This window comes from Sphingopyxis sp. NFH-91, assembly GCF_021401285.1.
Lineage (GTDB): Bacteria > Pseudomonadota > Alphaproteobacteria > Sphingomonadales > Sphingomonadaceae > Sphingopyxis > Sphingopyxis terrae_A.
Genome location: NZ_JACBGA010000010.1, coordinates 1 through 57671, shown reverse-complemented (window position 1 = coordinate 57671; position 57671 = coordinate 1). Strand labels below are relative to the sequence as shown.

The following is a 57671-nucleotide window of genomic DNA, read 5'->3' as shown; positions in this document are numbered from 1 at the left end:
CTCGGCTGGCCATTCGTCTTCCGGCTTCGGAATCACATAAGTGTCCGACGCATTGGGCGGCATCGGGTCGGTCCCGAGATCGGCATTCCCGTTCTTCGAGAAGACGAGCGCAACCTCGGGCAAGGACTTCAGCGCATCCTCGATGCGAAGCTGCATCTGCGTCGACTGGTCGATCGACGCCGAGGGCACGCGGAAGTTGGTGACCGTGATGTCCTTCTCGTCGAGCTGCGGCATGAACTCCTCACCGAGGAAGCCGAATGCCAGCACCGCGGCGAGGAAGACGCCGACGCCTGACGCCACGAAGGGCTGCGGGCGCGCGACGGCCTTTTTCAGGAGCGGCTCATATTTCTCCTTGAACCAGCGGATCGGCTTGACCTCGGTCTCGCTGACCTTGCCCTTGATCACGATGGCGATCATCGCGGGGATGAAGGTCAGCGAGAGGACGAAGGCGGCTGCGAGTGCGAGCATCAGGGTGATCGCCATCGGCGCGAAGGTCTTGCCCTCGACGCCCTGGAAGGTGAGCAGCGGTACGAAGACGAGGAAGATGATGAGCTGACCATAGACGGTCGGCCGGATCATCTCCTGCGCCGCAAGCGTGGTTTCCTCCATTCGTTCGGAGCGGCTGAGCAAACGCCCTTCATGCTCCTGCCTTTCGGCAAGCCGGCGCAGGGCATTTTCGACGATGATGACGGCGCCATCGACGATCAGGCCGAAGTCGAGCGCGCCGAGACTCATCAGATTGCCCGAGACGCCGAGCGCGTTCATGCCCGATGCCGTCATCAGCATCGTGATCGGAATGACCGCAGCGGTGATCAGCGCGGCGCGGATATTGCCGAGCAGCAGGAAGAGCACCGCGATGACGAGCAAGGCGCCCTCGACGAGATTCTTCTCGACGGTGGCGATCGTCGCATTGACCAGCTTCGAGCGGTTATAGACGGGCTCGGCGAACACGTCCGGCGGCAGGTTCTTGTTGATCGCCGTCAGTTTCTCGGCCGCGCTGGTGGCGACGATACGGCTATTGTCGCCAGTGAGCATCAGCACGGTCGAAATGACCGCCTCCGAGCCCATGCGGCTGCCCGACCCGGTGCGCACCGCGCCCCCGATCACCACTTCGCCGACATCCTTCACGCGAACGGGAACGCCCGCGCGCGTCGCGACGACGGCTTCCTGGATATCCTCGATCGACTTCAGCCGCGCGTCGGCGCGAACGAGAAAGCTCTCGCCGGCCCGGCGCACATAGTTGGAGCCCGCCGATAGATTGGCGCGTTCGAGCGCGTCGGCCAGTTCGGTGATCGAGAGGCCGTAAGTCGACAGCGCGTTGAGATTGGGCTGAACGAGATATTGCTTCACATAGCCGCCGTTGGAATCGACGCCGGCAACCCCTGGAACCGTTCGCATCTGCGGACGGATGATCCAGTCCTGGACCGTGCGCAGATAGGCAGCTTTGGCCAGTTCGGTCGTCAGACGCTCGCCCTCGGGGGTGAGGTAGGCGCCGTCCGATTGCCAGCCGGGCTTGCCGTCGACGATATTTGTCTGCTTTCCATCCGGGTGGCGGAAGGCGACCGAGTAGAAGAAGATTTCGCCGAGACCCGTGCTGAGCGGCGACAGGTTGGGCTGGACCCCGTCGGGCAGGCTGTCCTTCGCCTGCGCGAGGCGTTCGGTCACCTGCTGACGCGCGAAATAGATGTCGGTGTCATCGGTGAACACCGCCGTGACCTGGCTGAAGCCGTTGCGCGTGAGCGAGCGGGTCAGCGTCAGCCCGGGAATCCCGGCGAGCGCCGTCTCGACAGGAAAGGTTACCTGCTTTTCCATGTCGACCGGGCCGAGCGTCGGATTGAAAGTGTTGATCTGGACCTGGCGGTTGGTGACGTCGGGCACGGCGTCGATCGGCAGCTTGGTAATCTGCCAGAGGCCGAAGCCGAAAACGATCAGGGTCAGGAAGGCGACGAACCATCGCCCCCTGACCGAGAGACTGAGGATGCGCGCGATCATTCCGCTGCCTCCTTTTCAAGCTCGGCCTTGAGCAGGAAGGCGTTGGTGGTCGCGATCGGCGTGCCCGCCTTGATCCCCGAGAGGATCGAGACGAGCCCGGCGCTGCGCCCGCCGACCTGCACGGTCTGCGCCCGGAAGCCCTTCGTGGTGCGGACGAAAACGACCGTGCGGTCGCCGATCGTCTGCACGGCATCCTGCGGGACCATGACTCCGTTGGTGATGGCGCCGCCGCTCGCGAAGATGCGGGCCTTCACCAGCTGCCCGGGAAGCAGCGTGCCCGCGACCGAGGGTGTGATGACCACGGTCGCCGACCGGGTCGTCGGATCGACGACGCCGGTTTCGGAGCGCACGCGCCCCTCGATCATGCGGCCGTCGTTCGTCGTTAGCTCGACCCGGTCTCCCGCGCGGACGCGGCCGGCATCGGCCGGCGGCAGGCTCGCGGTGATCTGCATCCGGCTGGGATCGGCGACCCGGAACAGTTCGGACTCGGCGGCGACGAACTGGCCGAGATTGGCTTGCGCCGCGGTAACACGTCCGGTCACGGGACTGACGACGGCGACCGACCGCCCGTCCGAGGCGACCTTTGCGGCACCGGCAGCGGCGCTCGCGCGCCGCGCTTCCGCCTGCGCCACCGCGAGATTGGCCTCGGCGATTTCATAGTCGGCCCTCGGGCTCACCCCCTGACCGAGCAGCCTCTTCTCGCGTTCGAGCTGGCGCGCTGCCAGCCGCTCGCGAGCGGCGGCAGCGTCGCGGTCGGTCGCGATCGTCGAGGCATCGCGGCTTTCGACGAGCGCCAGCGTTTCGCCGGCCCGCACCGGATCGCCGATCCGCTTGAAGATGCGCGTCACCGTTCCCGGCGCGCGCGCCGTGAGCACGGCGACGGCATCGGGTGTCGCCTCGACCGTGGCTGCGGCGGGTATCGCGGCATCGAGTTCGCCGCCTGCCGCGGGCGCGACCCCGATCTGCGACAGCGAAATCCCGTCGGCCGAGATCACCACCTCATTGGACGGCGCGGCCTCGGCCTTGGCCGGAGCCTCGGGAGCCGGAGCATCGCTCCCGGTGAGTTGAGCGATCCCGAAGCCCAGGGCCACGGCAAGCGCCAACGCGGTCGCCGCGCCGGCATAGAAACGATTCTTCTCGGTCATTGGATTTCCTCCCCTGTGATGGTGCGGCCCTGGAGACGGGCGAGCGCAGCGCGCGCGTCGAACCTCTCGGACAGCGCGTCGAGCAGCGTGCCGCGCGCGGCACTGAGACCGCGCCGCGCGGCGATGAGTTCGATGAGCGGGGACTTGCCCGCCTCATAGGCGATGCGAGCGAGCCGATAGGCCTCGTCGGCGGTCTCGAACGTCTGCTCGGCGGCGGCGACACGCTCGTCGGCGGCCTCGTTGAAGGCCATCGCCGACTTGATGCCCGCCTCGGCGTCGAGGCGCGCCGCCGTCGCGCGCGCTTCGGCGCCCTGTTTTTCCGCGAGTGCCGCCGAGATATTGCCGCGGTTGCGATCGAAGAGCGGCAGCGGCACGCTGACGCCGACGAGCATCGCATTCGCCTTGTCGGCCTCGATACGGCGGACGCCGAGCGAGACGGTGACATCGGGAATCGCCTGACGCTTCGCGACCTCGACGCGGTAGGCGGCCGCTTCGCGTTCCGCCTGTGCCGCGAGATAAGGCGCCGTTTGCAGCGGATCGGCCGGCCCATATTTGGGCGTTGCCTCGAACCGCGCCAGCACCCGCTCGGAGAGGCTGGTGTAGCTCATCCCCTGGCCCGCCAGCGCGGACAGCAGGGCATAGGCCTGGACCCGCTCTGCCCTTGCCGTCGATATCGCGGCCTGGAGCGTCGCCACCTCGGTCTCGGCCTGCAGCCGGCGAAGCCTTGTTTCCTTGCCCGCATCGACGAGCGCCGCCGCGATACGAAGATCGTCGCGGGCCTCGCTGAGGCTGCCCTCGGTCAGGGCAAGGCGGCGGTCGGCGATCTCGGCCGCGGCATAGGCCCGGGCAAGATCATAGGCGTAGGTGAGCAAGGCTTCGCGCCCGCGCGCCCGCGCCGCCACAACACCCGCTTCGCCGGCGGCGATGCGCGCAGAGCGTTTGCCGCCGAGTTCGAACGGCTGGTTGTATTGGATCGTCGTTTCGGAGCGGTTGAACCCGCTATAAGGCTGCTTGCCGCCGATATTCTCGGCGAGGCCGCTGACGGTCGGATTGGGACGCACCCGGGCTTGCTCGGCAAGGCCTTCGGCACGGGCGATATCGGCTTCGATGATCTGCGTTCGCGGCGCCTCGGCGCTTTGGCCGAAGAGTTGGTCGAACGAAGGTGCGGGTTGCGCAGCAGCATTCGCGGCGGCAAGCGCGCCGACGGCGGTACATAGGCCCAGGAACGCCCTGCGCAGGCGTCGCTGGCCGATCATATCGGTCATGGAAAATCTCCTAGAATGAAGGATGCAGGCGCCGGCGACCGGCGCGCAGCCTCACATTCTAGGCGGTCGCAGAAGTCCCTCGGGCGCGGTGCTCGCCCAGTCGAGATCGAGCCGGTAGGCCCAACGGGCTCCGGCGAGCAGGAAGCCCGACCAGATTTGAAGTTGCGGCGAGATGTCGGCGAGACCCTGCATCATCCCGTGCGTGATCTTGTGAAGATCGATCTCGGGGGGTGAGGTTTCGCCATCGTCATGGTGCGCCACGGCCGCCGTAACCTGCGAATCGTCGTGGCCTGCCAGCGCGCCGTGCCAGCCGCTCGCGCCCATCACATTGGCGAGCGCGAGAATGGCGAGCAGGGCGCCGAACCAAAGCGCGGCGCCGGGCAGCAATCGCATAACGCGACGCCGCGCCACCGTGGCGGAAGGACGCGCGCGCGTCATGGCTTGCCCACCCATCGCTCGTGGAGATCGTCGATCACATAAGCGTGGCTCGCACCATCGGCATGTTGGCGCCGCAGATGTTCATGGTCGGCCGGCAGATCGGGGTGATCGTGCGCGATCGCATCGGGATCGCTCGCAGGCCAGAGCAGGAGGCCGAGCAAGGTCCCGAAAAGGGCAATTGCCGCCATGGCGGCAAAGGCGGCGGTCATCGAGACCCCCGCGCCCAGCTGTCCGACCAGCGGATAGGTTATGAGCCAGCAGATGTGACTGAGCGCGAACTGCGCTGCGAACAGCGCCGGCCGGTCTTCGGCATTTGCGGAGCGCTTGAGCAGCCGTCCCGAAGGCGTGATGCTCATCGAATAGGCAATGCCGAGAACCGCCCAGCCGCCGAGCAGGATATACCAATAGGTCATGCCCGCCGGCACGATGCTGCTGATCCAAGCGAGCGCGGCGAGCCCCGCCACGAGGATGGCGGCCGAAAGCAGCATCACGCGCCGATCCGGAATCCGGTCGAGGATGCGCGGCAGGATGAAGGCGGCGGCCATCGATCCGAAGCCATAGGCCGCAAGCGTGAGCGCGACATCCTGCTGGGTCATGCCGAGCCGGTCGCGGACGATGACGACCGTGTTGACGATGACCATCGAGCTTGCCGCCGCGGCGGCAAGCGTGACCGCGAGGAGCCCGCGCAGCCGCGGCGTCTTCAGATAGATGCGAATGCCGCGGGTCGTCTTGGCATAGATGCTGGTGTCGCGGCTGGCCGAACGCTCGGGGCGCGGCAGGGTGACCGACAGCACGAGGAGCGCAGAGGCGATGAAGCCGACGGCGGTCCCCGAAAAGAGCCAGTGAAAGTTGATGACGGTTAGGAGCGCGGCGGCGAGCAGCGGGCTCGTGATATTCTCCATGTCATAGGCGAGCCGCGAGAGCGACAGGGCGCGCGTATAGTCGCGCTCGTCGGGCAATACGTCGGGGATCGTCGCCTGGAACGTGGGCGTGAAGGCCGCGGATGCCGACTGGAGAACGAAGATCAGAAGATAGATTTGCCAGATTTCGCTGACGAACGGCAGGCAGATCGCGACCGCAGCGCGAACGAGATCGAGCGTGACCAGAAGCGCGCGCCGCGGCACCCGGTCGGCGAAGGCTCCGGCGATCGGCGCGATCCCGATATAGGCAGCCATCTTGATCGCGAGCGCGGTGCCGAGCACGACGCCCGCGTCGCCGCCGGCGATGTCATAAGCCAGAAGTCCGAGCGCAATCGTCGCCAGCCCCGTCCCGACCAATGCGATGATCTGGGCGAGCAGGAGATGCCGATAAGTGCGATTGGCGAGTACTGCGAGCATTTTTCCGGGCTTGAAATATATCCCCCTGGGGGGATATGGGCCCTATAGACAAGCCGCCGCGATGACGTCAACTGCACCGCGGAAATTTGAGAGATATTAAGGTTGCGAGCCCAAGAGCTCCTCGACCGCAGAGATTTGACCATGGCCGACCATCATCACCCGCATCAGCACACGACCCATCCCGCGATCATCAAACGCCTCAACCGCGCGACGGGGCATCTGAAGAGCATCGTCGGCATGATCGAGGAAGGCCGTCCCTGCACCGATATCGCGATGCAGCTGTCGGCCGTCGAGAAAGCGGTCGCCAATGCCAAGCGCACGCTGATCGAGGACCATATCGGTCATTGTATCGGCGGCGACGCGGACGTGGGCGACAAGGCGATGGCCGAGTTTCGCGCCATTTCGAAGTATCTCTAGCTCCGGCCCCTTACGGATTTTCCCTGACCCGCTCATGCTCCGCCGCTCGCGCCCTAGCCTTTTAATGCTGATGATGCTCTGCCTGACGGCGGCGGCGATGCTGCTGTCCGTCGCCAACACGGCGGTCAGCCACAGCCCGGTCGCAATGCTCGCGGCCGAGGCCGAGCGGCACGCCGAGCTCGCTGCCGAGGTTGCCGATCATGGGCATTCCCACGACACCGGCGACGAGAATGAGCGCGGTGCGGGTCACATGCACGGGCATAACCCTGCCGATCACAATCATGATCCGCCACTCGCCACTCCGGCTCTCCGGATCGACCCGTCGGTCGTGACAGCGACCTGGACCGGCTTCGCGCCCGCGGCGCTCGACGGTCGCAGGGGGCCAAGGCTCGACCGCCCACCCGACCGCGCCTGACTGCGAAATCGACGCCGCTTGTCGCGGCATCCATCTACGCATTTCAGGATAATTTTATGATCAAGGCTCTTACAGGGCCAGGGCGCATGGATAGTGCGCGCTGGCGATTCCTGCTGTTTTTCGTTCTCGCCGCCATGTCCTTCGTCTTCGCGACGGGTGAGGCCATGGCCCATGCCGTCGCCGAAGGTGACAAGGGATATATCCAGGAGATCAGCGGGGTGAACATCCTCGCCTTCATGTATCTCGGCGCGAAGCATATGGTCACCGGTTACGACCATATCCTCTTCCTCTTCGGCATCATCTTCTTCCTCTACCGGATGAAGCATATCGCGCTGTACGTCAGCCTCTTCGCGATCGGCCATTCGACGACGATGCTGCTCGGGGTCTTCTTCGACTTCGGGATCAACAGCTATATCATCGATGCGATCATCGGCTTCTCGATCGTCTACAAGGCACTCGACAATCTCGGCGCCTATCAGCGCTGGTTCGGCTTCCAGCCGAACACCAAGGTTGCGACGCTCATATTCGGCTTCTGCCATGGCTTCGGCCTCGCCACGAAGATCATCGAGTATGACATCTCGCCGGACGGGCTGCTGCCGAACCTGCTCGCCTTCAACGTCGGGGTCGAAATCGGCCAGCTTCTCGCGCTCGGCGCGATCCTGATCGTGATGGGCTTCTGGCGCCGGACCGACAGCTTCTGGAAGCACGCTTATACCGCGAACGTGGTCATGATGGCCGCGGGCTTCCTTCTCATCGGATATCAGCTGACCGGCTACGCGGTCTCCTAATCAAGGACTTGTCTCATGTATAATTCGAATATTCCCTCGAAGTCCGAGCTGCCGAGCACCGGCAAGCTCATCACCTCGACCGTCATCGCCATGGCGACGGCGGGTGTGCTGCTCGTCACCGTCGTCCTGCCGTCCGAATATGCGATCGACCCGACCGGCGTCGGGCGCGTGCTTGGCCTTACCGAAATGGGCGAGATCAAGACGCAGCTCGCCGAGGAGGCGGCCGCAGACCGCGCCGCGGACAAGAGCGCCCAGATCGAGGCCGCGGCATCGGGCATGACGGTCGGCGAAGCCGAGGCCGCACCGGAGGATGTAGCGGCGGAGGCCGAGGGTGCGGCTCCGGCCGCCGCAGCCGGAGGACGTCAGGACGAGCTTCGCATCACGCTCGCCCCAGGCGAAGGCGCCGAAGTGAAGCTGGTCATGAAGGCGGGCGGCAAGTCCAACTTCGCCTGGACCGCGGTCGGCGGACCGGTCAATGTCGACGTCCATGGCGACGGCGGCGGCAAGTCGATCAGCTACAAGAAGGATCGCAATGTGACCCGCGACGACGGCGTGATGACGGCCGAGTTCGACGGGAATCACGGCTGGTTCTGGCGCAACCGCGGCGATGCGCCGGTAACGGTAATCGTCAAGGCGCAGGGCGCGCACAGCGAAATGAAGCGCGCAATGTAAGGCTCGCGGAAGCGATCCATGAGGGGGCCGGGCCGCACACGCGACCCGGCCCTTTTCTTTTGTGTTTGGCGCCGGGCATCAGCGCGCGGTCGCGGGGATTACGGCCGGATCGCGCCCGGCTTTCGCCAGGCGGCGCTGAAGCTTGATCCGACCATGCCGACGGACAGGCCGAGCGGCGCGGCGAGGCGAGCGAGCCATCGCGCGGCTCGAAGTTTCGCGGGCGATTGTCCCATCGCTTTGCGAGCCGCGCACCAGCGTGCGCCCCTGTCGGCGCGGTCGAGATTTTCATAGTCGGTGAAGGCGCGGACGAGGCGAAGCGGATTGAGGCCGCGCTGAAACTCTGACGTGCGTCCCGGCAGTTTGCGATCGACCCATCGCGGCCAATAGTTGACGAACCAGCGTCCCGAATGAACCTCGCGCGGCGCTAGGCGGCTCGCCGTTCCCGACACGAGCAGGAGCCCGCCCGGGCGCAGCAGCCGCCGCAGCTCCAGCAGAATATCCGCCAACTCCTCGCGCCGCACATATTCGAGGACGCTGATGGCGAGGACGATGTCGAAGCTTTCGTCGGGAAAGGGAATGTGCCGCGTGTCGGGGACATGGCGAAAGTCCACGGCCGCGCCGGCACCATATCGTTCGGCGTTGAGCCGTGCGAGCGCGATGGCCTCTTCATCGACGTCGATTGCGGTGACCGCGGCTCCCATCTTTGCGGCAACGATCGCGCTTGCGCCATAATTGCAGCCAAACTCGAGAAGCCTCTGCCCTTCTATTTTCCCGGCATAGGCGGCGAGGAGATGCCGGATTTCCCGCGCGGCGACGGGAACATAGCCGCCCACCCATTTGCTGTCCGGATCGAGGCCGAGCGCCTTTGCCTGCTCCCTGAAACGGCGGTCGGCTGCGCTATCCGTGATGACGGGGTCGCTCCACATCGGGTGTCAATCCTCGCCGTCCGCCCGTTTGCGCGCCTCAGCGCGCGCGTCGCGAAGAATCTCGATGCCGCCCTTGATGGCGATCAGCGCGGTCGCGAACCCGACCAGAAGATCGGGCCAGTTCGTCCCGAGCCACCAGACGAGCACGCCGGCGATCAGGATGCCGCCGTTAGAAATGAAATCGTTGAAGCTGAAGGTGGTCGCGGCGCGCAGGTTGACGTCGGGCTTCTGAATCCGCTGGAGCAGCTTCAGGCAGATATAGTTCACGACAGCGGCGACCGCCGACATGATCATCATCGTCTGGCCGATCGGCTCGCTTCCCTGAAGGTAGCGGCGCCCGACGTCGAAGAGAACGCCGGCGGCAAAGATGAGCAGCATGATGCCCGATGCCGTGGCGGCGCGGGTCTTCCACAACAGGCCGTGGCGGAGCGCCACGAGGCTCAGCGCATAGACGGCGGCGTCGGAGAAATTGTCGAGGCCGTTGGCGATGAGCGCGCTGGAATCGCCGATGGCGCCTGTGACAAGAAAAGCGGCGGCGATCGCGGCGTTGAGCAGAAGGACGATCCAGAGGGTGCGGCGTTCGAGGTCGGCGTTCGCCTGGCTGTTCGTCATAACCGTGTCCTTCCTTCGCTCTTCCTGAAGAAGGAGCGGAACCTCGACGAGGTTCCGCCCAGTATGTCCCGTTGCCGCCTTCGTCGGGGGAGCGTCGCGGCGGCAACGGGGGGTTTCATTCCGCGGGGACGGGCACGCCCTCCGCCGGTGGGGTGCTCGGCCGCTCCTTCTGCTCGGCGCGGCGATGCACGAGCATGTAAAGCGCCGGGAGCACGAGCAGCGTCAGGATCGTCGACGAGATGATCCCGCCGATCACGACCGTCGCCAGCGGCCTTTGGACTTCCGAGCCCGCACCCACATTGACCGCCATCGGCACGAAGCCGAGCGAGGCGACCAATGCGGTCATCATCACCGGTCTCAAGCGCGTGAGCGCGCCTTCGCGGATCGCCTCGAGCAGCTCTTTGCCGCGCTCGCGCAAATCCTTGATGAAGGAGAGCATCACGACCCCGTTGAGCACCGCCACGCCCGAGAGCGCGATGAAGCCGACACCCGCGGAGATCGACAGCGGAATGCCGCGAAGGGCCAGCGCGGCCACGCCTCCCGTCAGCGCGAGTGGCACTCCGGAGAAGACGATCGCCGCATCCCGAACCGATCCGAAGAGGCTGAACAGCAGTCCGAAGATCAGCAGCAGCACCACCGGCACCACGATCTGGAGCCGGGTCGCTGCCGACTGGAGCTGCTCGAAGGTGCCGCCATATTCGACATAATAGCCCTCGGGCAGTTCAACCTCGCTGTCGACCTTGGCCTGCAGCTCCTCCACGAACGAACCGAGGTCGCGGCCCCGGACGTTCGCGGTCACGACGGCCCGCCGCTTCCCATTCTCGCGGCTGACCTGGTTGGGGCCGGCGGCAAGCGAGATGTCGGCAAGTTCCGAGAGCGGGACCCACCCGCCATTGGGAAGTGCCACCGGCAGATTGCCGAGTGCCGGCAGGTTCGTTCGCATATCCTCCGGCAAGCGCACGACGACGTCGAAACGCCGGTCGCCCTCGAACAATTGCCCGGCCGCCCGTCCACCGGTTGCAGTCGAGACGGCATCCTGAAGCGTCTGGAGGCTGACGCCGTAGCGGGCGAGACTGTCCCTGCGCGGCGTGACGGAAAGCATCGGCAGGCCGGTGACCTGTTCGAGCTTCACATCCTGTGCGCCCTCGACGCCGCCGACCATCTCCTCGATTGCCTGCCCGGTCTTGAGCAATTGATCGAGATCGTCGCCGAAGAGCTTGATCGCGACGTCCGAGCGAACACCCGCAATCAGCTCGTTCATGCGCATCTGGACGGGCTGCGTGAACTCGTAATTGTTGCCGGGGATTTCGGCGACCGCCTTGTTGAGTTCGGCAACCAGCTGTTCCCTCGGCTTTCTCGGATCGGGCCAGTCGCTCCTGTCCTTGAGGATGATGAAATTATCCGCAACCGAAGGCGGCATGGGGTCGGTCGCGACGTCGGGCGTGCCGATCTTCGCGAAGACCCGTTCGACTTCGGGGAATTTGCGGATGCGGGATTCGAGCGCTTCCTGCATCTCGATCGATTGCCCGAGACTGGTGCCCGGGATGCGCATCGCATGCATCGCGATGTCGCCCTCGTCGAGATTGGGGATGAACTCGGAACCGAGCCGCGAGGCGAGCAGGCCGCTCGCGACAACGAGCAGCAGCGCGCCCGCGATCGCGACCTTGGGCCAGTTGAGCGCCCGCTCGAGCATCGGCCGATAGCCTTGGCCAAGGCGGCGCATCAGCCAGTTTTCCTTCTCTTCGACCTTGCCCGTGACGAACAGCGCGACGGCCGCAGGCACGAAGGTGAGCGAGAGCAGGAGTGCGGCGGTCAGCGCGAGGACGACGGTGATCGCCATCGGGTGGAAGGTCTTCCCTTCGACGCCCTCGAGCGCGAAGATCGGAAGATAGACCGCCGTGATGATGATGATGCCGAAGATGCTCGGGCGGATGACCTCGGCGCTTGCCGATGCCACGAGGCCGAAGCGTTCGTCGCGATCGAGCAGGCGCCCGAGACGGTGCTGCGCTTCGCCGAGACGCCGGAGGCAATTCTCGACGATGATGACCGCCCCGTCGACGATCAGACCGAAGTCCAGCGCGCCGAGGCTCATGAGGTTCGCCGACGTGCGCGTCTGCAGCATGCCGGTGAGCGTCATCAGCATCGAGATGGGGATGACCGCCGCCGTGATCAGTGCGGCGCGGAAGTTCCCGAGCAGCAGGAAGAGGATCACGATGACGAGCAGCGCCCCTTCGGCGAGGTTCTTCTCGACCGTCCAGATCGTCCGCTCGACGAGCGACGTCCGATCATAGAGCGTTCGCACCTCGACACCCTCGGGGAGCGCCTTGGCCGCCTCTTCGAGCCGTTCCGCCGACGCCTGGGCGACCACGCGCGGGTTTTCGCCGATCAGCATCGCCACCGTGGCGAGCACGACTTCCTTGCCATTCTCGGTGGCTGCGCCGGTCCGTAGACCCGAGCCGATGGCGACATCGGCCACATCCTTGATGCGGATGGGCACGCCGCCGCGCGTCGTGATCAGGATTTCCGAGAGGTCCTGCTCGTTGCCGGCCTGGCCGGGAACGCGGATCAGGATCTGCTCGCCGCCGCGCTCGACATAGCCCGCGCCGCGGTTGGCATTGTTGCTCTCCAGCGCGCCGACGACGTCGTTGAGGGAGAGATTGAGCGAAGCCAGCGCGGCGGGATTGGGGGTGATATGATATTGGCGGGCATAGCCGCCGATCGTGTTGATCTCCGCGACCCCGGGCACCGTGCGCATCTGCGGGCGGATGACCCAGTCGGTCATCGTCCGCAGATCCTCGGCATTATAGGGCGTCCCGTCAGGCTTCTTCGCGCCGGGCTTGGCCTCGACCGAGAACATGAAGATCTCGCCGAGCCCCGTCGAAATCGGCCCCATTTCGGGCTCGCTTCCGTCAGGCAGCTGCGCTTTCGCCGCCTGTATGCGCTCGTTTACCTGCTGGCGGGCGAAGTAGATGTCGGTGCCGTCCTTAAACACCACCGTCACCTGGCTCAGCCCGTAGCGCGAGATCGACCGCGTGTAGGAAAGGTTGGGGATGCCGGCGATCGCGGTCTCGATCGGGAAGGTGATGCGCTGCTCGGCTTCGAGCGGCGAATATGGTCTCACCGCCGCCGCGGTGAACACCCAGCTCGTCCAGCTCAACGTCAATGCGGCCGGCGGCCGGATGGAGGTCGCAGGCTCCGAGCAGGCGGTCCGCATCCTCGGCAATGCGAGCAGCGCCAACGCCCTCGGCGAGACGCTGATCTCGGTCGGGACGAACCGGACCGTGCGCCTCGCCGATATCGCCGAGGTCAAGGATCTCTACGCCGAGCAGCGCTCGGTCTCGAAGCAGGACGGGCGGCAGGTGCTGACCTTCGGCTTCGAGCGCGCAAAAGGCGCCTCCGATGTCACCGTCTATGACGCGGCGGTCGAGGAGCTGCGAAAACTCGAAAAGGAAAACCCCAAGGTCAAATTCACCGAGCTGTTCAGCGACATCGAATATACCAAGGGCCAATATCATTCGGCGATCAATGCGATGGTCGAGGGCGCGATCCTCGCGGTCGTCGTCGTCTTCCTTTTCTTGCGCGACTGGCGCGCGACGCTGATCTCGGCGCTCGCCATCCCGCTGTCGGCGGTCCCGACCTTCCTGTTCATGGACCTCATGGGCTTCTCGCTCAACATGATGACCTTGCTCGCATTGAGCCTCGTTGCCGGCGTGCTGGTCGACGATGCGATCGTCGAGATCGAGAATATCGTGCGCCACATGCGGATGGGCAAATCGGCCTATCAGGCCTCGATCGATGCCGCCGACGAGATCGGCCTCGCGGTGCTCGCGACAACCATGACGATCGTCGCGGTGTTCCTGCCGGTCGGGCTGATGCCGGGCGTCGCCGGGCAATATTTCAAGAATTTCGGACTGACGGTCGTGGCCGCGGTGCTGATGAGCCTCGCGGTCGCGCGCATGATCACACCCATGCTTGCGGCCTATTTTCTCTCCGCGCAGGGTCCGCAAAAGCATGGCGAGGGCCCGCTGATCGACACCTATATGCGCATCTTGCGCTGGAGCCTCGACACCAGCGGGGCCGCTGCCGCGCGTGCGCGCGGCGGGCGCTGGAAATGGCTCGGTTACATCAAGGACCATCGCGTCTGGGTGGTCGGGATCGGGGTGCTGGCGCTCTTTGCGACCATTTTCAGCTTCTCGCTGCTCCCGATGACCTTCCAGCCGTCGATCGATTCCGACACGAGCCGCGTCGCCATCCAGCTCGCCCCGGGTGCAACGCTTGAACAGACCGAGGCGGTGGCCGACGAGGTGACCGATCTCATGAAGCGCGATCCGCTCGTCGAATCCGCCTTGTCGCGGATCGATGTCGGCACGGCGACGGTCTATCTGAAATTGCGCAAGGATCGCGAGCTTACCTCGACCGAGTTCGAAAAGGACCGCGCGCCGCGGCTGGCCCAGGTTCCCGATGCCCGCATCAACTTCCAGTCGCAGCATGGCGGCGGCGGCGGCAGCAGCCGTGACATCTCGATCACGCTCGGCAGCGACGACCCGAAGAAGCTCGAGGATGTCGGCAACCGGCTGCTTGCCGAAATGGCCAAGGTGAAAGAGATCCGCTCGCCGCGTGTCGAGGGCAATCTCCAGCGCCCGGAAATCGTCATTCGCCCGCGCTTTGCGCTCGCGGCGCAGCTTGGCGTAACGACACAGGCTTTGAGCCAGTCGATCCGCGTCGCGACGCTTGGCGAGATCGACCAGAATAGCGCCAAATTCTCGCTGTCTGACCGGCAAATCCCCGTCCGCGTTGCGCTTGCGGAAACCGCGCGCGAGCGGCTCGATACGCTGCGCAACATGCCTGTTCCGACCCGGAACGGGGGAACGGTGCCGCTCTCTGTCGTGGCCGAGATAGGCTTCGGCGCCGGCCCGACCCAGATCAATCGCACCAACCAGGTGCGCCAGCTCACCATCGGGGCCGACCTTGCTCCGGGTCTCGTGACCGGTCAGGCGATGGATAAGGTCGAAGCGCTGCCGGCACTCAAGACCTTGCCCGCCGGGGTCACGCGGCTGGTCCTCGGGAGTGCCAAGTGGCAGGCCGAGATGCTGCGCAATTTCGCGATCGCGGTCGTATCGGGGATCTTCCTCGTGCTGGCGGTCCTGATCCTGCTCTATCGCAAGATTATCCCGCCCTTCGTCAACATGGGCTCGCTTCTGCTCGCCCCGCTCGGCGGGGCGGTCGCGTTGCTGCTGACGGGCTATCCGCTCTCGCTTCCCGTGTTCATCGGCGTGCTGATGCTGCTCGGTATCGTCGGCAAGAACAGCATCCTCCTCGTTGATTTCGCGATCGAGGAAATGGCGTCCGGGGTGCCGCGCGACGAGGCGATCGTCGACGCCGGACACAAGCGCGCGCAACCGATCCTGATGACCACGGTCGCGATGGTCGCGGGCATGATCCCGACCGCGCTTTCGCTCACCGGAGACGGCGCATGGCGCGCGCCGATGGCGGTCACGGTGATCGGCGGGCTCATCCTGTCGACGATGCTGACGCTGCTGATCGTGCCGGCGTCCTTCAGCCTCGCGGCGGGCTTCGAACGCCGGATGGCCCCGCGCCTGCGCCGCTGGTTCACAACGGGCGGCGCGCACGCCGACCCATCGCCTGCGGGCGTCACCGACATCGGCACGGGGCAAAGCCCGGCCGCCGATCGATAGAGGAGTGAAGTTGATGGAGTTCGAGCGGGAGCATGACCTCCCCTATAGTCCGGAACAGATATGGGCGGTCCTCGGCGATTTCGAGAACCACCGGATCTGGAACCCCTATGTCCGGATCGAGCGGCTTGCCGAGGACCCGATCGCGATCCGCTATTCGATGCGCATGGATCCGCACAAACCCAAGTTTCTCGAAGTCTCCGCGACGGTGCTCTCCGCGCGCCCCGGCGAGGAGCTGACCGGCGCTCTCCTTTCGCTGGCGTTGAAGGGGAGGACGCCGAGGCCCGATTTGCCCGGCGGACTGATCTCGCTCGCGAATCACCAGTCCTATCCCGAGGGGCTCAATGGCCTCTTCCGGACCATCGCAATTGCCAGCGGCAATGGCGAACTTCGCGCTTCGATCATCAATTGTGTCGAGCGAAGCATGACAATCCGCACATTGGAGGCTCGAGTCGACGGGTCCGCAAATGATGCGCTCACGGCGATGGCGGACGATTACCGGTTCGGCCGGTGGAGCGCATTACGCAGCAAAATCACGCGCTTCCATCGTCGCCGTGCCTCTTATGCCGGCCGCGTCGCTGCGGAGATCCGGCGCCGGTCCGAGCCGGTGGATAATATTCGGAGAATATGAGTCGTATTAAATTCCTATACGGCGCGGCCTCCTTAGCTTCGAGAGAGCCGCAATTCCGCGGCATCATGGAGGAAACGATCATGGATCGCGAAACCAACGACCTCGTCGAGCTCGGCAGCGTCAGCGCAGACACCCTCGGCGATTTCGGCCCCCCGGTCGAAATCGGCGGGAAGGACCTGCAGAACGGCATCAGCCTCGACTGAGCCGATCGTTCGGGTGTCGGCGCGACCCGCCGGCACCCGGATACGGTATGATGCGATGAGCTGGAAACTCGCACCCGGTGTGGGCTTTTGCACCGTTGGCCCGGATATGATCTTTCTCGATCTCCGGCGCGACCGCTACGTCCTCATGACGGATGCCCGGCGCGCGGCATTCGATCGGCTTCTCGCCGGCAAGCCCAACGACAGTGATGCTATGACGCTGCTCGTCGACACCGGCCTCTTCGTCCGCGGCGATTTTGGTTTTCGTATCGAAGCGCCCGCAATCGACGTTCCGACAGACGATCTCAGCCGCCCGGACTCCGAGCGGAGCGGCCTTCGATCGCTCTTCGGCGCCTGGCGCGCATTGGCTTGGGCTGCGCGGGCGCTGAAGCCCGACCGGCTACCTTCGACTATAGAGCAACTGCTTCGCGACAAGCGGCTTCTGGACAGAAGCGGACACGAGAGTGAACTGAGAGCGTTGGGGACGACATTCGCGCGCTCGCGGACCTTCGTTCCGATCGCGCCCCGCTGCCTTGTCGATTCGCTCGCGCTATACCGGATGGCGCTTCACAGGAGTCTCGCGCCAACGCTCGTCTTCGGAGTGCGCACCAATCCCTTCGCGGCGCATTGCTGGCTCCAGTCGGGCGCATATGTCCTGACGGGAACGGCGGAGGAGGCACGAAACTATCAGCCGATTCTGGTCGTATGATGGAGCGCGCTATCCTCGGATTTCTAGGCGGCGAACCTTTGGCCACAGAGCTTGCAGTGGCAGCCGGTAGGCATGGTCTGCGTTCGTTGGACCGCCTCGTTCCGGAACTAGCGCTTTTCGCAGGTGATGGCGTCCGTATATCGATCCCCGATCCGGGACGCCTGTTTCTTGGCGATTGGTTCGAGAATTCGCGCTCGACTTCATGGGGCAATTATCTCGAGTTTATGGTGGACCAGGCCGGAGGTCTGACGATCCGGCGGGCTCCGATCACCGGGATGCCGCTATACTGGCTGGAGGCAGCGGGAGGGGTTCTGCTCTTCTCGCACCTCGAGCTGATTGAAGCCTTCAGCGTCGCCCTCTCGGTCGATGAGGAATATCTTCGTTACCTCCTGTCGTTCAGCAACTTTCGCACGGCGAGAACCGGGCTGTCGGGGGTCCAGGAGCTTCTGCCGGGAACGGCGCTCATCCTTGGCCGCGGGCTTCCGACAACCGAGACTTTCTGGTCTCCATGGCCGCATGCGCGAGAGAGCGTGGGTGAGGTTGACGCCCCGATGCTTCTTGAGCAAAGCATTCGTACTTGCGTTTCGGCTTGGGCCGACAGTCGCGACAGCATCGTTGTCGAGTTGTCCGGCGGCCTCGACAGCTCGATCGTCGCGGCCGCGCTGGCGCAGGGCGGACACGCCTTTTCCGCCGCGACGATCGCGACGGCCAGCCCCGATGGCGATGAAAGACGCTTTGCTCGCGCCGTCTCCGAAAGATGCGGCATCGACCTTGTCGAATATTTGCATGGCGACGCTGTGCTCGACCTCACCGCAGGCCCTGCGTTCCTGGCACCGCGCCCGGCCACCTATGGCGTCCTCGCGGGGATCGACGCGGCTCTCGGTTCGGCGACCAATGAGATGTCGGGGTCCAGCATCTTTACCGGGATCGGTGGAGACAATGTCTTCGCGATCAATCGGTCGATCATGCCGGCGCTCGATGCGTTGCTTTCGCTCGGTCCGCGCCCGCGCAGCCTTGCCGCTCTCAATGATTGCGCTCGTCTCTGCAATGCAACCGTCTGGAGGGCAGCCCGGGCCGTCTGGCGGCAGTGGCGCGCCGGCAGAGATGCCGCCTGGCCTCGCGACGATGGATATTGCGTGCGGACCATGCTCCCCGATGAACCGCTGCCGCACCCATGGGACGAGGTCGTGGATGACCTCCCCGTCGGCAAGATCCGTCACGTACAATCTATCCTGCGCATTGGCGACTTTCTGGATCGTCCCGGGCGTTGGTACGGACGCGATGTCGTCGCTCCGCTGTTGTCGCAGCCGGTGGTCGAGCTTTGTCTCGCCATTCCGTCCTGGGCCTGGGTCGCCGGCGGCCGTGATCGGGCGGTTGCGCGCGCAGCCTTTGCGAGCCACCTCCCCGGCATCGTCGCATGGCGCCGCAACAAGGGGCGGCTCGAGACGATGTGCGCCGAGGCGTTCCTGGCACAGCGCCGCGCCCTTGCGCCCATATTGCTGGAGGGGCGGCTCGCACGCGAGGGTCTGATCGATCGGAAGAGGGTTGAAGCCTATCTGGCGCGCGAGCGGATCGAGGGCGACTATGACTATTTTCGTTTGCTCGAACTCGCCGATATCGAACTTTGGATCGCATCGGTTTCAGATTTGGGCGGCGGGAAATTCAGGCCGGTCCAACGCTCATACTGAGCTATTTTGGCAGGATCGGGATCGACGTAGCCCTGCAGCCAGAAGCGGAACCAGTCGAGGTTGCGCTGGTACACAGCAAGCTTCTGCCTTGGCTCGGCCTTGATGTGCGGGGCGAAAGGGCGGCGTCGGGAGAGAGGCGCCCGCGGACACGGTTGCTGCGTCGGCCTTCGAGCAGGCTCGAAGCCGCGATGACCTCGCGGCCGGATATGTCCGAATATTTGCGAAGTGCGTCGCTAAGGCGCTGGGCCTCGATATTGTACGTCAGCTCGCCCGTCTGCGCGCACGCGCTGGGTGCATAGAGTGCGGTCGCCGAGACGCCCGAAGCCAGAACGGCCGCGAAAAATTTCATCGTCATTCATCCCTCCCGTGCGGCCGATTTTGGCCGTCTGAAGGGAAAAAATGACGGGTGCTCCGAACACCCTATGGGTTTTTCTTGGGTGTCCTACTCGGATTTCGCGCTGAGAATCGGTCCGTTCGTACCGAACTCGACCTTGAGATCGAGCGCGGCGCCGAGCTTCAGCGCAAGTTTCCGGGCATCGGTCATGTCGAAGCGGCCCGTTACCTGTAGCGACGCCAGCGCCGGGTCGGCCAAGCTGATCGTGACGCCATTCTCCCGGCCCGCGCGGTCGAGGATCGCACCAAGCGGGAGATTGTCGGCCCACAGCGATTTGGCCGGGGCGTTCGCCTCCTCGCCAGTGATCGGCTGGGGGCCGGTCGACCTGACCTCGGCGCGTTCGCCGGGACGGAGGCGAAGTGCCTTTCCGCCTTCGAGGCGCCGCACTTCGACCGAGCCTTCGACAAGCGCGATGCGCGGAACATCCGCGCGGAGATCGACCTCGAAGATGGTACCGAGCGCGCGCGTGACCGAATCTCCGGCCTCGACGAGGAAGGGACGCGATGCGTCGTGCGCGACTTCGAACCTGGCGCGGCCGTCATGCAGGATGACGCGGCGTTCGCCGTCCGAGAAGCGCGTCTCGATGCGGGCGCCGTCCATCAGGGTCACGCGCGTCCCGTCGGCGAGCCTTTTCTCGCCTTGCGCCGAATTGGTGGCGATGATCGGCTGATCGCCGTCGCGACCGACCAGATACCAGGCGAACCCGACCGCGATCACCGCAGCGAGGATCGTGGCAAATGCCCATCGCCGCCCGCCGGGTTCACGCTCCCGAGCATCGGCGCGAACATCGGCCGCGATCCGCGCGGTCGACATGTCTCCAGCCCAGGTCCAATTGTCGCGCGCTTCGTCATAGGCCTTGGCATTGCCCGGCTTGGCCAGCCATTCGTCGAACGCCGCCCGGTGCTGGTCGGCATCGGGGCCTATCATCTTGTCGAGCCAGGCGGTGGCTTCGCTATCGGCGCGGCTCACTGCTTACCCCGCGCGCGTTTGATGGCGGCAAGGGCTTTGGTCATGTGGCTTTCGACCGTCTTCACGCTGATTCCCTTGATTCGAGCGATCTCGGGATAGCGTAGTCCTTCGAAGCGATGCATCAGGAAAATCTCGCGCGTGAGCGGAGATAGCCTCGAAATGGCTCTTTCTGCCCGGCGCAGGACGTCGCGCGCCTCGAGCGCGGCGTGCGGGTCGCTCGATCCTTCATGTTCATCGCTGAAACTGTCGTGCTGCGACCGGTGGCGGCGCCCGTCGGCGCGACCATATTCGGCGAGGAGCATCCGGGCGCTCTTCACGAGATAGGCTCCGGGGCCTTCGACCAGCGCAGCGAGGCCGCCGCGCGCACTCGCAAAGCGGCTGAAGACTTCCTGCACAAGGTCGCCGACATCCTGGTTCGGGGCGCGTCCGCGGAAGAAGCGGGTGATGTGCGGCCGGTGCTCGGAGTAGATCGCCTCGATGCGCGCCGAGCGCCCGACCCGCTCCCAATCCTCCGGCGGCAAGGGGTCGCCGCCGGCAATTCCCGGTCGCTCGCTGTCCTTGTCCTCGAAGTCCATACCTGCCGCCTTCCCGTTCGGGACGAAGGCGGCAAGCCGGGCGTTGAGAACTTGCTTAGCGAACAAGCGCCGCCGCCTTTAGCCCGAGGGCTTGGACATGCGCAGCGGCCACCCGGCAGGATGGAATAGGAAAACTAAGCTAAGCAGGTTCTCACGCCTGGCACCGTGCGCCTTGCCCGATGCACTTCAAAGCATAGCCTTGCCGCAGCGGCATGCAAGCCGACTGCACCGAGATAGATCCAGATCGAGTCTATTCTCCGGAAACGACGGCAGAACAGCTTCGGTGCTGCCGGGCGTCGACTATTTCGTTTCGGCGGTTTCGCCCGAGGCTTTTGCAAGCGCGACCCGCTCACGTCTGCGCCGCGCCCAAATATTGAGCCCTTCCACCCCGGCCGAAAATGCCATGGCGGTGTAGATATAGCCCTTGGGCACCTTTGCTCCGAAGCCGTCCGCGATCAGCACGACACCGATCATCAGCAGGAAACCGAGCGCCAGCATCACGACGGTCGGATTGTCGCGGATGAAGTTTGCCAAAGGGTCGGCCGCGAGCAGCATGACGAGAACCGCCGAAACCACCGCGATCACCATGATCGGCAGATGTTCGGTCATGCCCACGGCTGTCAGGATCGAGTCGACCGAAAAGACCAGATCGAGCAGCAGGATCTGGACGATCGCCGATCCGAACGTCAGCGCCTTCTTGCCCGCGTTGAAGACATCGTCGTTCGGGTTTGGATCGACATTATGGTGGATTTCGGAAGTCGCCTTCCAGATCAGGAAGAGGCCGCCGGCGATCAATATGATGTCGCGCCAGGAAAAGGCGGTCTCGAAGCTTGGCTTGCCATAGGCATCCGGCGCGCCCTGCAATCCGAAATCGACGACGATCGCCGTCAGCCCGACGAGCCAGGCAATCACCGAAAGCAGCGCGAGGCGCATGACCAGCGCCAGCGAGATGCCGATGCGCCGGGCTCTCTGCCGCTGGGCTTCGGGCAATTTGTTGGAGATAATCGAGATGAAGATGAGGTTGTCGATGCCGAGGACGATTTCCATCACCACTAGCGTCAACAGTGCCGCCCAGACCGCGGGATCCTGAAACAGGGTGACCAAGCCTTCCATGTCGAACGCCCTTCCTCAGCGATGCTGCCACAGAACCGGTCGCGCAAAGGTGCAGATCGATGGGAACGCAGACAATTGCACCGAGCGTCGCTCGATGCGGTCCGACATCACGGCCGTCGCTGTACGACCGTCAGAGGGGCCCGGCCCGCGCTTCGCGATTTACGGCAAAGCCGTCCTTCTCACAAGGGCTTCGCGGCGGATCGCCGATCCTCGCTCAATGGTGATAGAGTGGGAATTGCCGCGCAGTGACGGGGCATTCGCACGGTGCGAGTACCGAAATTGCGCGGGGTAAAACTCGGAAATGCGCCGGCGTCGCGGTGACGATCTCACCGTCGGTGTTCACCGGCATCGGCCGCCGGGTCTCGATATCGAACTCGACACATTTGGCGGTGCGCACTTCCTTCCACGCCCCATGCGTGCCGGAGCGGAAGGCGCGAAGCATGAGGGCGAGCTTCCAGAGATTTTTGACCTCGAGACTATAAAGATCGAGCGTGCCGTCGTCGATCGCGGCATTCTCCTCTACGACGTTACCTCCCCCGTAGAGACGCCCGTTGCCGATCGCGACCTGATAGGTGCTGACGGTCCTCGACTCGCCCTTCTCGCGGATCCTCGCCCGGAACCGCTGGGCAGCCAGGATGACCCGCAGCGCGGCGACGGCATAGCCGAGGCGGCCGAACCTTTTCTTGATCGCCGGGTCGAGCTTCTGCGCAAGTTCACTGCTGATCCCGATACTCGCGACATTGAAGAAGGCATGGCCATTGACCGTGCCGACATCGATCCGTCGGCTGTGACCCTCGACAATGACGTCGGCCGCCGCTGCGAAGTCGAGCGGGATGGAAAGGGTGCGCGCCAGGTCATTCGCGGTTCCGGCGGGAATGATTCCCAGCGGCAGGCCGCTCTCGATCACAGCCGGCGCAGCGGATGAGATCGAACCGTCGCCGCCGCACACGACAATGATATCGGCGGTCTGATGCAAGCGTGTCACGTCGCGTGCAATTTCGGGCAAGCTCTCGAACGGCTCGACCGTCACCAGAAGGCCGCCCGCAGCGAGACGCTCGCGAACGGGAACCAGCGCCTGCTCTCCCTGCCGCGCCTTCGCATTGTGCAGCACGAGGGCGCGCGTACCTTTTGGCCACGGCATCGACACGATCCTGTTCAGCAGAGTTACGACCGTCGAGCGCGTGCCTTCAGAAGAACCACGTCCGATAGAGCAGGCCTATATATCGCCGCGACGAGGCCGGGAAGCATCCGTATCGATGCAGCCCCTTTTTCGGCTTCGTCATATCCTTGGCGCGATCGCTCGCCCTTATCGCTCTTCCACTGTCTAAGTTCGATCGGTCCCACCCAAGAACGCTCCGCCAATCTGGTCGGCGGCGGCGCCCGCGCAAGCGAGGCGTAGCCTCACTCCTCCGCTGCGCTTCGGCCCTTCGGGTGCGCAAGCGCCTCAAGCCGCCGACCCGCCCGGCTGCACGCCCGGGATGGTCCCGGGCAAATCAGCAGGAGTATCGACATGGCGAGCATCGGCATCGTCAGCGGCAGCATCGAGAAGGGCTTTGTGGGCCAGCTCATAACGCTTTCGATCAAGGCACCGATCGAGATACGCCCCAACCGCGGCAAGGCGAGCGATGTGCAGCCCGACTATCGCGTTTGGTCCGATGGCGTCGAAATCGGCGCCGGCTGGATCCGCGTCGCCGAGCAATCGGGGCGACCCTATGTCTCCCTTTCGCTCGCGACCCCCGAGTTCGGGCCGCGGGACAGGATCGCGACGATGTTTTCGCGATCATCTGGACACCCGCCGACTGAGCGGCGGCCATCTTGCGGCATCCTTGCGCATCGGAACAATCTTCCGGGTGCAAGGGTGCCGCCACCTTGTTAGGGTGACCCCAATGCAGAGCAGCCTCGAACATCTTCCCCCGCACAAGCAACGCGAGATCGAGCGCGTCGTCGAGATCATCTTCGAGGAATTCGAGGATGCGCTGGCGCTCGCGACGCAGGACTGGAAGCGCAAGGGCCGGATTTCCAAGATCATCCTCTACGGCAGCTATGCACGGGGTGGCTGGGTCGACGAGCCGCACACGGCGAAGGGCTATCAGTCGGACTATGACCTGCTGATCATCGTCAATGACAAGCGGCTGACCGATCGGGCGGACTATTGGTCGAAGCTCGACGATCGGCTCATTCGTGAGTTGTCGGTGACGAAGCGGCTCCGCACGCCGGTGAACTTCATCGTTCACAGCCTCGACGAGGTGAATTCCGGCCTTACGCAGGGGCGCTATTTCTTTATCGACGTCGCTCGTGACGGGATCGCGCTATACGAGGCCGACGGGAAGGAGCTCGCAGAACCCAAGCCTATGACGCCGCATGCAGCGCTCGAGATGGCGCGCGAGTATTTTGACGAGTGGTATCCTAGCGGAGCGCAGTTTCTTCATCACTATCGAAGCGCTGTCACTGAAGGGTGGTTGAATAATGCCGCCTTTCAGCTTCATCAGGCGACGGAACGATATTACCACTGCATTTTGTTGGTATGCACTTTCCACACGCCGCACATCCATAACCTTGTTTTTCTGCGCACCCAGGCCGAGCGGATCGACGACCGGTTGATCGAGGCATGGCCGCGAGAAGTGAAGGCCGACCGATCGCGCTTCGAAAAGCTGAAGGAAGCGTACATCAAGGCGCGCTATTCGAAGCATTACGCGATCACCGCGGACGAACTGGAATGGCTCGGCGCGCGGGTTCAGCACCTCGCCGATATCGTCGAGATTATCTGCCGTGACCGCATCGCTGAGCTTGAGGCAACAGCGCGTCAGGCAGGCTGAGGCCCGTTACTTCTTTCCGCGAAAGCGCTCGAAGCGAGCCTTGCCCTCGGCAGTCTCGACCGCGACATTGGCATTGCTGCATTCATCGCCGCGCATATCGCCAGCCGTGCAGCTTTGGACGACGTTGCGCGCCTCATCGAGATTGGCCTCGAAATATTGAACGCTGCGCGGCTCGGGCTCAGCGCATGCTGACAGGGTCGCCAGGCTGGCGATCGCCAGTATCTTGAAATCGATCATCACTACCTCCGATGAACGAACCTAGCGCCGACGGTCAGGTCCATGCAGGGGCGTGGCGGCAGATAGAACCAGATTGGGGCTAATTGTGTCGGTCTCTTCAGGTCTTCGATCAGGATCGAAAGTGGAACGCCGCCGTGGCTATGGCGCGGGAGCGGCCACAATGGATACTGTGCCCGCGTCGCTTACGAACAGGACCGTCAAGCGCACCCTGTCTAATCCGCCCCTGATTTCCTCGGTGAGAGTCCGATATCGCGGGAAATCGGGAAACGCCAAGGCGACCGTGGCGTTCGGATATTCATTTTGCAGTCGCATGCCCTTGAGCAGGGCGTGCGAGAACCATTGCTGGGCTTGCAGGGAAGGACTGGTGCGCTTCTTCTCCCCAGCGCGTCTCGGATCGCGATACTGTGCTGAGGGATAGCCCTTGACCTCGACCAGCAGCGTCGCTCCCGACCGCTCAGCGTGGATGTCAGGCCCCGGTTCGCGCGATGCCGTGTCCGCGCACCGGACGATCGTCCATCCGTCGCGGATGAAATGTGCCGCGAGCTTCTCGACGACATTCCCCTCCCAGAACCAGTCCGTCGGGAGGATAGAGGGCAGCTTCGTGGCCCTCGCTGAATGTGCGTCGGTTATTGGTTCAGCTTCGCCAGAAGCAGGGTAATTGCCGATCTTGCCTTGCCCGTTGGGGCGCCGCTCAAGTTGTCCGCTCTGGACCAAGGCCCTGCAAATCTGATTGACGGTCTGACGTCGCGTGATGTGAAGCGCCTGCGCAATTTCGTCATCGTCACGGCCAGCAAACCGGCTCACAAAATCCAACACGCGTTCCCGATGCCCCATGCCTGGAGATTGGGCGGCGACGCCGGTCAATTCAAGCGCATTCCTCGTTGTGTGAGGTCCTTTCGGCTGTTTCTGAAACTGCCATTGGGCTTGGAGCGCGAACAATTATCCCGCATCTGAAATGCGCGAAAATCCCAATTGCGGTTCATCGGCAGGAGCGGGCTTCTGCTGGCCCGGCAGCGCTCGCTAATCGTCGCCGCAAACCACCTCGAACGCGACAGTGCCGGTTATTGGATCGATGGGCTCGTTGGCGGTAATTTCGAATTCGGCTTCAAACGACTTGATGTCTTCGGCAGTCGCGAAAGAAATGACGAATGAGTCGAACGTCAAGCTATGGTTGTGCTTCAGCTCGTCTGCCGAGAAAGTGACGCGGCGTTCGGTTGGATGGACCCGCGTGGACCGTAACATCCAGCCAGGATTAAGCGAGGTTGGAATGTCTATCCCGACATGGCGGATGATTGCGGTGCCCGGCCCCATTGGGCGCAGGGGAGGCGCTTCTGGTGGTTCTGGCTCGGCCGCGAATTTCTCATCATCGTCGTAGAGGACGATCCCCTCGGGGAAATAGATATCGACGTCGATATCGGTCGCCGGGAGGGTGCCGTTGTTTTCGAGACGCAGATTGACCTGGAAGCTCCGGAGGCGGAGGCGCTCGAAGTCGACGCGTTTCTCGAGAAATCTAGCGTAAGAGGCATAATAGGCCTGAACGTGCCTGTTATATCCCTCTGTTTCTTCCGTCGTCCATTGCGAGACGGGCCGCTTGTGGCCGAGGCTGTCCAGAATGCCGATTTGGCTGGACATGGTGATTCTTGCTGGACCGATGCGGCCGCCTTTGGCCGGTAGTGGAAGAAGGGGCGTTTCCTTCTTGATATCTTCCAGCGTCCGCACGCCGAGGCTGGTCACTTTCTGGCTTATGTGCTGCGGCCCTTCGACATCTCCATCGAGGGTGACGCTCAGTTCGGGCATTCGGTTCGTGCGCCGTTCGTCTTCTCGCATCTTCTTTTCCGCAAGCTTCAGGCCCGGTAAGATCGCCCTGCGAAGGTTGATCTTCAGTTCAGCCGCAACCTCGAGCCTCCGCTCTTCGGGGGCATCTTTGTGCAACTTATAGATGATCGGTGCCCGCCAGTGGCGCAAATCGAACGGAAGATATTTCAGGGCTGCGCCTTCTGCCCCGTTCATCACGAGCACGATCCGCTCATGTTCCAGCACGCGAAGGGCGTAGCCGAGTTCGATCATGACGTTGGGATTTGGAACCCGCTTGCCCGCCGCGGTTTCAGTGATCGGCGTAACGTCGGCGACGAAAACCGCCGCCGCGCGGATTTTGCGGAGAATCGTTTCGGCGATCGGCGGTGATCCGCCTACACCGTAGGTGTCGTGATCGACCTCGACGCGGCCGTCGTCGGCGGGAAGATCGTCCGCCTCGTCCTCGTCGTCCACTTCGGGCCTTTCGGCGTCCTCGGTATCATCTTCGCCGTTGAGGCTGCGCGCGACGTCGGCGATGACCTCGCGTACAAAATGTCGACCCGCGTTCTGCGGCGTGTCGCTTTGCCAAGACCAGAAAATCTTCATTCCCGGAATGTAGGCTGAGGTGACGTCATGTGAAAGTGGTGCAACGGTTTAAGAGCGGATGATCAGCATGCCCATTTGGGGCACGGCGTGGTTAGAACTTCGACAGCATCGAGGTCACTTTGAAGGTGCCGAAAAAGCAGTGTGCGATGGTGATATGTCCCCCGAAACCGGCGTGGCCGAAGATTTCGGCGGTGTAGATCCGCTCGTTCTGCAGATTTGGTTTGCCAAAGTCGAAACTGTCGATTGGCGGACCGCTATAGAATGCGCCGATCGCTGCTTCGAGCAATTGCACGGCGGGATCAGCGTCGCTCGTGAATGCATGATAAATGTGCCCGATCCGGTAGCTGGTGGGTAAGGGCGACTTCTGCGATTTGTAAATTAGCCCGCACGAAAGGGCCGTGAAGAAGTCGTCAAACCGTCTCTTGTTGACGGGATATTTCACCCCGTCGCTATTCGGCTTTGCGCCCGCCGCAAGCATTTCCCGAAACTTGTCGCCATTGAATGAGAGCTGGGGAACCACCTTCGCTTCCCAAACCTCGCGCGCGCGATTGCTCGGCGAGGCGTTCATGCAGATATGCGCCAGGACATAGAGATCGTCGTTCGATTTTGCGTTGTTGTGGTGAGGACAAGATCGCACCGTCAGCAGCTGATCGCGCTCGCCCTCGGGAAAGAAGGCCTTGGGTGGGATATGCTCCTTCGTAGTCCCTTTGCTGGTACAGCCCTGATAATAGCAGGTCATTCGCGTCCTTCCCGGAATTTCGGTAATTATGAGGCTATTGCGATTTGGGCAAAATCCGCGCCAAAGATTTTTCTCATTTTTTTAATGCAAATTTTCTGCGCAGCAAATATCAACGTTTTTCCGAATATTCACTTTTATGCTGATTTTTGCTGGACACAAAATATGGCCGAATTTGAAAATTCTCAGCGCGAATTGCTCGATGCGCTTTTGGAGGCGCTTTTGGCGCTGCCTCAGTCGCACGCGCAGATCGAGCGATATGAGGTCGAAATTGGGCCGCGCGGCCGCGCCGATGCGCTGATTGGTGCATTTATCAACCGCCAGCCGCTGCTCCTGCTTGTCGAAATCAAGGCGCAGCTTTTTCCGCGCGATGTGCGCGAAGCAATCTGGCAGCTTCGGAATAATCAGGCCCATCTCAGCAATTCCGGGGACGACCGGGAAATTATTCCCTTTTTCGTCGCTCGTGCCATCTCGCCGGGCGCTCGAGAAATCTTTCGGGAAGAGCGCGTCGGATATTTCGACCTTGGAGGCTCGCTTTATATTCCGGGCAAAAAGGCATTTATATTCCTCGATAAACCGGCTCCGAAAAAAGGGACTAAGAAATTCGATTCCATTTTTCAGGGCCAAAAAGCGCGCGCACTCCATGAAATTTATGAGAGGCGGCAGGACTGGTTGGGCGTGAAGGATCTCGCCGATGCGAGCGGCGTTTCGCCAGCCACGGCTTCCGAGACCCTCACGGAGCTCGAACGGCGCGAGTGGGTCGATGTGCAGGGCGCGGGTCCGTCGAAACAGCGTCGCCTGCGCGCCGCACGGCCCCTTCTCGAAGCCTGGACCAGCTATGCGAGCGATCAGAAGGCGCCGACGGTGCGGCGTTACTATGTCCCGAAAGGGAGTGACGCACTGGCGCTCGCGCTGCGCCTTGATCAGGCGTGCGACGAGGCGAAGGCCGCCTATGCGGTCACCGGCGAAGTCGCCGCTCAAATCTATGCCCCCTATCTCTCGTCGATCTCACAGCTCCGTTGCCGGATCGAGCCCGGGCAGAAGCTGATCGAGGCGCTGCTCAATCTCGACGCGCGGCCGGTCGCTGAAGGATGGAACCTCGGCATCATCGAGGCGAAGAGCCGGCGCGATGTCGCGGTGGGCCAACGGATCGACGGCGTCTGCTACGCGCCGCCGCTGCAGGTCTATCTCGACCTGCTCCAGGCGTCCGGCCGTTCCCGTGAAATGGCGATGCACCTCCGTAGCGAACGTCTGGATAAATAATGCCCAAACCACAGACGATCAGCGGCTATGAAGACATGGTCACCGACGCGTGCGAGCGCGTGCTGGTCACGCTCCTGCGCGGGCTTGGACCATGGAAGGATTCGGTCTTTCTCGTCGGCGGTCTCGCGCCGCGCTATCTCGTGACCGCCCGGCCTCCGAAGGTTCCGAAACATGCGGGTACGGGCGACGTCGATATCGTCGTCGACGTCGGAATCCTCACGACGACCGAAGCCTACAGCACGCTTGAAGAAAATCTGAAGGCGATGAACTTCGAGCGCGCCGAGAATGACAAGGGTGCGAAGCAATCCTGGCGGTGGCGCGCCGAGATCGAGGACGGCACGACGATGATCCTCGAGTTTCTGGCGGACTCGCCGGAACTTGGAGGCGGCAAGGTCAAGGAACTGCCTTCGGACGGAAATGTCTCGGCGTTGAACATCCCTCACGCGTCCATGGTGTTCTACCATCACGGGACCGTCGAAATCACGGCGGACCTGCTGAACGGTAAGGGCCGTGCCACCGAGGTCGTGCGCTACGCTGATATCGTCACCTTCACCTGTCTCAAGGCCTTTGCTTTCGATCAGAGGTTCGAGCGCAAGGATGCGCACGACCTGATCTACTGCATCGAGAATCTGGAAGGTGGCGTCGGCGCGGCGCAATCCGCATTCGCGGCTGCACTGACCGGTCCGCATGCCGAGGCGATACGCGAGGCTCTTACTCGCTTGGCGGCTCGCTTCCGCGATCCCAATCCCGACGAGAGCTATTTGCGCGACGGGCCCGTCGCCGTGGCAAGTTTCGAAGACGACGAAGCCGATGTCTCGGCCGACCACGATCTGCTGAACGCCCGGATCTTGCGGCAGCGACATGCCGCGGAAATTATGGCCGACTTTCTCGGAGCATTTGAAATCTGATGACGAAGGCTGTGATCGGAGTCATGTTCCGGCGCATTCCAGGAGCTTGACCGTGAACAGAGCGATCATAGTCGGCGCGAGTTCGGGGATCGGCCGAGAGCTGGCGATGCTGCTCTCGCGTCATGGCTACTCGGTTGGCGTCACCGGTCGGCGCCGCGACCTGCTCGCCGATCTCGCTGGCAATTCTTCCGGTTCGATAATCTACGAGGCTTTCGATGTGGCCGACACGAACGCGATGCAACGCGGACTCGCCGCCCTGATCGAGCGGCTTGGCGGGCTCGACTTGCTGGTGATCAGTGCCGGGGTCGGCCACATAAATGCCGATCTTGACTGGGCGGCGGAACGCGAGACGATCGCGGTGAATGTGGAGGGGTTCGCGGCCGCGGCCAATATCGGCATGCAGCACTTCCTCGCTCAAGGCACGGGGCATCTTGTGGCCATTTCGTCGATCGCGGGATTACGCGGCGGCGGCGACGCGCCTGCCTACAATGCGTCCAAGGCCTTCGTCTCCAACTATATGGAGGGGCTTCGCCAGAACATGGCACGCCGGGGCTTGCCGATCGCAACGACCGACGTGAGGCCCGGCTTCGTCGACACCGCAATGGCGAAGGGTGACGGACTCTTCTGGGTTGCGTCGCCTGAAAAGGCGGCAAACCAGATCTACGGCGCCATTCGCGCCCGCAAATCTCATGCCTATGTCACCAAACGCTGGCGGCTCGTCGCTGGCCTGATGAAATTTCTGCCGAAGGCTATCTACGATCGCCTCTAGCCGCTCGCGATCACCGCCCGTGGCAGATTTTGAATTTCTTGCCAGAACCGCAGGGACATTTTTCGTTGCGGCCGACCTTTTTCCTCGGCTCAACCTCTCCGGGGGTACCGCGACGCTGATCGAACAGCGCCTGCAAAGGGGCAGGAATCACAACTTGGCGCTGCGGGGGACCGCCCTCGCGCCGAACCTCGCGAATGATGGCCTTCTGCTCCTGGAAAGCCGCGCGATGGTTCGGATCCATCGCGTCCTCGAACGGTAGCAGCCGCTCGACCTCATTCGCCGCCGCATCATGCTCGCCACAGTACGCAAGAACCACCGCATATAGAGCGCGAGCTTCGAGAACGCGTCCCGCGAGGCCCGCGCCTTGCAAGATGGGGAATATGTTCCGTTCGAAGGCTTCACGGGCGCTTATGAAGTCGTTCACCCGGACCAGTTCTTCGACAAGATCGAGACCAACCCGGACGAACGACTGGTAGGATTGCGACAGCTCGTAGAATTTCATCGCATGGATGCGCGCAAGAGTAGATCGTTGGCTCCGCCGACCCAAGGCCTGCGCGTAAAGATCGTGACTGTCTGCCAGATGCTTCAGCCGATCGGTGAGATCTTCGTCTTTACGGAGAAGCTCCCGAAGTTCGGGGGCGTTTCGTCCTACCACATCGCTGGGCCTGATCCCGAGCTCCCGATAATATTCGTCGATGAGGGCGAGTGCCTCACTTACCGCTGTATCGTTGTCGCCGAGCTTGAAGAGGGCGAGGGCGCGATTGTAACGAAACACGCGCAGATGTTCGGGCTGGTCGGGAAGTCGGTCCGCAACTTGGTCAAGCATGGCCCGGACGCCATCAATGTCGCCAAGCTCGGACAAGAGCAACATCTGCTTCATGCCCCAGGCCATCCACTCCTCGTCGCCGAGCTCGTTCGCCCTCAGCAGCGATTCCATCTCGTCGACCCGCTCCCGGCCGGCCTCATAATCTCCCTCCCGCAGATCGTTGAAGACCAGGCCGTCGAGCGCCCACAGTCTTGTCTCGGCATCTCCGTTCGGATCGGCCGCGATCGTCAGCAGATAGGGTTCGATTTCCGGCCAGACCCCGAGTTCGTGGAACAATTCGTCTGTGGCAAACTGCACCAATATTCTCGCCTGACCGAGAAGCCCGAACAGACGGATGAGCAGTCCTAACTTCGCGAGGCTCCAGTTGGTCCGGATCGAGCTTACGATGACCCGCTGCAGCGAGCCCAAGGCTTTCTGCTCGAAGTCCTGACCCTTTGCCGAGACGTCCGCCTTGCCGAGAATCCTCACCGCGTCGTGAATTTTTAAGCCGCTATTCCCGAATAATTCCAGCGCACCCGTTGCGGGAAGCGCGCGCAACCGGGCCGTGGCCGCCTTCGCGTCGATGTCGCACGCGGCTTGAAGCAAGGCACTGGCTTCGTCCCGTGAGAGCGCGACATCGGCGAGGCTCAGGACCGCGATCGTTTCTCTGTCGGCCGGCGGCAAGCCTTCGAACGCGCGCCTCAGGATAATCTCTTGAGCCGTCTCGACGATATTGGTCTGCTGCTCGATATCCGTACAAAAGGCCCGAATATCGCCGCCATATTCGCGCGCCGCGATCGTCGCCGCGTTGAGCACATAAAATGGCAGGCCTCCGGTAATTCTGGATAGCCGCTCGCAATCGCCGAAATCGGCACGGCAACCAGCATCTCGAACTGCCGCCGCGATAGTGTCTTCGTCCCAGCCGTTCAGAGTCTCGGCTTGAATATCTAGTCCTGCTTCGAGTTCGGCGATGTGCCGACCCGGTTGGCTCAGCAGGACAAATCGGAGATTGGGGCCCCGTGCTACCAGCGCCTCTATATCGGCCGCGGGAATGCGGTGGCTGTTATCGATGACGACAGCCGCGTGAAGGCCGTCTTCGCCGAGCTTGATGCTCAGTGCGCTCACCATGTCCAATCCGCTCGCGCCCGGCAGAAGAATTTCGCCGAGCTTGTCGTTGGAGCGACCGAACATCTTCGCCGCCACTTCGCGCGCTACCGCTGACGCGAGCGCGGGTCCCGGCGTGTCCCCAACGTCGAGATAGGTGACCGGGAGCGCAGCATGGACCGCGGCCTCGGCCATCCAGGCGGTTTTCCCCGAGCCCGAAAGTCCCGCTATGATGCGGACGGGCTGGTCACTTAGCAGGGCGGGTTCGTCGACCTGGGCGCGGTACACCGGGGGGGGCGCCGGAAGCTGCTGCATCTGGACCACGAGCTGCTCGAACAGGTCCGGCAATTCCTCGCGGGAAAAACTGTGATCCTCGCGCGGAGGCGTGCCAGCGGATGCGAGCATGACCATGGCGGCCAACTTCCAGGTCAGCGTCTCCGGCCTGAGCAACCCGAATGGCAGCTGCGCCGCGAGATCCGAGCAATATGCAGCCATACCGGCAACATTGTCGGTAGGTCGAGGCAGGCAATTGTCGGAGGGCTCAGGACCGCCTGGCCAATGCAGCTCGACATCGTCTGGCCAGTCATCCGCGGCAATCTTCTTGAGCAGGGCTGGCGACGGAGGCGCATTCGTCGCGATCACGAATCTCGCGTCGCCAGCTCGCAGGCCGTTCTGATGCTCCGCACGTATGTCCTCGAAACGCTCTAGTGCTCCTGAAATATCACTGGGGTTGAGGACGTCCTGCCGCGTTTTGACCTGAGCATAGATACGGGCGTCCGGAAGCTGGACTTCAATGTCCTCGTCCCGCTCGACGATGATATGTTCGGCTCCCGCCTTTCCCGCGAGGAGAAGGCACGCTGCCGCGTAAAGATGCTGGTAGAGGAAACCCCTGTGTACGGCCTCGATCCGGATGAGTTGGCGCTCGTCGAGAACGAGGAGTTCGTCGACCGGTGGCTGTGGGCGTCCTGCCTCATCCTCCGCGCGGTCATCGGCCGCATTGTGACCGGAATTGTCTCCGGGATCTTCTGACGCGGTCATCGTGTCGTGAAGGCTGCGACGACCTTGTTCGTCCCGTCCATGAGCAGGCCGCACTGAATGTCGGCGACCAGGACCGTCGAATTCACCGTGATATCGGTCGGATTGCTGATCGTCGTCTTGCCATAGGGGTAGGTGGCGCGAACGACATTCGGGAGCTTCGGCACGACAACAAAGGCAATCTTGGCTTGGGGTTTGAAGGCTTGCGCTTCGGCGACGCTCATGGGGACGGTCCCGATGACCCCACCCTTGTTGGCGATGAAAAGCTCTTCGCCATAGCGCGCCGGTTCCCCCTCGAAGATTGCCTTCTCGGTCCGGGTAATCTTGCTGATGGTGGCCTTTGCCCCGAAGCCATTCTGCGCGGAATAGGTGCCGGTCGTGACCTCGCTGCTCGAAATCGTCACGTCGAGGTTGCTGAGGGTGCTGGCCTTCGGACTTTCGACTTTTGCATAATAGAAGGTGTCCCAAGCGCTGAAGTTCGTATTGTCGAACAGATAGGACTTCACCTCGAAGGCTCCGAGATCGGCATTATAGGCCAGATATTCCGCGCCTTCGATCTTCTTCGAGATGATGAGGGGGCCGGAGCCGCCCGCTGCTGCGAGCCGGGCGCGGTATGCATCGCTGGTCTCGAATTCGTCCTTCGGCGCGACGGGCTTGATGGACGCGATAGCCTGGTCGAAGGTCTGGGGCTGCACCATGGTGCCCGTATAGGCTGCACAGCCCGATTGCGCCTGCGCCAGTCCCGGCGCGCAGATCAGCGCCGCAGCCAGAATGATTTTCCTCATTGGTTTTGCTCCCCCTTGAGCCCGTGCAAAATATCGAGACTAACGCTCCAGGCGAACGCGCAGGCGCCGTGCGCGCTCGCGAAACGCATGTTCCCCGCCCTCGAGAATGTCGCAGACCATCTTGCGGATCGGTGCATCTTCGAGGCCGCCGCTCGCATAGGTGATCTCGGGCAAGCCATCCCCCGGATGCGGGCCGGCCGATGCAACGATGACCTGATCGGCGTCGGTGTTGATCACCAGATTGGCATTATGCGTGACGATGATGACCTGGCGCTTCGCCTTGGCCTTGAGGAACAGGCCGACGAGTTCATCATAGATCGACTTGGGATCGAGATTTTCCTCGGGCTGATCGATGATCAGCGGCCGCTCATCTGCGTTGTCGAGCGCGAGGTATAGTAGCAGGAGTACGATGCCGCGCGTGCCCGGCGAAAGTTTGCGGATGTCCACCCCATCATAATCTACGCTGTATCGGACTTCGATATGATCGGTGCCATAGAGCCAGCGCGCGAACAGCTTGAGCCAGCCGCGGAATGCGGCGGGATCGCTGCGCTGTGCGAGAGCATGTTCGAAGAAGCTCTTCTGATATTTTTGGCGAAACTCCTTCAGCGCCTCGGTCACTTCTTCGGCGGTTCCGCTCTCCCAAACGCCGCGAAGCTCGTCATTCGCAGCCTCGAGCAATTTGCCCTCGCCGCGGAACGGGCCCTGTCGGCGAAGGTCCAGCAGATCCTCGCCGCGCTTTGCCCACTCCGCCATGTCTGCTCGGCGGGTGACAGTGAACGCAAGCTTCCCGAGCGTCCCGCCCGTCTCGTCCATTCGCGCCCGGATGGGTGCGTAAAGGTCGTTGAGGACCTGCTGTTCCGAAAACACCGCTTCGAAGATCCGCCGGTAGCTTGACTGCCTTTCCGTAGGCAGGCCCTTGGCGCGCTCCTCTGCGCCCTCATAGTCCTTCAGCTTGTCCTGCAGGACCGAGAGCAATTCGGTCTCGGTCGTGATTTTCGTCGACAGGGAATTGAACCGTTCGCGTGTTTCCTTGTCGACGTTTATGATATCGCCGAGCCGCCGGATTTCCGCATCAAGCCGGCCAAGGGGAAGTTTCGTCAGATCGGCATCGTCGGCGATGAGCGGGGTCGCTGGATCGGTGATTGCGATATCGATCCCGCGCCACCCGTCACGGTTCTTCCGGGTGGAGGACAGGTTGTCGTTGATGATGCCGTCCACATTGCCGCTGTACTGCGTCAGAAACGGGTCCCACGCCTCTCCGGCTATGCCGGCATCCTTGTGGCGCTCTTGCGCATCGCGCAGATTTTCGGGCGCCTGATGGGTCCGGAAGTCCGAAACCTCGTCCTGGACGAGTAGCAACTTCTGCTCGCGATTGGTCAGGCGCCTAACCCGTGCGCGCACCTCGTTTGCCGCCTCGGTCAGGGCCTCGAGGCGCTTGATCCGGTCCTCGCTGCCTTTGCGGACAAGCTTGCCGCGGTCATCGGTGAGCTGGGTAATCTTGAGCTTCTTCTCGTCGACCTGCTTCCGAATGGCCACGATCTGAGATTGCTTCTCGAGCTCGATGTTGATCCGGTCGGACAATTCCTCGAGCTTCTGTTCTTCGCGGCGTCGCGCCTCGCGGAACCGGGCTGCCTTGAGGTCGCGAAGGTCCGCAAAATCGACGGCGCCCTCGCGCTCGGTCGGGCTGTGCGCGTCAAAGACCACGCGCTCGACTTCCGACAACAGGCCATCGGTCATTCCCTCCGGTGAGCAGAGCGATTCCACGAACTGCTGTGTCAGGTATCGAGCGCGGGCGTAGCCGTCCCATGCCGCCGCGGCATTATCGAGGCCGCGTTCGGTGACAACGCCATTGCCCCAATCGAGCTTCACCGTCGCATCGTCGAGATATTCGCTCGCCCGAACCAGGAACGACTGCATAGGGAGCTGGTCGGCATGGGCATCGCAGCCCGCTGCGATCATGTCGGCCAGCGCGGTCTTGCCGGACCCGCGCGCACCAATGATCGCGACGAGGCCCGGGTTGAGATCGATCACCGAATTAGGGGCCCACGGCGCATTCGTCAGGGTCACACGGCGGATCGTCTCGGACGGCGCAGCTGCGGGCGGCGCCTCGGTCCCGACGTAAGCGCGGCCTTCGGGATCGATGCAGGCCTGCTTCAGTCCGTCGAATGTCGCCGCCCCCTTGATCCAGGTATAGCGGTCGCCATCGGGCGCGCCCGTTCGTTCCACAGAATGCCCGTCGCTGCCGTGCATGCACGGCTTGAGCCCGCCGTAGGTCTCGCAGATATGCTCGCGACTGGTTTTTCGGCCGAGCCAAAATTCACGTTGCGCCGGGCTCGACGCGAACATGATGTGAGCAAAATGTTCAATCTGCTGGCGCAAAGCCTGGTCTGCGCCATCTTGAAGTCCCGATGTCCCATCGCCCTTCGCGCCGGCGACCGCGATCAGGATATTCTCCTGCGCCCAGCTCATCCCCTTATATTCTTCACGGAGCTGATCGAAGCTTACCTTGAATTGTTCGGAGCCGTGGCGAAGCGCTGAACGATCATCGGTCAGCTCGGAATTGAGCGACCGTCCCAAGCGGATCAGCTCCGAAGGATTGCAGGCGAAGGTGTCGGTCGTGGTCTTGAAGGTCAGGCGCTGAAGGAAGCGCGTGAGCTGCTCGATATGATCGGGATCGTCGGGGCAGACGAGCAGATGGGCGTTGATCCACGACCGCGCGGTTCCCACGCTGAACCGAAGCTCGATATTCGGAAAGATCAGGTCGCAGTCCTTGAGGCGACCTTGCTCCTTGCGCGCGCGAACCTCCTTGTAGAGTTCAAGCCCGTAATAGTCGGTAATACCGAGCGCGCGGATCGCCGGCGTCGCACCCTCGATCGCGGCAAGATAGGCTTCCCAATCGCCCTTGAACTGGTCGTTGAAGATCGTGCCCGGGGCGTGGACGTGAGGATCCCATCGCAGCCACAACGATCCCGGTCCGATCGATTCCTCTTCCCCCACGGTCATGGCGCGGCACGCTATCGTCAACAGGGGGGAAACGGAAGTGCCGGCGCCAGATCAAACCATTTTGGATCTATTTTGTGCCGGGGCCTGCGGCCTGATCGCAGGGCGGCTCGGGCTCGCCGGAACCGCAGGACTTGCCGGCCGTTTCCCAGTGGCAACGTCCATAGGAGCTGTCATGGCAAGCGCACCGCCCGACCCGCATCCCGATTCTCCCCCGACCGGCCCCGAGCAAGTTCCGGAGCAGGTTCCCCTTCCTGATGATGACGGTCGGGAAAGTGTCGAGGACGTGCCTGACGCAGAATGATTGGCGAGCTGCTTGGCTTCTCGCTTGCGGCATGGCGCCCGCATATCTGCGGAGCGGAAATGGTAAGCCCCGCTACATCTCTGCAGCTGGGCTTCCCTAGATTTCATCCGAAGATGCCATCAAATTCTGCCATTCTTTCGTCTGGACAGGTAAGTGAAACGTGCCGGGCGCGGATGGTTCCGTAGGTTACTTCGAGGCCCGGAATTTTTCTATCGCCGCAGCGTGACCGCGATCGGGCAGTGGTCCGAGTAATGCTTCTCGCCGGGCGCATAGAGCGTCTCGCTGAACCCCGTCCGGTCGGCAGCGGCGCGCCGGTCGAGCACGATATGATCGATGAAACTGTCGTAACGCGGATCGCAGGCCGGCGGCTTGCCCGCGTCGGCGAGGGTCAGATCGGCGTTCGCCGGATCACCATCGTCGATTTCGGTCCAGATCATATCGCCGGGAAGCGCGAGCCGGCGGTTCCAGTCTCCAAGCACCGCGAAGCGGTCGGGCCCGGCGGCGGCCCCATCGATCCAGGCTTCGAGCGCCGGAATCTGATCCTGGAATATGGGGCAGGCCTTCGCCTCGCTCCCGGAGAAGCAGCCTGACTTGAGGTGGATGCCGAGAAGGCGGATCGGTGTGCGGCCCTCGGGGCGGAGCGTGATGTCGACGCCCGAGCGAAGCTGTTCGTTGCCGCGCATCAGCGACGTCACATCGGCATGGCGATCGAAGGCCATGTCCTTGCGGATCGCAAAACCGACCGCCTGGCGGATCACCGTCTGCGACGGGAACTTGCCGCCGCAGGTGCCGCCCGGCGCGCCCTTCCGGGCTTCCATGATCACGACATATTTGGCGGGGTCGAAGACCCGCGCTGCGGCGGCCTCATTCTCGGCTTCCTGAAAGGCGATCACATCGGCGTCGAGGTCGTCGACGATGCGGCGCATCGCTGCATAATCGCTGTCATCCCTGGGGTTGCAGCCTTCGCCGTTCCTCGCGGCGAGAAATTCAAGGTTCCAGCTCGCGAGCTTGATCGGTTTCGATGGAATAGTCGGGTTTGCGGGTGCGGAGGTCGCGGGCGCGCAAGCAGTGGCAAGCAGGAGAAGCGCGGATGCGATGAGGCGGTGGGGTAGCATCGGCCGCTACTGCCGCACGTCGCCACCGAGTGCAACTCGCCGTTCCGCGCCTTGGCGCGGCGCAGATGGCGCCGATCCGTCCGCGGCGCTATAGCGCCCGCCCGGCCGGGATCCTTCCGGTCGCTCAAGGAGATGATTTTATGAACCACGCCGAACTGTCGGACAGCGTCGCAACCGCACTTGGTCTGAGCAAGGCCGATGCGAAGAAGGCTGTCGATGCCGTTTTCGCCGCGATCACCGACGCCGCCGCCAAGGGCGACGAAGTCTCGGTGAACGGCTTCGGCAAGTTCAAGGTCAAGGAATCGGCCGCGCGCGAAGGTCGTAACCCCTCGACCGGCGAAACCATCCAGATTGCGGCTTCGAAGAAGCTGACCTTCGGCGCCGCGAAGGCCGTCAAGGACCGTCTGAACGGCTGAGCCGGTACGTCCCGCCGGTGTGCCGACGGGACGGCCGCGCGGCGGCATGTCGGGCGCGGCATCTGATGAGCGCGCTCTGGCCTCGCAGGCTCGGCCAGGGGTCGCACTTTTGTTTTGGCCGCGCGGCACACTCGGCTCGCTATCCTTGCGGTGCGTCGGCTAGGCACGGACGCGCATCGCACGCCGCCCCGCTGCGGGCTCGCCAAGAGTGCGGTTGTGCGGGCCCTGCGGGCCGGCGACATCATGATCTAGAGCGGAAGCTCTGCCTGTTTGCGCAAAGGCTCAACGAACAGCGTATGACGCGGTGGTTCCTCGAACAGCAGCTCGTTCGGCAGGCTGCCGTCGAGCCAATGGTTCGCGTCGCGCCGCTGGATGATCACGCCGTGGCGCGACTGATAAGGAATGACATCGGCGCCCGCCGGGATGGTGAGGATGCGGTAGGACAGCGGCCAGTCGGCAAGTGGCGGGTCCCACACTGCGGCGAGATAGAAGAAATTGCCGCTGTCGAGCGTCACCCGGTAGCGGTGGTCGCCGGTTCCCATGCGGAACTCGGACGCCGGGATCAGGCAGCGGCGCGCCGGGAAGGCACGGCCCTCGGCGCGCACGAAACGATAATTGATCCCGTCGTTGAACCGCGGGTCGGAACCCCAAACCGCTTTGACCATTTCGATCTCGGTCATATTGTCGGGATTGCGCCGGACGAGCGCCTGCACGCCTCCGCTCGGGGCGTCGGGATCGAAAGGGGTTGGCGCGATACCCATATGTGGAACATAATGGGAACGATGTTGAGTCGCAAGGGCGAGGGGACCGACGCGCATGTGCAATGATTATCGGCTCGAGGTAGACATCGCGTCGATCGCCGAAGACTTCGACAACCTCCAGATCAAGATCGATATGCCCGAGGGCGCACCGAACGTGCCGGCGCGCGAGGATGTCCGCATCACCGATACCGCGCCGATCGTGAAGAGCAGCGACGGCGCCTCCGCCGGATCGATTGTCAACCGGCGCTGGAGTTGGCCCGGACAGGGCGGCAAACCGGTCTATAATGTGCGCTCGGAGCGCCGCGATCTCGGCATGCAGCGATGCCTCGTCCTCTGCGACGGTTTCTACGAGTTCACCGATCCCACCGACCCCGCGCAAAAGCGGCTCGACAAGTGGCTGTTCACGATGAAGGACCATCGCTGGTTCTGCATGGCCGGTGTGTGGCGCGACAGCCATGTCGGCGAAGCCTTCAGCCTCCTGACCATGGACGCCGGTCCCGACATCGCACCCTATCACCATCGCCAGATCATTCCGCTGCCACGCGATCAATGGGCCGCCTGGCTCGATCCGCGCGTTCCGGCCGAGGACATATTGAAATGGCTTCCCGAAGGCAGCCTTGAGGTCACGCAGGTATATGGCAAGCCCCCTGCGCAAGGCGCTCTTGCCTTATGACAAACGAAGAGGGGCTCGACCTGTTCGTGACGGCGCAGGAGCAAATCTATGCGCGCGCGCTCGGCGAGATTCGCCGCGGCAAGAAGTGCTCGCACTGGATGTGGTTCATATTCCCGCAGCTGGCAGGCCTTGGCCGAAGCGCGACGTCGAAGCTCTACGGTCTCGCGGGAGCCGATGAGGCGCGGGCCTATCTGGCCCATCCGCTTCTCGGCGCGCGCTATGCCGAATGCGTCGAGGCGATCCAGGACCTGCCCGCAAGCGACCCGGTGGCGGTCTTCGGCGAGGTCGACACCGTCAAGCTGCGTTCGTCGCTGACGTTGTTCGAGGCCGTGAGCCGGCGGCCGCTCTTCTCCGCCGCGCTCATCCGCTGGTTCGGCGGCGAGCGCGATGAGCGCACCCTGGGCCTGCTCAGCCGCGACGACAGCATGCCGTGACGCCGACGCGTGTCAGCCGCGCGGATTGCGAAACAGCGGCAGCATCCGGTGAAGCACTTCGTCCTTGTCGAAAAAATGATGCTTGAGCGCGCCGAGAACATGCAGCCCAAGCACGACGTAAATGGCCTTCACCATCAGCTTGTGTATGTCGCCGAGCTCTTCCGCGAGATCCTCATTCAGCGGTAGCGGAAGATTGGGTGCGGGCACGGCGCCGTAAAGCGGCACTTCGGGCGCGCCGCCCGCCGACGCTGCGGCCCAGCCGAGAAGCGGGGCGCCGATCATCAGCACATAAAAGAGGATATGGGTCGTGCGCGCGAGCAGCCGTTCCCATGACGGCATGCCGCCGGGGAAGGCCGGCCAGGGATGGCCGAAGCGCCAGCCGAGCCGGATAAGGCTGAGCGCGAGGATCGTGATCCCGACCGATTTGTGCAGCTGATAATAGCCGAGTTTCTCGCTGTCCGAGGCGTCCTCCATCCAGCCGCCAAAGGTGGCATTGGCGATGATCAGGATGGCGATCGTCCAGTGCAGGACGATCGAGACGGTGGAATAGCGGCTGTGCTTCTCGCGCATGATTCGCCTCGCAATAGGTCCGTCACCGGTCTTCCAATGCTTTGGCGGCGATCCTCGTTCCGTCAGCACGACGCAGCCGTCACGATCATGAGCCCAATTTGTTGCGCTTTTACAGAGGCTGAGCGGAAGGCGCACACCGATTCCCGGCGGTTCGTCGCGGCCCGCTTGACGCGCCCTTTGACTCGGTGGAACATAAAGGGAACATTTGAGTCGATATTCCCATGAGCACGACGCCCCAATCTGCACCTCGGCCAAGTGCCAGAGATATCGACGTGCTTCGCGCGGCGGTGGCGCGTGCAGCCGCCTCGCGCGGGCCGGTCCTGCCGTTCGGCGTCGGGCCGGTCGATCATCTTCTCGCTGGCGGCGGGCTCGATGGCGCAGGCCTGCATGAGGTCGCGGGCGCCTCGGCAAGCTGGAGCGACGACGCTGCGGCAACGCTCTTCGCGGCTGGAATCGCGTCGCGCTTCGCGGCGGCGCCCGACGTGTCGGCGCTCTGGGCGCTCACGCGGTTCGATCTCTATGCCCCCGGTCTCGAACAGGCGGGGCTCGGTCCGGACCGCGTGCTCTATGCTCAAGGCAGGACCGACAAGGAACTGCTGGCGCTGTGCGAGGACGCGCTGCGCGATGGTTCGCTCGCCTGCGTCGTTGCCGAAGTGAAAGCGGCCGATCAGACCGCGACGCGCCGGCTGCAACTGGCCGCATCCGAGGGCAACACGCCGATGATCCTCTATCGCCGGTACCGGCGTTACGGCCAATGCCCGCTCGCCGATCCGTCGCTCGCAATGACCCGCTGGCGCATCGGCATCTTGTCGTCGGGCCGCCTCGCCTCGCCCGGCGTCGGGCGCGGGCGCTGGAATGTCGAGCTGGTCCGGCAGCGCGGCGGGCCGCCTTTTTCCCTCGAACTGGAGGCGTGCGATGACCAGGGTCGCCTCGCTCTTCCTGCCGCAACTGCCGATCGAGCGGTTGCGCCGGGCAGAACGGACACCGTTGCATTCGGGCACGCCGCCTGATCGGGCGCGGGCTGGTCCGCGCTGCCCCGAGCCTGTCGACGACAATCCCGGCACCTGTTCGGTGCCGCGCGGCGGCGGCTGGCGTCCGGGCGCGCGCTGGGCGCAAGGCACGCACTCCGGCAGGCCGTCGCTCGACGCCCTCCCGGCGCACCAGCGACCGACGATGCGCGAGCTGGGACGGCGGAGCGAAGCTGCCGCACCGGTGTTCCGGGCGTTGCGCTCGGACGACGGGACGTCGGGCGGGCTCGCTGCGCCGCTGCCGCCGCTCTGGGGCCTCCGTCCGACGATCGTCGTCGCGCGAACCGGCCAGCGCGACGTCGTGACCGCCGCCTGTCCGGCGGCGCTCGATCTCGGCCTCGTGCCCGGCATGGCGGCCGCCCATGCGCGCGCGCTGGTCTCCGATCTCGACATACTCGACGCCGCACCCGACGCCGATCGCGCGTGGCTCGATCGCCTTGCGCTCCACGCCGCCCGCTGCTGGACGCCGACGGCGGCGGTGTCGGGCACCGACGGGCTGTGGCTCGACCTGTCGGGCACGACGCATCTCTTCGGCGGCGAAGAGCGTTTCGCGGCGCGTCTGCTCGGTTTTCTGCGGCGCCTCGGCTTCACCGCGCGTGTCGCGATCGCCGGCACGCCGGGCGCCGCGCACGCGCTCGCGCGCTATGGCGGCGCGGGCGTGGGGATCTTGCCGGAAGGAGGCGAGAGCGACGCGCTGGCGCCTTTGCCGCTGGCGGCGCTCCGGCTGGCGCCGGAGGCGCTCGCCGCGGCGGCGCGCTTCGGGATCGAGCGGATCGCCGATCTTTATCCGATGCCGCGCGGGCCCTTGGCCCGGCGGCTCGGGCGCGGCGCGGTCGAGCGGCTCGATCAGGCGCGCGGCTTTGTGCCCGAGCCGATCGTTCCGGTCGTGCCGTTCGACATGCCCGAGGCGCGCCGTTCCTTGCTCGAACCGATCGGGACCGCCGAGGCGATCGAGCAGGTCATCGCCGACCTGCTCGGCGATCTCGTGCTCGCGCTGCGCGAGCGTAGTCTTGGCGTGCGGAGCCTCGTCTTGCGCTGCGACCGGCTGGACATGGGCGCGCAGTTCATCACCGTCGGGACGGCGCGCGCGACGCGCGACGCGAAACATCTGATGCGCCTGTTCAGACTCCGGATCGACCGGATCGAACCGGGGCTCGGGATCGAGACGATGGTTCTCGCGGCGCCGCAGGTCGAAGCGCTGGCGCCCGAGGCGATCGCCGCCGCCCTCGACACGGCACGCCAGGCGCCCGACCTCGCTCCGCTCGTCGATGCGCTGGCCGGCCGCGCCGGCGATGCCGCGCTGTTCCGCCTGTCCGCGATCGAAAGCGATGTCCCCGAGCGCGCGATCGTGCGCGCCGGGCCTTTGGTCAAGCCCGCCGGCTGGCCCGTCTGGCCGCGGCCGATCCGGATGCTCGCGCGGCCCGAGGCGCTGTCGGGCGTCGTCGCCTTGCTTCCCGACCATCCGCCGCGCCGCTTCGCGTGGCGCGGGCGGAGCTATGCCGTGGTCGCAGGCGATGGCCCCGAGCGGATCCATGGCGAATGGTGGCGTCGTCCCGGCGAGATGTGGGCGGTTCGCGACTATTTCCGGGTCGAGGCGACAAGCGGCGAGCGCTTCTGGCTCTTCCGCCGCGGCGACGCGATCACCGACAAGACGGGTGACCTCAGCTGGTACATGCATGGCGTGTTCGGATGACGGAACCCGTTACGACCTATGTCGAACTCTACGCCACGAGCCATTTTTCCTTTCTGCGGGGGGCCTCTTCGCCCGAGGAATTGTTCGCGGCCGCCGTTGCCCTCGGCCATTCGGCTCTCGGGCTTTGCGACCGGGGCAGTGTCGCCGGCATGGTGCGCGGCCTGTCGGGACAGGAAACAACCGGCGTCCGGCTGATCGCGGGGACGCGCGTCGACCTCCGCGACGGTCGCTCGATCCTCCTCTATCCGACCGATCGCGCGGCCTGGTCGCGGCTGACCCGGCTGCTTTCCTTGGGGAAGGCGCGCGGCGGCAAGGGCAATTGCTGGCTCGACTGGCCCGATGTCGCGGCCGCGGCCGAGGGCCTCGTCGCGATCCTCCTGCCCGGTGAAGCCGACGAGCGGGCGCGGCTCGATCTCGCCGAGCTCAGCGGCGCCTTCGGCCCGCGCGCCTTTCTCGCGCTCGCGCTGCGCCGCCGGCCCGGCGATTTCGCGCGGCTTCGCGCGCTCGATGCGCTGGCGCAGGAGCTCGGGGTGCGGAGCGTCGCGCTCGGCGACATCCTCTACCATGCGCCCGAACGGCGCCCGCTGCAGGACGTGCTGACCGCGATCCGCGAGAAGACGACGGTCGATGCACTCGGGTTCAAGCGCGAACGCTTCATGGACCGGGCGTTGAAGAGCCCGGCCGAAATGGAAAGGCGCTTCGCGCTCTTCCCCGACGCGATCGCGGCGACCGCCGACATCGCGGCAGCCTGCCGCTTCGACCTTGGCGAGATCCGCTACCAATATCCCTATGAGCAGGTGATGGAGGGCCGCACCGCGCAAGAGGCGTTGGCGGCGTTGACCGAGGAAGGTGCGAACCGGATGTTTCCGGGCGGCGTGCCGCCTGCCTATCGGAAGCAGATCGCGCATGAGCTGCGCCTGATCGGCGAGCTCGGCTACGCGCCCTATTTCCTGACCGTCAATTCGATCGTCGCCGAGAGCCGGCGCCGCGGCATATTGTGCCAAGGGCGCGGGTCGGCGGCGAACAGCTGCGTCTGCTTCCTGCTCGGCGTCACCTCGATCGACCCGATCAAGCACGAGTTGCTCTTCGAGCGCTTCGTGTCGGGCGAGCGCAAGGAGCCGCCCGATATCGACGTCGACTTCGAGCATGAGCGGCGCGAGGAAATCATCCAGTGGATTTACGAGACCTACGGCCGTCATCGCTCCGCGCTGACCGCCGTGGTCACGCGATCGTGGAGGAGAAGCCTGTAAAGCTCTCGGTCGAGTTTTCGGGTGCTTTGATGCGCGACCTCACCGACTATGCCGCGGTTCATGCGCGCTTGAATGGTCTCGCCTCGCCGCTACCGCTGGAGAAGCTGATACCGCCGATCGTCGACCGGTTCATCGCGAGCGATCGCGAGTTCAGCAAGCAACGTCGCAGGGAGTGAGGTTCACCCAGGCGTCGTCGGCGATCCGTCAGGAGCCGAAATAGGCTTTGACCTCGTTGCGGAATTCCTGCGTCAGCCTGGACGGGCGCGACACATTGGATACGGCAAAGGCATATTCATGGGTGATGGGCGGCTCGAATGGCCGGGTCACCAGCGGCTTGTGGAGGTACGGCTTCACCAGAAGTTCGTTCAAAATGGCCATTCCATTGCCTCGCGCGGCAAGCGCGCAGGCCGACCCGTGGGTGTGGGTCTCGACCGCGACAACGGGTCGAAGCCCGAAGGAGGCGAAGGCTGCATCGACCTGCGTCCGCCAGTGGCGGCCCGCGCCGAGAAGAATGAGCGGATGCTGACCGATCTCGGCCGGGGTGATGGTGGCGTGACCAGCGAGGGGATGATCCTCGTGCATGACGCATACCGAGCCGCTCGCAACAATCTGCTCGATCGCCAGATCATTTTCTTCCGCGGGCAGCTTCACGAATCCGCAGTCGACGTAGCGCATCGCGATCATGGTCCGTGCCGTCTCGACACTGCGCGAGTCGATGTTGAACTCAACGCCCGGGAAGCGCTCGCGAAACCGCGAGACGATATCGGGCAGGATGCCCTCGGCAAAGCTCGGCGGTGCAACGATCCGGATCGTTCCGGCCGAATAGCCTGCGATGTCGCGAACAAGGCTGTTGAACCTGTCGATGCTGGCGAGGGTCAGCTCGACCTCCTGGATCAGCTTGGTCCCGTCGGCGGTCGGCACCAGCTTGCCGCGATCACGGTAGAACAGGTCGAAGCCGACCTGCGTCTCGAGCTGCGCGATGACGCGGCTGACCGCGGGCTGCGACAGCGACAATTGCTTGCCTGCCGCGGTCGCGGACCCGGTGCGCATGATCTCGGAGAAGACGCGAAGTGCGCGGAAACTGACATCCTTGTCGGGCTCGACGCCGGCCGGCGCACGCGGCTTTCGCACCGTCAGTCCGCTCCGTCGATCACGACCGGCAGCAGGATTTGCGAGGCCTGGTTGCCGCCGAGGTGGATGCTCGTCTCCGCGACAACCGGCGCCAGTCCCTCGATCCGCCAGTCGGTATTGGGATTGATGTCGAAGTGCGGGAAGTTGCTGCCGGCGATCTCGATCCGGATGCGATGCCCGTTCGCGAAAAGGTTGCTCATCGGAAAAGACGCAATCTGCACGCGATAGACCTTTCCCGGCTCCATGGCTTCAGGGGCCTCGAACGAATTGCGGAAGCGCATCCGCACCAGCCCGTGCGCAATGTTGAGCGCATAGCCCTCCGGATAATCGGCGCTCGCCGGATAAACATCAACGATTTTGATCGTGACGTCGGTGTCGATGGCCGTCGAGCTGACGAACAGGTCGGCTATGGCCTGGCCGGTCAGTTCGACATCGGCGCGCAGTATCGGCGTCTCGAAGGTCAGGACGTCAGACCGATCGGCCAGTGCCCGTCCCGCCACGCTCGAACCGAAGAAGTCCGGTCCTTCCCGCTGGTCGAATCCGCCGGCCTCCATGACCGGCGCGCCCGAGGCGATCGCTCCGCCGATTGTCGGAACCGGACGATGCGGGTCGTGCACAAATTCGCGGGCATCGGGCTTGGAAGGTGGCGTCTCGCCGAGGCTTCCGTCGGCATGCAGATGGAACGGGGTCATCCGCATGGCGGGGAGCGGCCAGTTGGCGGCACTCCGCCATTGCCCGCCATGGTCCAACCGCCCGCTCGACAGGCGGCGGCCTGTTCCGCCGCCCATGGTGAAAAGATAGACCGAAGCAGGTAGCGGATCGGTCGCGGCGTCCCGCATATGGCAATCGAACCAGCGCATGCGGAGCGTGACATAGTCGCCGAACAGATGGTCGAGGGTCGATTGCGGTCCGAAATCGGCATCGCCCGAAAAGGTCAGCGAGCGCTTGCCATGCGTCCACGGGCCCATGATCAGCTTTACCGGGCCGCGCTTACGCGCCGCAAGACCCGTGAAATTCTCGACGGCCGTCAGCGCATAAGGGTCGTACCAGCTCGACATATGCACCATCGGCACATCGGCGAAGCTGTCGTACCAGCCTCGGGCATAAAGGCCGCGCTGCTTCCAGAAGTCGGTAAAACTGTCCGCATTCCATTGCTCGAGGATGAAATCCTCATACTCGGGCGCCGCACTGATCGGAGAATGGCCGGGGCGCCATTTCTCCACGCCAACCCAATCGCGAATGTCCGCGGCCTCGAGCGCCGCGCGCCGCGCCGGGTCGGCCAGGGTTTCGGGAGCGAGCAGCGCGTGTTTGAACGCCCAGGTCAGCTGCTTCAGCTCATAGGCGCCGCCCTGACGGATCCCGCTATGATAGGCGCTCGAGAAGCCACCTGAATCCAGGAACATCGCCGCGAGACCCGGTGGATCGAGCGTGGCGAGCGCGGCCTGGACATGCGCGCCATAAGAGAGGCCGAGCGTCCCGATCCGGCCGTTGCACCATGGTTGGTCCATGATCCATGCCATCGTGTCTTCGCCATCTTCGGCTTCCGCCAGATATTTGCGGAATACGCCCTCCGAGCCATAGCGGCCCCGGCAGTCCTGAAGGACAAAGGCATAGCCATGGCGGGCAAAGATTTGTGCAAGCTCGGGCTTCGAGAGCGGTGTCTGATCGGCAGCCGAGAAGTCCGCGTGGTTGGTGCCGTCCTTGTCATAGGGGATGCGCTCGAGGAGCACCGGGAGCGCGGCGCCCTCTACAGGCAGATAGACATCGGTCGCCAGATGCACGCCGTCGCGCATGGGTACCATTGCGTTGCGTATCACCCGAATATCCATTGTCTCGATCATCGGGCGGCCATCTCATAAGTTGCGGCCGCGCCAGGGCCCACGGGGAGTTCGAAGCTTGTCCAGGCTCCGATGAGGCAGAGGCCGGTCAGCCCGATCGCGATCGAAAAGGGCAGCATCAGCGCGATCAGCGAGCCGACGCCAAAATCCTGCCGCCAGCGCTGTGCGAGGACGAGGACCAGGACGAAGTTCGCCGCTACCGGGGTGACGATATTGAAGATCGAGTCGCCCATCCGATAGGCTGCGGTCGTCATTTCGGGCGACACGCCGAGCAGCATCAACATCGGCACGACGATAGGCGCCATCGCGCTCCACTTCGCCGAGGCGGATCCGATGACGAGATCGAACACCGAGGACATGAGCAGCAGGAGGATCAACATCACCGGGGTTGCGAGATGCTGTGCACGAAGCCAGTCGGCACCGTTGATCGCCATGACAGGACCAAGGTTCGACCAGGCGAACATCGCGATGAAATGGGCGGCGAAGAAGGAGATGACGAGGAAAGGCGTCATGGTCGCGAGGCCCTCGGTCATCATCTTCACCACGTCGCGGTGCGATTTGATCGTGCCGACAGCGGCGCCATAGGCCCAGCCGCAGACGAGAAAGAGCAGCATGAAGCCTGCCACCAGCGAGGCGTAGAAGGGTCCGAGCCGTGCTGGCCCCTCTGCCGCGGTGTCGATGAGCGGGGTGTAGCTCGGCCATAGCGCAAGGGCCGCGAAGAGCAGCGCGATGGCGAGGGCTGCAACCCCGGCGCGGCGCAGGCCTTTGCGCTGTGCCGCCGGATCGGCTTGATCCTCGATCTCCCCCTCGGGCGGCGAACCGGTCCAGGCGCCGAGGCGGGGCTCGACGATGCGGTCGTTCACGAACCAGGTCACGGGGATCAGGATCAGTCCGAGCGCGGCGGTGAAATACCAGTTGCCGAGCGGATTGAGCATATGGTCGGGGACAAGCAATGCGGTCGCCGACTTGGTAATGCCGAGCATCAGCACGTCGAACTGTCCCGGCACAAGATTGGCCGCGAAGGCGCCGGAAATGCCGGCATAGGCAATTGCAATCCCCGAGAGCGGGTGGCGTCCCGCCGCCGCGAAGATGATCGCCGAGAGCGGGATCAACACGACATAAGCGGCATCGGCCGCCTGATGCGACAGCAGCCCGATCAGGAAGATCGCCGGGCTGAGGAAACGGGTCGGGACGCCGCGCATCGCGCGGGTCATGAGGGCTGTGAACAATCCCGAGCGCTCGGCGACCGCGGCGCCGAGCATGACGACGAGGATCAGTCCCAATGGCGGGAAATGCGCCATCGTCTCGGGCATCTGGGTCAGCAGCTTGCCGACATTCTCGGCGGAGAGCAGGCTCTTCGTCGTGAGCGTCTCGCCGCTCACCGGGTTGACCGCGCTCCAACCGAGCAGCGCCGCGGCGACCGAAACGCCGACCAGCGCGGCAATAAGGCCAAGGAAGATGAAGACCGGGTCGGGAAGAGCGTTACCCCAGCGTTCGACCCGGTCCAGCCATTTTTCCGTCTTTCCTGACATGGTCGACGCGCCCCGCCTAATTGGGGCCGCGCCGCTGTCGGCGCGGCCGAACCCGATCACATCTTTACCGAGAAGCTGGCGTAGACGAAACGGCCGCGCGCATCATAGGTGTAGATGTCATAGTTGATCGGGGCATTGGCGTAGGAAGCCGGCGGTGCCTTGTCGAACAGGTTGTTGACGCCGAGGCTGAAGCGCGCGGCATCGTCGTTGATGCTGAAGCCGACTTCGAGATCCGTATAGATGATCGACTTGGTGCGCGCATCCTTGACGGCATTCACGACGTCGGTCGTCGGGCCGATATAGCGGCCGCGCAGCATCACATCGACGGCATCGCCGGTCCAGCCGAGCGAGGCCTGACCCTTCCAGTGCGGATAGGTCGCGCGCGGCGTGTCGCCTTTGCCGGCGCGCTCATCGACGATCGGGTCGCCGCCGGCGGGGTTCGGTGCCGTGGTCCGGAACGAATTGAGATAAGAGGCGTCGATCACGGCCGAGATGCGTCCGATGTCGGTGCTGAAGTCGTACCGCAGCGTCGCGTCGACCCCGTCGGTCGTGATCGAGTTCAGATTTTGCGCGCCCTGCAGGAGTTGAAGGATTTCGCCGGTCCCCGCATCGCGGGTGACGAGGTCGCAGAACACGCCCCCGCGCACCGCGCACAGCTGCATGATCTGGGTCGGCGTCTGGGCCGCGATCGCGTTCTTGATCTTGATCTTGTAATAATCGACCGTCAGCGACAGCCCGCGAATGCCGCTCGGCGTGATGGCAATACCGCCGCTGAAGGTATCGGCTGTTTCGGGCTTGAGACCGACATTGCCGCTGATCACGCCGGCAATCAGGCCGTTGAGGTTGAAGTTGACCTGGTTGTAACCCGCCGGCACGCCCGCGCACCCGGGAAGGCCTGCATTGGCCGCTGCGCCGCCATTGCAAGGGTCGATGCCCTGGAAGCTCGCCTGCCGCGCACCCTGATAGAGTTCCAGGATCGACGGTGCACGGAAGCCCTGCGAATAGGTGCCGCGCAGAAGGATGTCGTCGATCGGACGATAGCCGACGCCGGCTTTCAGCGTCACCTTGTTGCCGACCGTCGAATAGTCCGAGTAGCGGCCCGCGAGGCTGAGTTCGAGGCTCTTCGCAAAGGCCTGGTCGCGGAAGATCGGTACATTCAGCTCGGCATAGGCTTCGTGCAGGTCGTAGCTGCCGACGGTGGCCGTGCGTGTCTGCCCGGTGGTCTTCGTATAGAGCGCGGGATTGAGATAGGTCGGGGCGGCATTGACGATCGGATCGGGCGCGTCGAAGCCACGATTCTGACGATATTCATAACCGACTGCGAGCGCGACCGGCCCTGCGGGCAGGTCGAACAGGTTCCCCGTCACGTTGAACGCGGCGTTATAGAGTTCGGTGCGATTATATTCACGCGTCGTGAAGCGAATGAAGGCCGCCTGCTCGGCGGTCATCGGCGCGAACAGGTTGATCGGCACGCATCCCGCCGCCGCAGCGCAGGCCGCGGGCGACCCGAGCCCCAGGAACAGATTGTCATAGTTGATGCCATTTTCGGCGACCGTGTTGATGCTGTTCTTCGAATAGGAGCCGAAGACGTCCCAGCGCCACTCGCCACCCCCGATCATGAAACTGCCGTCGACCCCGACCGAGAAGCGGATCGTCTCGACGTCCTGAATATTGTTGCGGTTGCCGACGTCGGTCATCACCTTGCGGATGCGCCACGCGCTGTTGGCCCCGAACGCGAGTGCATTGGCGGTGGGAACGCCATTGGCGGTGCCGAAGGGGTTGAATGCCTGGTTGTTGGGGATGGAGAAGCCGCGAACCGAACCCGCGGTACCGCCGACGTCGAGCAGCACGGGCGAGAAGAGCTGGTTCGACTTGCGCCGGTTATAGACGCCCTCCAGCTTGATCGTGACATCGTCGGTCAGTTCATAGTCGAACCGGCCATAGAAACCGTAGCGTTCCGACGGGCCCGCCGAGTAGATGCCCTGCGCCTGCGTGTTGTAGAAGTCGCCCGGAAGCGCGCCGACATGGAAAGCATTGTCGGCGCTATTCCCCGCGCCGATCGTCGCGCCATTGTTGAGCACGATCGGGTTCGCCGAACTGGCGAAGCCGGCGCCGGTGCCGAAATAGGCATTGTTCGCGAGGCCCGGCAGGATGAACAGCCCATTGGGGTTATTGCCCACCGCGGTTTGCGGGACGAGCGTCAGCGTCGTCAGGTCGCGCGCGTCGGTGCGGATCGGACGCGAGCGGAAATAGCTGCCCGACAAAATGATCGAAGCGCGGTCCCAGGTCTTGCCGACAGTCAGCTTGCCGCCAAGCTCGGCGCCATCGCCCTGGGTGGTGATACCGGCACGGACGGAGCCGCGCAGCCCATCGAACGGCTGGACCGTCTTGATGTTGACGACGCCCGCGATCGCGTCGGCACCGTAGATTGCCGACGCACCGTCCTTCAGGATTTCAATGCCATCGATCATGCCCTGCGGCATCGTGTTGAGGTCGACGAAATCGCGGAAGCCGCGCTGGCCTACACCGTCGACCCAGCGATGCCCGTCGACGAGAACGAGGACCCGGTTGCCGCTGCCTTCGCCGCCGCCGAGATAGCGCAGGTTGATCGAGCTGGCGCCGTAGGAGGTGCCTTGCGTGCCGTTCGAATTGAGGCTGACGCCCGCCGAAGGCAGTTTCTGGAGCAGGTCGCCGATCGACGAGGTGCCCGACTTGGTAATGTCTTCGGAGGTGACCGTCAGGATCGGACCGACCGAGGCCGCATCCTTGCGTCCGATGCGTGAACCCGTGACGATGATATCGCCGCCGGGATCGACGTCCGTTGCCGTGTCCTCTTCAGCTTCCACCGTATCTTGTGCCTGAACCAGCGACGGCCAGGCGAGGGCGCCAAGGCTGATTCCGGCGGCGGCGGCAAGTCTGGCAAGCTGGATACGCCGGGCGAAACGAGCGGATGCGATGGTCATATTGTCCCCCAATCTGTGATTCGCAGATGGCTTAGGGCCAAGCGCTGCCGCAAAAAATATTATGACAGCTCTACATACAGTCATAACAAAAGTGCATGACATTGCCCTGCATTGCTCACTCTTCGTATGACGCGCTTAGAGAGAGGGGACGACGATGCGAGCGAGCTTCAGCACACCCACGCGCCGGCAACTGATTGGTGCCGGAATTTCGGTGGCTTTTCTGCCGGTTCTGACGGGCGCGGGAAAGCGGTCGCTGCGGATCAGTCTCTTGGGTCAGTCGCTCATTAAGACGGATTTACGGGCTATCGGCTGGACCGGCCTGGCGGAGTTTAAGCAACTGCTGGACGGGCGCGATGCGGTTTTCACCGACCTTGAAACGGTGATCGCCGGACCGCTTGCGGGCAAGTCGACACGGCCCGCGGACAGCGAGGTGCTGCATGTCGGAGAGCCGTCGGTTATCGATTGCTTGCAGGCGATCGGGGTGAATCTCGTCGCGACCTCCAACAATCACGCCTGGGATCTCGATACCGGCGGCATCTTGTCGACGATCGACGCGCTTCGTTCGCGGCGGCTCACCTTTGCAGGGACCGGCGCCAATCTGGCGGAGGCGAGCGCGCCCGCAGCTTTGAATGGCTCCAATGCCGTCGCGCTGGTGTCTGCGGCCGCAGGCGCGATCCGTGATGGCGCTGCGGCCACCGACAGCCGGCCGGGCGTAAACGAGTTACGCCGCGCGCCCGATGGTGCGCTTGTGACATTGGATGTCGAACGCTACGACCTTGAGCGCACCGTTGCCTGCATCGCCAAGGATGCCGGCCATCCCGATCCCGATGGTTTCAGCCGGCGCTGGATGCGGCGATATAATGTCGACGGCCGAAATCCTTGGAAGGTGGCGGCGGAAGGCGGCGATGATTTTCACGCGCTGGACAAGCGGGTCCGGGCGATCTTCGACATGTCGCGCAACCAGCCAGCGGGCGACCTCGGTGGTCGGCCGCTGGTTACCGGCAGCCCGCAACCGCACAGCATCGAGACCCGCGTTATCGGCATGCGCGTCGCGGTGCATCTATCGGGCAGCGACACAGCGCTGCTCGCCGGCCAAACCCTGCTGGCGGTTATCGACACGCTGTTTGCTACGGTTATCGGCCTGCGGATCGGAGCATTCGTCGAGCGCTTTGATATCGATCTCGTGGAAAGCGATGTTGCCACAGCACCGAGCGTTGATTTCGATGGCAATAAAATGCGCGCCAAACTTCATTGGCCTGCCGGATCGACACCCGCCGATCATCTCGGTGAGAGCGGAACCCATAGCCAATTCCTGCTTCTCTCGACGCTGATGCTCGTCGCGACCTCACTCGCCGACCGGCAAAAAATATCTCTGGAGAAGCTTTTTCGGGAAGAATCGCTCCTTGAGCGCGTCAGCGCCGCAGTCGCGAGTTCGAACAGCCGCATCCGGGCGATGAACAGTCCAGCGTCGCGACTGACGGATTGGAACGAGCTATCGCTCGAGCGGTTTCCGCCGAAGGCCGACCGGCCGGTAATTGTAAGGGTGCCAGAGGCTGATCCCGAAGAAGAAACAATCAGCGAGCGATACGCGACTGGCGATCACCGCAGCGTCGAAGTGCGCTCTATCTTGGACATTCCGCAATGGGAGCAGGCCCGCTGGATCGGCGTGATGCTCGGTCTGCAGCATGATCTCCCGATCGTCGGATTGCACTTTGAGGATCGCGAGGCGGGACGCCAAATTTTCGAGCGTTGGCGCGAACGGTTCGGCGCACGAGATGCCGAAGGGGCTATCCACATCGCGATCTTGCGCGAACTACCTGGTCGGCCCCCGTCCCACTATGCGGTGCTATTGATGGCGGGAACTGAGCCAGGGGATTTCGCTGGTACGCTGGTGAGCATGCCGAGCCGCCTCAAGCTGCTCGAACCTGCCGCCGACACGAATCTGAGGTTCTTTCTCGATAACTATCCCGCGGGTGGCTCGTTCATTCTGGTTCCCACTTACGTGAAGGAGAATGGGGAGCCCGATCTGATGATGGACCTTGCCATACTAAAGCATGACCTCTCGATCCGGAGAGTAGCCGATATCGGCAAGTCCGATTTGGAGATCATCGGAGTGCAGCTTCTCGAGCAAATGGAAGCGCGCGACGGTTCGCTGCCTTGATCAGGCGGCGAACTTCATCTTTGCCGCCTTCCGCACGCCAGTCTCGAGATGTTTTGCGATCTCGTCCGAAGTGCGGCTGACTGCCAGCTTCACGGCTTCATCGATATGAACATAGTCCTGCGTCACACTTTGCGACGCGTGGCCTAGCATCGCGCGGATCGTGAGCTCGGAGAAGCCGAGTTCGCCCGCCATGCTCCCGAAGGTGTGGCGCAGCGTATGCGGCGTTACACCCTCGATGCCGGCCGAGCGGCATAGCCGGGCCAGGCAGTCGCTGACGGCGGTAAACGGGCCTTCGCCATTCGACGCTGGAAAGACGTAGGGGCAGCCAGCAATCTCGGGCTGTGCGACGACGATCTTGATCGCCTCGGGTCCGATCGCCCGATATTGCGCGTCGCTCTTCGTGTCGGGGAACGCGACGTAACCGCCCATGGGGTTAACCCACTGCCGCTGCAGCGCCTGCGCCTCTTCGCGCCGATAGCCGGTCAGAAGGAGCGTCCTGACAATTGCGAGCGCAACGGGGTTCTCGGAACCCAGTTCGGCCCGGCCGATCGCCCGACCCAGCAGCTCGATCTCGGCGATGCTGAGACGCCGGGTCTTCTTCTTGGTCGCGAGCTTCTTCGCGCCCTTCGTGGGATGTTCCGCAATCAGTCCCTTGTGCTTTGCATGGCCTAGGATGGCCTGGAGGGTGCCGAGGCTCCTCCCGGCAACGCCGGCACCGCCCGTCGGGCGGCCGCCGCGCCCGCCCGAAGGAGGCTTTCGGGTCTGACCGGTTGCAATGTCATTTTGCATTGCCTCGACGTCGGCGATCGTCAGCTTCCGCACGAGGCGTTTGCCCATCAGCGGGATGATATGCGTTCGGATGCGGCTCTCATCCATGTTGAGCGAGGTGTCCTTGATCGGGCGGTTCTTCCGTCCAAGAATGCGGCCGGCTCGCGCTTCGACGAGATACCATTCGCACATCTCGGCGACATTGAGATCCTTCCGGACCCGGCGCGACTCCTCTGCGGGATCTTCGCCAGAGGCGACCTTGCCCAACTGAATCTTCGCGAGCTCGCGGGCTTGCTCGACCGTCATCACTCCGAAGCGCCCGATCTTCACTCGCCGAACCCGGCCTTCCTCATTCATATACTGGATGACGAAGGTTTTCGTCCCGGTTGCGCCGACACGGACACCGAAACCTTTGATCTCGGTATCCCAAAGAAATGCCTGGCCTGTCGCTGGTGCAGCCAGCGCATCGACCGTCCGCTTATTGAGCTTTGCAAGCGCCACAAGTTCCTCCATCATATTACGCGAGGGTGGGCGATTCGAAAAGTAATAAGGACGTAATAGAAATTCACCGCTTCGCAGGGTAGGTCGAGGATAGAATATCGTAGGTTGAAGTCAACAAAAGCTTGCTTTTTAGTGCCTTGGCGTAGAAAAAGAAGTTCTGGCGTAGTTGTCGTAATTTCTTGCCAAGGTTGGGGTCGAGGGTTCGAATCCCTTCGCCCGCTCCAGAAACCGCAGTTTTCTGCGGTTTATTTGACCCCCTGTTTTCTGAAAATCCAAAATCCGGTATATACGGATCACATACGGATATGTGATTTGGAGGAGAGGTTTTGGAAAAATTGGGTCTTAACGAATCCACGATTGGCAGCATCGATTCACAGGAATCGAAAAGTCCCAGTGGAAAGAACATCTTGAAATCGAAGACTTTCAAGGACGGAGGCATCTACCTCTTCGTTCGTGGGGACTATGTGAAACCGACATGGATGTGTCGGATCAAGGCACCGGGGATGCCGGGATACGTCTATAAGTCCACGAGGACGACCGACGAGCATCAGGCATACAAGTTTGCCGACGACCTCTAGGCGAGCACGTCGGTTTCGGCCTCGTCCATGCAGGCGCCGAGCTTGGGCCAACGGGTGCGCAACTGGTCGGCGACCTGTCGCCAGACCTGCGTTGCGCTTTTCTGATCGGGCTGCAGGA

49 protein-coding genes and 1 pseudogene (1 of these 50 running past the window's edge) are annotated in these 57671 nt (G+C 63.6%); 22 read left to right on the top strand and 28 right to left on the bottom strand.

Translation table 11 applies throughout. The features are described 5' to 3' along the window. The 5 genes in view from L0963_RS17535 to L0963_RS17515 are tightly spaced (at most 51 nt apart) and all read right to left on the bottom strand, a layout consistent with a single transcriptional unit that may run on beyond the window. Positions 1-1992, bottom strand: partial view of an efflux RND transporter permease subunit gene (locus L0963_RS17535; RefSeq protein ID WP_234180905.1) — the 5' portion only. Its footprint begins 1248 nt before the window's first position; the window shows 1992 of its 3240 coding nt (coding positions 1-1992); its start codon is at positions 1990-1992; the stop codon falls past the left edge of the window. Further along, positions 1989-3137: an efflux RND transporter periplasmic adaptor subunit gene (locus L0963_RS17530; protein WP_234180903.1), complete on the bottom strand. Its 1149-nt coding sequence runs from the start codon at positions 3135-3137 to the stop codon at positions 1989-1991. Before L0963_RS17530 ends, L0963_RS17535 begins: the two co-directional genes overlap by 4 nt. Continuing rightward, positions 3134-4402: a TolC family protein gene (locus tag L0963_RS17525; RefSeq protein WP_234180901.1), complete on the bottom strand. Its 1269-nt coding sequence runs from the start codon at positions 4400-4402 to the stop codon at positions 3134-3136. The genes L0963_RS17530 and L0963_RS17525 overlap by 4 nt, the downstream gene beginning before the upstream one ends. 51 nt (positions 4403-4453) lie before the next feature. Continuing rightward, positions 4454-4795 (bottom strand): hypothetical protein, encoded by a 342-nt coding sequence (locus L0963_RS17520; RefSeq protein WP_217372984.1) that lies wholly within the window; start codon positions 4793-4795, stop codon positions 4454-4456. Positions 4796-4836: 41 nt separating this feature from the next. Then, positions 4837-6177 (bottom strand): MFS transporter, encoded by a 1341-nt coding sequence (locus tag L0963_RS17515; RefSeq protein ID WP_234180899.1) that lies wholly within the window; start codon positions 6175-6177, stop codon positions 4837-4839. A gap of 141 nt (positions 6178-6318) precedes the next feature. Here L0963_RS17515 and L0963_RS17510 point away from each other — a divergent pair, with 141 nt between their 5' ends. From L0963_RS17510 to L0963_RS17495, 4 genes are all read left to right on the top strand, one after another. After that, positions 6319-6594 (top strand): metal-sensing transcriptional repressor, encoded by a 276-nt coding sequence (locus L0963_RS17510; protein ID WP_217372986.1) that lies wholly within the window; start codon positions 6319-6321, stop codon positions 6592-6594. A gap of 70 nt (positions 6595-6664) precedes the next feature. Further along, on the top strand, positions 6665-7009 hold the full coding sequence (locus tag L0963_RS17505) for a hypothetical protein (RefSeq protein ID WP_234180897.1): 345 nt from the start codon (positions 6665-6667) through the stop codon (positions 7007-7009). An 86-nt stretch (positions 7010-7095) separates the two neighbouring features. Continuing rightward, positions 7096-7797, top strand: coding sequence for a HupE/UreJ family protein (locus L0963_RS17500; RefSeq protein WP_407047199.1), 702 nt, complete (start codon positions 7096-7098; stop codon positions 7795-7797). A gap of 15 nt (positions 7798-7812) precedes the next feature. Further along, a complete protein-coding gene (locus tag L0963_RS17495; RefSeq protein WP_234180895.1) occupies positions 7813-8469 on the top strand; it encodes a transmembrane anchor protein in 657 nt (218 codons plus the stop codon). A gap of 98 nt (positions 8470-8567) precedes the next feature. Here L0963_RS17495 and L0963_RS17490 read toward each other — a convergent pair whose 3' ends face one another. The 3 genes from L0963_RS17490 to L0963_RS17480 all read right to left on the bottom strand — a co-directional run bounded on the left by L0963_RS17490 (position 8568) and on the right by L0963_RS17480 (position 13128). Then, positions 8568-9395, bottom strand: a complete 828-nt coding sequence (locus L0963_RS17490) for a class I SAM-dependent methyltransferase (RefSeq protein WP_234180892.1) — start codon at positions 9393-9395, stop codon at positions 8568-8570. 6 nt (positions 9396-9401) lie between these two features. Continuing rightward, on the bottom strand, positions 9402-10007 hold the full coding sequence (locus L0963_RS17485) for a cation transporter (RefSeq protein ID WP_234180890.1): 606 nt from the start codon (positions 10005-10007) through the stop codon (positions 9402-9404). A 115-nt stretch (positions 10008-10122) separates the two neighbouring features. Then, a complete protein-coding gene (locus L0963_RS17480) occupies positions 10123-13128 on the bottom strand; it encodes an efflux RND transporter permease subunit (RefSeq protein ID WP_294033978.1) in 3006 nt (1001 codons plus the stop codon). Here L0963_RS17480 and L0963_RS17475 point away from each other — a divergent pair. The 5 genes from L0963_RS17475 to L0963_RS17455 all read left to right on the top strand — a co-directional run bounded on the left by L0963_RS17475 (position 13058) and on the right by L0963_RS17455 (position 18928). After that, complete coding sequence (locus tag L0963_RS17475) at positions 13058-15703, top strand: efflux RND transporter permease subunit (protein WP_234180888.1); 2646 nt, start codon at positions 13058-13060, stop codon at positions 15701-15703. The two genes, L0963_RS17480 and L0963_RS17475, sit on opposite strands and share 71 nt — an antisense overlap. Before the next feature lie 10 nt (positions 15704-15713). After that, positions 15714-16331: a hypothetical protein gene (locus tag L0963_RS17470; RefSeq protein WP_234180886.1), complete on the top strand. Its 618-nt coding sequence runs from the start codon at positions 15714-15716 to the stop codon at positions 16329-16331. 80 nt (positions 16332-16411) lie between these two features. Then, positions 16412-16534, top strand: coding sequence for a benenodin family lasso peptide (locus L0963_RS17465; RefSeq protein WP_234180885.1), 123 nt, complete (start codon positions 16412-16414; stop codon positions 16532-16534). A gap of 106 nt (positions 16535-16640) precedes the next feature. Then, the gene (locus L0963_RS17460; protein ID WP_234180882.1) at positions 16641-17240 is read left to right on the top strand and encodes a lasso peptide biosynthesis B2 protein; all 600 of its coding nucleotides are present in this window, start codon (positions 16641-16643) and stop codon (positions 17238-17240) included. Continuing rightward, entirely contained in the window at positions 17159-18928 is a 1770-nt protein-coding gene (locus tag L0963_RS17455; RefSeq protein WP_234180880.1) for an asparagine synthase-related protein, read from the top strand. Before L0963_RS17460 ends, L0963_RS17455 begins: the two co-directional genes overlap by 82 nt. Before the next feature lie 442 nt (positions 18929-19370). Here the strand turns inward: L0963_RS17455 and L0963_RS17450 are convergent, their stop codons facing one another. The 4 genes from L0963_RS17450 to L0963_RS17435 all read right to left on the bottom strand — a co-directional run bounded on the left by L0963_RS17450 (position 19371) and on the right by L0963_RS17435 (position 23120). Then, on the bottom strand, positions 19371-20291 hold the full coding sequence (locus tag L0963_RS17450; protein ID WP_234180878.1) for a FecR family protein: 921 nt from the start codon (positions 20289-20291) through the stop codon (positions 19371-19373). Continuing rightward, the gene (locus L0963_RS17445; protein WP_234180876.1) at positions 20288-20932 is read right to left on the bottom strand and encodes an RNA polymerase sigma factor; all 645 of its coding nucleotides are present in this window, start codon (positions 20930-20932) and stop codon (positions 20288-20290) included. Before L0963_RS17445 ends, L0963_RS17450 begins: the two co-directional genes overlap by 4 nt. Positions 20933-21166: 234 nt before the next feature. Then, positions 21167-21979: a TerC family protein gene (locus L0963_RS17440; RefSeq protein WP_234180874.1), complete on the bottom strand. Its 813-nt coding sequence runs from the start codon at positions 21977-21979 to the stop codon at positions 21167-21169. A 214-nt stretch (positions 21980-22193) separates the two neighbouring features. Further along, entirely contained in the window at positions 22194-23120 is a 927-nt protein-coding gene (locus L0963_RS17435; RefSeq protein WP_234180872.1) for a lipid kinase, read from the bottom strand. A gap of 369 nt (positions 23121-23489) precedes the next feature. Between L0963_RS17435 and L0963_RS17430 the strand changes: the two genes are divergently transcribed. Both L0963_RS17430 and L0963_RS17425 read left to right on the top strand, forming a co-directional pair. Further along, a complete protein-coding gene (locus L0963_RS17430) occupies positions 23490-23855 on the top strand; it encodes a DUF736 domain-containing protein (protein ID WP_234180870.1) in 366 nt (121 codons plus the stop codon). Between the two features lie 10 nt (positions 23856-23865). After that, entirely contained in the window at positions 23866-24795 is a 930-nt protein-coding gene (locus L0963_RS17425; protein WP_234180868.1) for a HEPN domain-containing protein, read from the top strand. Positions 24796-24801: 6 nt separating this feature from the next. On the opposite strand, the gene L0963_RS17420 is transcribed toward L0963_RS17425, so the two are convergent. The 4 genes from L0963_RS17420 to L0963_RS17405 all read right to left on the bottom strand — a co-directional run bounded on the left by L0963_RS17420 (position 24802) and on the right by L0963_RS17405 (position 28000). Then, positions 24802-25032, bottom strand: a complete 231-nt coding sequence (locus tag L0963_RS17420; protein WP_234180866.1) for an EexN family lipoprotein — start codon at positions 25030-25032, stop codon at positions 24802-24804. Positions 25033-25170: 138 nt separating this feature from the next. Continuing rightward, positions 25171-25896, bottom strand: a complete 726-nt coding sequence (locus L0963_RS17415; protein WP_234180864.1) for a MarR family transcriptional regulator — start codon at positions 25894-25896, stop codon at positions 25171-25173. A gap of 156 nt (positions 25897-26052) precedes the next feature. Then, positions 26053-27432, bottom strand: a complete 1380-nt coding sequence (locus L0963_RS17410) for a hypothetical protein (RefSeq protein WP_234180862.1) — start codon at positions 27430-27432, stop codon at positions 26053-26055. Positions 27433-27523: 91 nt separating this feature from the next. Further along, positions 27524-28000: a hypothetical protein gene (locus L0963_RS17405; RefSeq protein ID WP_234180860.1), complete on the bottom strand. Its 477-nt coding sequence runs from the start codon at positions 27998-28000 to the stop codon at positions 27524-27526. 6 nt (positions 28001-28006) lie between these two features. Between L0963_RS17405 and L0963_RS17400 the strand changes: the two genes are divergently transcribed. From L0963_RS17400 to L0963_RS17390, 3 genes are read left to right on the top strand one after another with little or no spacing between them, the layout of a single operon-like run. Then, complete coding sequence (locus L0963_RS17400) at positions 28007-29431, top strand: MarR family transcriptional regulator (protein ID WP_234180859.1); 1425 nt, start codon at positions 28007-28009, stop codon at positions 29429-29431. Beyond that, complete coding sequence (locus L0963_RS17395) at positions 29431-30339, top strand: antitoxin (protein ID WP_234180856.1); 909 nt, start codon at positions 29431-29433, stop codon at positions 30337-30339. Before L0963_RS17400 ends, L0963_RS17395 begins: the two co-directional genes overlap by 1 nt. Positions 30340-30391: 52 nt before the next feature. Further along, entirely contained in the window at positions 30392-31108 is a 717-nt protein-coding gene (locus L0963_RS17390; RefSeq protein WP_234180854.1) for an SDR family NAD(P)-dependent oxidoreductase, read from the top strand. Between the two features lie 10 nt (positions 31109-31118). Here L0963_RS17390 and L0963_RS17385 read toward each other — a convergent pair whose 3' ends face one another. The 4 genes from L0963_RS17385 to L0963_RS17370 all read right to left on the bottom strand — a co-directional run bounded on the left by L0963_RS17385 (position 31119) and on the right by L0963_RS17370 (position 39256). Then, entirely contained in the window at positions 31119-34055 is a 2937-nt protein-coding gene (locus L0963_RS17385) for a YecA family protein (protein ID WP_234180852.1), read from the bottom strand. Then, the gene (locus L0963_RS17380) at positions 34052-34837 is read right to left on the bottom strand and encodes a hypothetical protein (RefSeq protein ID WP_234180849.1); all 786 of its coding nucleotides are present in this window, start codon (positions 34835-34837) and stop codon (positions 34052-34054) included. Before L0963_RS17380 ends, L0963_RS17385 begins: the two co-directional genes overlap by 4 nt. Positions 34838-34876: 39 nt before the next feature. After that, positions 34877-37840: a TrlF family AAA-like ATPase gene (locus L0963_RS17375; protein WP_234180846.1), complete on the bottom strand. Its 2964-nt coding sequence runs from the start codon at positions 37838-37840 to the stop codon at positions 34877-34879. Positions 37841-38350: 510 nt separating this feature from the next. After that, the gene (locus L0963_RS17370; RefSeq protein WP_234180844.1) at positions 38351-39256 is read right to left on the bottom strand and encodes an endonuclease/exonuclease/phosphatase family protein; all 906 of its coding nucleotides are present in this window, start codon (positions 39254-39256) and stop codon (positions 38351-38353) included. Between the two features lie 140 nt (positions 39257-39396). Here L0963_RS17370 and L0963_RS17365 point away from each other — a divergent pair, with 140 nt between their 5' ends. After that, positions 39397-39672 carry an HU family DNA-binding protein gene (locus L0963_RS17365; RefSeq protein ID WP_037553418.1) on the top strand — a complete coding sequence of 92 codons (276 nt, stop codon included), beginning with the start codon at positions 39397-39399 and terminating at the stop codon, positions 39670-39672. A 248-nt stretch (positions 39673-39920) separates the two neighbouring features. Here L0963_RS17365 and L0963_RS17360 read toward each other — a convergent pair whose 3' ends face one another. After that, the gene (locus L0963_RS17360; RefSeq protein WP_234180841.1) at positions 39921-40433 is read right to left on the bottom strand and encodes an SOS response-associated peptidase family protein; all 513 of its coding nucleotides are present in this window, start codon (positions 40431-40433) and stop codon (positions 39921-39923) included. A gap of 55 nt (positions 40434-40488) precedes the next feature. Between L0963_RS17360 and L0963_RS17355 the strand changes: the two genes are divergently transcribed. Together L0963_RS17355 and L0963_RS17350 are read left to right on the top strand one after the other, a co-directional pair. Then, a complete protein-coding gene (locus tag L0963_RS17355) occupies positions 40489-41106 on the top strand; it encodes an SOS response-associated peptidase family protein (protein WP_234180839.1) in 618 nt (205 codons plus the stop codon). Further along, positions 41103-41540, top strand: a complete 438-nt coding sequence (locus L0963_RS17350) for a DUF1810 domain-containing protein (protein WP_234180836.1) — start codon at positions 41103-41105, stop codon at positions 41538-41540. The genes L0963_RS17355 and L0963_RS17350 overlap by 4 nt, the downstream gene beginning before the upstream one ends. A gap of 12 nt (positions 41541-41552) precedes the next feature. Here L0963_RS17350 and L0963_RS17345 read toward each other — a convergent pair whose 3' ends face one another. Continuing rightward, a complete protein-coding gene (locus L0963_RS17345; RefSeq protein WP_234180834.1) occupies positions 41553-42110 on the bottom strand; it encodes a cytochrome b in 558 nt (185 codons plus the stop codon). 221 nt (positions 42111-42331) lie between these two features. Between L0963_RS17345 and L0963_RS17340 the strand changes: the two genes are divergently transcribed. From L0963_RS17340 to L0963_RS17325, 4 genes and pseudogenes are all read left to right on the top strand, one after another. Continuing rightward, positions 42332-43120 (top strand): ImuA family protein, encoded by a 789-nt coding sequence (locus L0963_RS17340; protein ID WP_234180832.1) that lies wholly within the window; start codon positions 42332-42334, stop codon positions 43118-43120. After that, a complete protein-coding gene (locus L0963_RS17335) occupies positions 43026-44831 on the top strand; it encodes a DUF6504 family protein (protein WP_326490201.1) in 1806 nt (601 codons plus the stop codon). Before L0963_RS17340 ends, L0963_RS17335 begins: the two co-directional genes overlap by 95 nt. Then, a pseudogene (locus L0963_RS17330) lies at positions 44828-46060 on the top strand (PHP domain-containing protein); the annotation flags it as partial. The gene L0963_RS17335 and the pseudogene L0963_RS17330, both read left to right, overlap by 4 nt. 50 nt (positions 46061-46110) lie before the next feature. After that, on the top strand, positions 46111-46257 hold the full coding sequence (locus L0963_RS17325; RefSeq protein WP_234180830.1) for a DUF2274 domain-containing protein: 147 nt from the start codon (positions 46111-46113) through the stop codon (positions 46255-46257). Between the two features lie 28 nt (positions 46258-46285). Here the strand turns inward: L0963_RS17325 and L0963_RS17320 are convergent, their stop codons facing one another. The 4 genes from L0963_RS17320 to L0963_RS17305 are packed head-to-tail and all read right to left on the bottom strand — an operon-like array spanning position 46286 to position 53545. After that, positions 46286-47212, bottom strand: a complete 927-nt coding sequence (locus L0963_RS17320) for a LysR family transcriptional regulator (protein WP_234180828.1) — start codon at positions 47210-47212, stop codon at positions 46286-46288. 2 nt (positions 47213-47214) lie between these two features. Next, positions 47215-49005 carry a CocE/NonD family hydrolase gene (locus L0963_RS17315; RefSeq protein WP_234180826.1) on the bottom strand — a complete coding sequence of 597 codons (1791 nt, stop codon included), beginning with the start codon at positions 49003-49005 and terminating at the stop codon, positions 47215-47217. A 44-nt stretch (positions 49006-49049) separates the two neighbouring features. Further along, complete coding sequence (locus L0963_RS17310) at positions 49050-50582, bottom strand: AbgT family transporter (RefSeq protein WP_234180824.1); 1533 nt, start codon at positions 50580-50582, stop codon at positions 49050-49052. A 56-nt stretch (positions 50583-50638) separates the two neighbouring features. Next, positions 50639-53545 carry a TonB-dependent receptor gene (locus tag L0963_RS17305; RefSeq protein ID WP_234180822.1) on the bottom strand — a complete coding sequence of 969 codons (2907 nt, stop codon included), beginning with the start codon at positions 53543-53545 and terminating at the stop codon, positions 50639-50641. A gap of 154 nt (positions 53546-53699) precedes the next feature. Between L0963_RS17305 and L0963_RS17300 the strand changes: the two genes are divergently transcribed. Beyond that, positions 53700-55706 (top strand): CapA family protein, encoded by a 2007-nt coding sequence (locus L0963_RS17300; RefSeq protein WP_234180820.1) that lies wholly within the window; start codon positions 53700-53702, stop codon positions 55704-55706. On the opposite strand, the gene L0963_RS17295 is transcribed toward L0963_RS17300, so the two are convergent. Together L0963_RS17295 and L0963_RS17290 are read right to left on the bottom strand one after the other, a co-directional pair. Next, entirely contained in the window at positions 55707-56975 is a 1269-nt protein-coding gene (locus tag L0963_RS17295; RefSeq protein WP_152998866.1) for a site-specific integrase, read from the bottom strand. It lies immediately after the preceding gene. A 64-nt stretch (positions 56976-57039) separates the two neighbouring features. After that, positions 57040-57381 (bottom strand): hypothetical protein, encoded by a 342-nt coding sequence (locus L0963_RS17290; RefSeq protein WP_234180818.1) that lies wholly within the window; start codon positions 57379-57381, stop codon positions 57040-57042. Positions 57382-57671 lie beyond the last annotated feature (290 nt).

What these genes read in the sequence shown, in the direction of transcription:
- L0963_RS17395 (WP_234180856.1), top strand. Translation starts at nt 29,431, where the DNA reads ATGCCCAAACCACAGACGATCAGCGGCTATGAAGACATGGTCACCGAC.
- L0963_RS17485 (WP_234180890.1), bottom strand. Translation starts at nt 10,007, where the DNA reads ATGACGAACAGCCAGGCGAACGCCGACCTCGAACGCCGCACCCTCTGG.
- L0963_RS17510 (WP_217372986.1), top strand. Translation starts at nt 6,319, where the DNA reads ATGGCCGACCATCATCACCCGCATCAGCACACGACCCATCCCGCGATC.
- L0963_RS17290 (WP_234180818.1), bottom strand. Translation starts at nt 57,381, where the DNA reads ATGTTCTTTCCACTGGGACTTTTCGATTCCTGTGAATCGATGCTGCCA.
- L0963_RS17385 (WP_234180852.1), bottom strand. Translation starts at nt 34,055, where the DNA reads ATGACCGCGTCAGAAGATCCCGGAGACAATTCCGGTCACAATGCGGCC.
- L0963_RS17490 (WP_234180892.1), bottom strand. Translation starts at nt 9,395, where the DNA reads ATGTGGAGCGACCCCGTCATCACGGATAGCGCAGCCGACCGCCGTTTC.
- L0963_RS17370 (WP_234180844.1), bottom strand. Translation starts at nt 39,256, where the DNA reads ATGCTACCCCACCGCCTCATCGCATCCGCGCTTCTCCTGCTTGCCACT.
- L0963_RS17315 (WP_234180826.1), bottom strand. Translation starts at nt 49,005, where the DNA reads ATGCGCGACGGCGTGCATCTGGCGACCGATGTCTATCTGCCTGTAGAG.
- L0963_RS17500 (WP_407047199.1), top strand. Translation starts at nt 7,096, where the DNA reads ATGGATAGTGCGCGCTGGCGATTCCTGCTGTTTTTCGTTCTCGCCGCC.
- L0963_RS17335 (WP_326490201.1), top strand. Translation starts at nt 43,026, where the DNA reads ATGACCAGGGTCGCCTCGCTCTTCCTGCCGCAACTGCCGATCGAGCGG.
- L0963_RS17300 (WP_234180820.1), top strand. Translation starts at nt 53,700, where the DNA reads ATGCGAGCGAGCTTCAGCACACCCACGCGCCGGCAACTGATTGGTGCC.
- L0963_RS17520 (WP_217372984.1), bottom strand. Translation starts at nt 4,795, where the DNA reads ATGCGATTGCTGCCCGGCGCCGCGCTTTGGTTCGGCGCCCTGCTCGCC.
- L0963_RS17435 (WP_234180872.1), bottom strand. Translation starts at nt 23,120, where the DNA reads ATGCCGTGGCCAAAAGGTACGCGCGCCCTCGTGCTGCACAATGCGAAG.
- L0963_RS17400 (WP_234180859.1), top strand. Translation starts at nt 28,007, where the DNA reads ATGCGCCAGGACATAGAGATCGTCGTTCGATTTTGCGTTGTTGTGGTG.
- L0963_RS17350 (WP_234180836.1), top strand. Translation starts at nt 41,103, where the DNA reads ATGACAAACGAAGAGGGGCTCGACCTGTTCGTGACGGCGCAGGAGCAA.
- L0963_RS17365 (WP_037553418.1), top strand. Translation starts at nt 39,397, where the DNA reads ATGAACCACGCCGAACTGTCGGACAGCGTCGCAACCGCACTTGGTCTG.
- L0963_RS17460 (WP_234180882.1), top strand. Translation starts at nt 16,641, where the DNA reads ATGATCTTTCTCGATCTCCGGCGCGACCGCTACGTCCTCATGACGGAT.
- L0963_RS17380 (WP_234180849.1), bottom strand. Translation starts at nt 34,837, where the DNA reads ATGAGGAAAATCATTCTGGCTGCGGCGCTGATCTGCGCGCCGGGACTG.
- L0963_RS17515 (WP_234180899.1), bottom strand. Translation starts at nt 6,177, where the DNA reads ATGCTCGCAGTACTCGCCAATCGCACTTATCGGCATCTCCTGCTCGCC.
- L0963_RS17465 (WP_234180885.1), top strand. Translation starts at nt 16,412, where the DNA reads ATGGATCGCGAAACCAACGACCTCGTCGAGCTCGGCAGCGTCAGCGCA.
- L0963_RS17430 (WP_234180870.1), top strand. Translation starts at nt 23,490, where the DNA reads ATGGCGAGCATCGGCATCGTCAGCGGCAGCATCGAGAAGGGCTTTGTG.
- L0963_RS17505 (WP_234180897.1), top strand. Translation starts at nt 6,665, where the DNA reads ATGATGCTCTGCCTGACGGCGGCGGCGATGCTGCTGTCCGTCGCCAAC.
- L0963_RS17425 (WP_234180868.1), top strand. Translation starts at nt 23,866, where the DNA reads ATGCAGAGCAGCCTCGAACATCTTCCCCCGCACAAGCAACGCGAGATC.
- L0963_RS17420 (WP_234180866.1), bottom strand. Translation starts at nt 25,032, where the DNA reads ATGATCGATTTCAAGATACTGGCGATCGCCAGCCTGGCGACCCTGTCA.
- L0963_RS17495 (WP_234180895.1), top strand. Translation starts at nt 7,813, where the DNA reads ATGTATAATTCGAATATTCCCTCGAAGTCCGAGCTGCCGAGCACCGGC.
- L0963_RS17375 (WP_234180846.1), bottom strand. Translation starts at nt 37,840, where the DNA reads ATGACCGTGGGGGAAGAGGAATCGATCGGACCGGGATCGTTGTGGCTG.
- L0963_RS17525 (WP_234180901.1), bottom strand. Translation starts at nt 4,402, where the DNA reads ATGACCGATATGATCGGCCAGCGACGCCTGCGCAGGGCGTTCCTGGGC.
- L0963_RS17325 (WP_234180830.1), top strand. Translation starts at nt 46,111, where the DNA reads ATGCGCGACCTCACCGACTATGCCGCGGTTCATGCGCGCTTGAATGGT.
- L0963_RS17405 (WP_234180860.1), bottom strand. Translation starts at nt 28,000, where the DNA reads ATGAACGCCTCGCCGAGCAATCGCGCGCGCGAGGTTTGGGAAGCGAAG.
- L0963_RS17530 (WP_234180903.1), bottom strand. Translation starts at nt 3,137, where the DNA reads ATGACCGAGAAGAATCGTTTCTATGCCGGCGCGGCGACCGCGTTGGCG.
- L0963_RS17475 (WP_234180888.1), top strand. Translation starts at nt 13,058, where the DNA reads ATGCCGGCGATCGCGGTCTCGATCGGGAAGGTGATGCGCTGCTCGGCT.
- L0963_RS17410 (WP_234180862.1), bottom strand. Translation starts at nt 27,432, where the DNA reads ATGAAGATTTTCTGGTCTTGGCAAAGCGACACGCCGCAGAACGCGGGT.
- L0963_RS17345 (WP_234180834.1), bottom strand. Translation starts at nt 42,110, where the DNA reads ATGCGCGAGAAGCACAGCCGCTATTCCACCGTCTCGATCGTCCTGCAC.
- L0963_RS17360 (WP_234180841.1), bottom strand. Translation starts at nt 40,433, where the DNA reads ATGGGTATCGCGCCAACCCCTTTCGATCCCGACGCCCCGAGCGGAGGC.
- L0963_RS17355 (WP_234180839.1), top strand. Translation starts at nt 40,489, where the DNA reads ATGTGCAATGATTATCGGCTCGAGGTAGACATCGCGTCGATCGCCGAA.
- L0963_RS17310 (WP_234180824.1), bottom strand. Translation starts at nt 50,582, where the DNA reads ATGTCAGGAAAGACGGAAAAATGGCTGGACCGGGTCGAACGCTGGGGT.
- L0963_RS17440 (WP_234180874.1), bottom strand. Translation starts at nt 21,979, where the DNA reads ATGGAAGGCTTGGTCACCCTGTTTCAGGATCCCGCGGTCTGGGCGGCA.
- L0963_RS17340 (WP_234180832.1), top strand. Translation starts at nt 42,332, where the DNA reads ATGAGCACGACGCCCCAATCTGCACCTCGGCCAAGTGCCAGAGATATC.
- L0963_RS17305 (WP_234180822.1), bottom strand. Translation starts at nt 53,545, where the DNA reads ATGACCATCGCATCCGCTCGTTTCGCCCGGCGTATCCAGCTTGCCAGA.